Genomic DNA, 56568 nt, shown 5'->3' with positions numbered 1-56568 from the left:
CGCGACGCGGACCTGCTCGACCGGATGGTGGTCCGCGGCAACCGGCCGCTGCTGGCCCTGGTGGTCGAGATCGAGTCGGTCTTCTATCACTGCGCCAAGGCGTTCCTGCGCTCCCAGCTGTGGGACCCGGCGACCTGGGACCCGGAGGCGCTGCCCTCCCGACCCCGGATCGCCCACGCCCAGGAGGCCGCCGCCACGCCGCTGGCCGAGCTGGAGCAGTACTACGGCGAGCAGTACGCGGCCGGGCTGTACCCGGCCGGCCGCTGACGGGTCAGCGCCAGCCGCGCTCGTCGACCCCGCCGGGCACGGGCGCCTCGGGGTCGTAGGGGGTGCGGGTGAGCACGAACGTCGCCAGGTCCAGGTGGTCCGGGGCGATGCGCAGCGTCTCGCCGGCGTAGTAGCCGTCCAGCCCGACCCAGGTCCCGTCCGCGCGGGGGGCGAACCGGCTGGCCCGTCCCGGCCGGCCGGGCAGCGGGCCCAGGTGGAGCAGGCCACCCGACTGCGCGCGCAGCACCAGCGGGGCCGGCCCCCAGAACCACACGCCGAGCAGGTCCAGCGGCAGCGGCGACGGGGACGGCTCCCAGGCCTCGACCACCCGGGGCTCGGCGGCCCGCAGGTCGGCCAGCAGCCCGGGCACCAGCGGGTCGAGCCCACTGGTCGTGTTGGCCAGCATGACCCCGCCGGCCTGCTCGGACCGGTCGACGAAGACCCCGGCCAAGAAGCCCGGCATCGAGCCGCCGTGCCCGACGAGGGTGTGCCCGTCGACCCGCAGCACCTGCACGCCGAGCCCGTAGGCCGACCACCCGGGGGAGGAGGAGTCGACCCCGGCCGGCACGGTCATCTCCTCCAGCGTCGCCGGCGAGAGCACGCCGCCGGTGTCGCCGAGCAGGAAGGCGGCGAACCGGCCGAGGTCGGCCAGCGTCGCCCACAGCTGGCCGGCCGCGGCCATCACCCCGGCGTCGTGCTCGGGCTCGGGCAGGACGACGTCGGCCCACGGGTGCACCGCCGCGCCCTGCGCCGCCCGGCCGGTGGGCCGCGGGGTGGTGCGCTCCATGCCCAGCGGCAGCAGGACCTCGTCCCGCACCACCTCGACCCAGGACCGCCCACGGTGCCGGGCGACCAGCTCACCGAGCAGCCCGAACCCGAGGTTCGAGTAGTGGAACCGCCGCGCACTGCCCAGGACGACGTCGTCGTCGGTCAGCCGCAGCTCGGCGAGCGACCCGCCGGGGACGCGCTCCCACCAGCCGCCCGGGCTCTCCGAGCTGGCCCCGGCGAGGTGGGAGAGCAGGTGCCCCACGGTGCGCTCCCCGAAGGGGGTGCCGGGGACGTGCTCCTCGAGCAGGTCGTCGAGCCCGAGGCGGCCCTCGTCGCGCAGCCGGAGCACGACCAGGGCCGTCACCGTCTTGCTGATCGAGCCCAGCCGGTACTGCACGTCGGCGTGCGGCTCGGCGACGTCGCCGCGACCGGCCGACCAGGCCAGCCCGCCGTCCCGGACGACGCCCGCGACCAGGCTGGGCGCCCGGCCGTCCCGCTGGACCCGGGCGGTGCGGGCCAGCAGCGTGCGGGCGGTGGCGGGCAGGACGGGGGTGGCCATCGCGGGCTCAGCCGACCCGGACGGGCGTGGTGGCGTCGAGCGGCAGCCGGCCGGTGCGCCGGGCCCAGCGCTCGAACCAGATGGTCACCAGCGGCGGGAGGGAGGCGGCCAGCGCGAGCAGCGCGGTGACCGGCGTCCAGCGGAGCACCCGCCAGGCCAGCAGGGCGACGACGACGTAGGCGACGAAGACCGCGCCGTGGACCGGGCCGAAGACCTGCACGCCCAGCTCCGAGGCGTCCAGCACCCGCTTGACGAACATGCCGGCCAGCAGCAGCACCCAGGAGACGGCCTCGGCGATGGCGACGGCGCGGAAGACGCGGGCGACCCTCGCGGGGTCGGTCAGTGCGGCGGGCACGGTTCTCCTCGGGGGTGGGGCGGAGGGTGGGGTGCTCCTCATCGTGCCCGGCGGGACGGGGCGTCGGCACCCACGCTCACGTGATCGTCGCCACCGGGCCCGGACGCACCGGTGCCCCGGCCGCCGTCAGGCGACCGGGGCACCGGCGGAGGGTGGTGCAGCTGTCAGCCGGCGACCCGGCGCATGGCGGTGATCGGGCCCATGGCGTCGATGCTGGCGACCTTGACCACGTCACCGGACGTCGGCGCGTGGACCATCTGGCCGCCGCCGATGTAGATGCCGATGTGGCTGACCGGCGAGTAGAAGGCGATCAGGTCGCCCGGCTGCAGCTCCCCGCGGGAGACCGCACGGCCGGCCTGTGCCTGCTGGCTGCTGCTGCGGGGGAGGTTGACCCCCGCCGATGCGTAAGAGTACTTCACCAGCCCGGAGCAGTCGTAGGAGTTCGGGCCGGTGGCACCCCAGACGTAGGGCTTGCCACGCTGGGCCATCGCGGTGTTCACCGCGGTGGCGGCAGCACCGCTGCTGGCCACGACCGGAGCCGGGGCCGGCGCGGGGGCCGGGGCCGCGGAGCTGGACGCGGACGGAGCGGCGGCGGGGGCGCTGCGCTCGGCGCGCGAGGCCGGCTGGGAGTTCCGCTCGGCCGCGGCGGCTGCCGCGGCCTCGCGCTCGGCTGCGGCTGCGGCGGCTGCCGCGGCCTCGGCCGCATGCTGCTGCTCGGCCAGGATCCGGGCGCGCTCGCGCTCCTCGGCGGAGAGCCGGTCGTACTCGGCCTGGTACTCGGCGATCTGCGCGTTCAGGTCGGCCTGCTGCGCAGCGACCTCGGCGACCTGCGCCTCGGCGTCGGCGGCGGCCTTCTCGGCCGCGACCTTCGCCTCGTCGGCGGCGACGCTGGCCTGCTGAGCCGTCCCGAGCACCTCGTTGTTGTGCCCGGCGATGCTGTCCAGCGTGCCCATCCGGTCGAGCATCTCGTCGGCGGAGGAGCTGGTGAGCATGGCCTGCAGCGAGGAGAGCTGCTCACCGGTGAAGGCGCTGCGGGCCACCTGGCGCACGTGGTCACGGGCCTCGACCACGGCTGCCTCGGCGGCGACGAGCTCGGCGGCGGCGGCGTCCGAGGCGGCCTTCATGCCGGTCAGCACGTCGGTCGCTTCGTGCATCTTCTCGGTGACGACCTCGAGGTCGTGACCGCGGGCGGCGATGAGCTCGGCCGCCTCCTGGGAGGTGGTGGGTGTTTCAGGAGCCGCCAGGGCGGGCAGCGGAGCAAGAGTCAGGCCACCCACGGCGATCAGGGTGAACAGGGCCCGTCGGCCGGTGAGGCCACGACGGACAGAGGTGTGCGAACTCGCCATGTTCGGCGGGTGTGTCCTTTCTTCCACCTGCCGCCTACCGAGTTAGCTGACGGGTTCGGGCGGGAAGTCGCCCGGCTCCTCGGGCCCGCGGACGGGCCGTGCGGAGCTTCACCCCAGTGCTGCGGTGGGTCCCCGGTCCACGAGCCCGCGAGTGTCGCTGCGAGCCATGTGGTTCGGCGGCGGTCCCGTCGGTCGTCACCCGGGTGGGCGACTGCGCTGCCCGTCAGGACCGCTGGTGACCGTACGTGCGTTATGTGCTCGTGACAAACGGCTGAGGCCAATTTGTGGAGAAACTCCTGGCGTGTGCTCCAACACGCTCACCGAGCGTGACAGGCTCGCCGGGTGCAGGGCTTGGCGCGGCGGGAGTTCTGTCTCGTGCTGCTCCGTCGCATGGCCGACACGCGACCCGACCTGGTCGCCGAGGCACTGCCCCGACTCGGCTCCGACCGGGCCGAGGCCCGCGCCGCACACCGCCGATGGCGCGCCCTCCATCACACAGAGCGAGCACCGCGCGGGGTCGCCCTGCGGGCTGCGGTGCTCGGTCCCCCGGCCGAGCGGGAACACCGCCGGTTCGGTGACGTCGACCTCCTCGTCCAGCGGTGGCCGCTGCCGCTGTGGCCGCACCTGCGGTGGGAGGTGCTGGGTGGCCCGGACGGCGCCGTGCTCCACGAGCAGCTGGTGCGTGCACCCGGCTCACCGGTGCCCGCCGCGGCACCGGGTGCCCTGCGCGTGTGGGAGCACGTGGTGGACGACGTCCTGGCCCTCCCCGGCGCCACCGGTGTCGACCCCGGGGTCCCGAGCCGCTACGAGGTGCACCTCCCGGGCGGGGTGCGGGCCCGGTTCGTCTGGGGGCTGCTGCAGCGGGTGGACGACGGCGCGCCAGGATGACCCGGTGCCGACCCTCTCCACCGCCTCCTGGGACGACCCGGACGTCTCCGCGCTGACCGCCGCCCAGCAGGTCGAGCTGCGGGCCCGCTACGGCGGCGTGGGCGAGCCGGGGGTGCCGCCCTCCGCCGCCGACGTCGCCGTCGTCCTCCTCGCCCGGGACGACGACGGCACGCCGATCGGCTGCGGTGCCCTGCGCCCGCTCGGCGACACCGAGGCCGAGGTCAAGCGCATGTACGTCGTCCCGCCGGCCCGCGGCCGGGGCGTCTCCCGGCTGCTGCTCGCCGGCCTGGAGGCCGAGGCGCTGCGCCGCGGGTGGACGACGGTGCGCCTGGAGACGGGGGTCCGGCAGCCGGAGGCGGTCGGGCTGTACACCTCGGCCGGCTACACACCCGTCGAGGCGTTCGGGCACTACGTCGACGCCGACGACCCCCACGCCGTCTTCTTCGCCCGCGAGCTGGCGTGAGCACCGCGGCCCGGTACGACGCGATCGTGGCCGGTGGCGGCCACAACGGGCTGGTCGCCGCCGCCTACCTGGCCCGCGCGGGCTGGTCGGTGCTCGTGCTGGAGCGGCGGGCCGTGCTCGGCGGCGCCGCGGTCAGCGAGCGGGTCTTCCCGGGGGTCGACGTCCGGCTGTCGGCGTACTCCTACCTGGTCAGCCTGCTGCCCGACCGGATCGTCGCCGACCTGGCGCTGCCGATCACCCTGGTCGACCGCGCCGTCGCCTCCTACACGCCGCTGCGCCGCGGGGGCGCAGCCACCGGCCTGCTGGTCGAGCGGGAGGAGGGGCCGGAGACGGCGGCCTCCTTCCGCGCCCTCACCGGCTCGGACGCCGAGTTCGCCGGCTGGCAGCGGTTCTACGGCCGGCTGACCACCCTGGCCGAGGACCTGGCCCCCACCCTGACCGCTCCGCTGCCCAGCGAGGCGGCGCTCGATGCCCGGCTGCGGGACCCGGGCCTCTGGCACGACCTGCGCGAACGGCCGCTGGCCGACGTCGTCGCCGACCACCTCACCGACGACGACGTCCGGGGCATCGCGCTCACCGACGGGCTGATCGGCACCTCCGCCGACCTGCACGCCGCGGACGGGCTGGCCGGCCGGTGCTTCCTCTACCACCTCATCGGCAACGGCACGGGCCGCTGGCGGGTCCCGGTCGGTGGCATGGGCGCGGTCAGCGGCGCCCTCGCCGATGCGGCACGGGCGGCCGGGGCGGCGCTGCTCACCCGCGCCGAGGTCACCGCGGTCGAGACCCGGGCCGACGGCGTCACGGTGCACTGGACCGACGGGGACGGGACGGCGCACGCGGCCGACGCCGGGCACCTGGTCAGCGGCGCGGCCCCGGCCGTGCTCGACGACCTGCTGGGCGCTGCCCCGGCGCCGCGGCCGTCGGGGTCGCAGCTGAAGGTCAACATGGTGCTGCGCCGGCTGCCCGGGCTGCGGTCCGGCGCCGACCCCCGCCGGGTCTTCAGCGGCACCGTGCACGTCGACGAGGCGGCCTCCCAGCTCGACGCCGCGTACGCGCAGGCCGCGGCCGGCCGGCTGCCCGAGGTGATCCCCTTCGAGGTGTACTGCCACTCGCTCACCGACCCGTCGATCGTCGGCGACACCGGGCTGCACACCCTGACCCTGTTCGGGCTGCACACGCCGGCCGAGCTGTACGCCGCCGACGACGCCGGCACCCGGGCCGAGGCGGTACGGCGGGTGGTGGCCCAGCTGGACGCCCATCTGACCGAGCCGCTGGCCGACTGCCTGGCCACCGACGGTGACGGGCGGCCGTGCCTGCAGGCGTCCTCACCGCTGGACGTGGAGGCAGCGCTGGCGATGCCGGGCGGCCACATCTTCCACGGCGACCTCGCCTGGCCGGTGGCGCCCGACCCGGCCGCCGTCGGCACCTGGGGCGTGGCGACGGCGCACCCCCGGGTGGTCGCCGCCTCCTCCGGCGGCACCGTGCGCGGCGGTGCGGTCAGTGGACTGGGCGGCTTCGCCGCGGCCCAGCACCTGCTCGGCGGCCACTGAGCGGAGTGGGCCGCACCGGCAGGCGTGAGCACCGGCGGAAGTGGGCAGGCAGGACACAGCAGCCTGCTCGCCCGAGCCGGCCCGCCGAGGGGACCCACCGGACCGGTGACCACCCGACGACCAGGAGGACCGATGAGCCAGGGACCCGACGACCGCCCGGACCGCACCGGGCAGGGCCGGTTGCCGAAGAACCGTGCGCGCCTGCTGATCGTCGGCACGTTCGTGCTCATCCTGGTGGTGGTGTTCTCCTACATGCTCCTGGTGGCCAACAGCGCCTGACCCCGGTCCACGGCGGCGGGCGCGCCGACGAGCGGCGTCGGCCCCGACCTGGTCAGATGGTCCCGGTGCGGGTGGCTGAGGAGGCGCGCGGCCTGCTGCGGGCGATGCGGGCCCGGCTGCGCAACCGGGACACCGCGCTGATCGCCGCCGGCCTGACCTTCTACGCGGGGATCGCCGTCGTCCCGGCGCTCGTGCTCTCCCTGGGGCTCACCAGCTGGGTGGCCGGTGCCGACCAGGTGCGGGAGCTCGTCGGGCGGCTGTCCGACGTGCTGCCCGGCGCGCTGGGTGCCCCGCGGGCGGTGGAGCGGCTGGCCGAGGCGGGCACCGGGCTGAGCGTCGTCGGCGCCCTGCTCACCCTGCTGCCGATCTCGCTGTACGGCGAGGGGCTGCGCCGGGCGTTGCTGCGGTTCAGCCCCGCCCACGACCGGTTCACCGCCTGGCGGGGACGGGCGCTGGCCCTGCCGCTGCTGGTGCTGGCACCCCTGCTGCTGTACCCGTTGCTGCTGGCCGGCGGGGTGCTCGCGCACCTGGCCGAGTCACCCGGGTTCGGCGCCGCGGTCGGCGGGTTCGCCACCGGCTACTACTCGGTGCTGTTCGCGCTCACCCTGCCGCTGGTGTGGATCTTCCGGGTGATCGCGGCCGGCCGGCTGGGCTGGCGGGCCGTGGTCTCCGGGGCACTGTTCACCGCGGCCTGCCTGTCCGGCTTCCTGCAGGGCTTCGTGCTCTTCCTGGCCCTGCCGCTCGACCTCGGCGCCCCGTTCGGGGGGCTCACCGTGGTCGGCGGGGTGATCGCCATCGGGTTCTGGCTGTTCCTGCTCCAGTTCGTGCTGATCGGCGGCTGGCTGTTCACCCAGGCCCTCGACGAGCGCCTGGACCGCGGGACACCGCTCAGCAGCTGATCGGGTGCTCCTCGATCAGCCGGTCGCGCTGCTCGTCGACGTCCCAGGCCAGCTCGGGCAGCCGGGGCTGCAGCTCGGTCAGCGTCTCCAGCAGCAGCCGGCCGACCGCCCAGTTCCGGTACCACTTCCGGTCGGCCGGGACGACGTACCACGGCGCGGTGTCGGTGTCGGTGCGCTCCAGGGCCGCCTCGTGGGCCTGCTGGTACTGCGGCCAGCGGGCCCGCTCGTCGAGGTCGGCGGGGTCGAACTTCCAGCGCTTGCTGGAGTCGTCGAGCCGGGCCAGCAGGCGCTGCTTCTGCTCCCACGGCGACAGGTGCAGGAGGACCTTGACCACGGTGACGTCGTGGGCGACGAGCTGGCGCTCGAACCGGACGATCTCCCGGTAACGCCGCTCGACCACCTCGGGGGTCGCCAGCTCCCGCACCCGGCCGATCAGCACGTCCTCGTAGTGCGAGCGGTCGAACACCCCGATCCGGCCGGGGCCCGGCAGGGCGCGGCGCACCCGCCAGAGGAAGGAGTGCCGCAGCTCCTCCGGCGTCGGCCGGCCGAAGCTCGTCACCGCGACCCCGTGCGGCTCCACAGCGCCGACGACGTGCCCGACCACCCCGCCCTTGCCGCTGGTGTCCATGCCCTGCAGCACGAGCAGCACCCGCCGCCGGCTGCCACCGCTGGCCTCGGCGTACAGCCGCTGCTGCAGCTCGGCCAGGCGGGCGGCGTCCACCCGCGTCGCCTCCCGGGTCGACTCCTTGTCACCGGGCGCCAGCGGGGTCGCCCGCGGGTCGATCTCGCGCAGCTCGATCGGGGCAGCGGGGGCGCGCAGGGCTCGGCGCAGGGAGTCGGGCATGCCCGGAGCCTAGGGAGGACCGCCCGCGACCCCCACGGGGCTGACCTGGGCGGGCGCCCTACGCCTCGACCAGCAGGTCGGGGAGGTCGGCGTGGTGGAGCACCACCAGGCTGCTCACCGCCCGGGTGAGGACGACGTAGAGCCGGTGCAGCCCGCGCGGCTCCGCGGCGACGATCGCCGCCGGCTCCACCACCACGACGTGGTCGAACTCCAGCCCCTTCGCCAGCCCGGCGGGGACGACGGACACCCGGGCCGGCGCCGCCCCGTCGTCGGCCAGCGGCGCCACGTCGAGCCCGGCCGCGGCGAGCACCCCGACCACCTCGGGGACCGACGCGTCGGCGCAGACCACGCCCGTCGACCCGGCAAGGGCCGCCAGCTCACCGACCACCTCGGCCAGCGGCCCGGCCAGCGTGCCGACCGGCCGCAGCCGCAGCGCCCCCGGTTCCCGGCGGGCCGCGGTCGCCGGGGCCAGCCCGGGGGCGAGAGCGGGCAGCAGCCGGTTGGCGAAGTCGAGCACCTCCCCGGGCACCCGGTAGCCGCGGGTGAGCGGCCGGACGGTGGTGGCCGGCCGACCGAGCGCCGTCAGCGTCTGGGCCCAGTCCGCCACCGACCAGGGGCTGGTGGCCTGGGCCAGGTCGCCGAGCACGGTCAGCGAGCCCGCGCCCAGCCGGCGGGCGATGGCCCGGCACTCCATGGGGGAGAGGTCCTGCGCCTCGTCGACCACCACGTGCCCGTAGCCGGGGACCCGCTCCAGCATCCCGGCCACCTCGTCGACCAGCACCGCGTCCGCGGCCGTCCACCGCGCGGCGCGCACCGACCGCGGCGGGCGGGGCCAGTGCAGCAGCGCCTGCTCCTCCTCGGTCAGCACGCCGCGGGCCGCCCGGGCCAGCCGCTCGGGGTCGGTGAAGAGGTCGTGCACCAGCCCGGCGGCGTCCACCGCCGGCCAGACGGCGTCGCAGAAGGCCCGCACCTCGGCGCTGCGGGCGGCGCGGCGGGTCTCCGCGTCGGTCGGGCTGCCCCCACCGGCCTCCTTCAGCCGGCGGGCGTACTCGGCCAGCCCCATCGCCAGCCGCTCCCGGCCGGCGGCGTAGTGCACCAACTGCTGGTCGTCGACCCCGGAGGTCCCGGCCCGGCGCAGGTCGTCGACGAAGCGCTTGAGCCGGTCCTCACCGATCCGGTACTTCCGCCCGGACAGCATCACCTGCACCGACTCCACCGGCTTGCGGATGCCGCCCCACAGCGCCCGGCGCAGCACCTCCGCCATCCGGGGGTCGCCCTTGAGCACGGCGACCGCCGGCTCGTCCTGGGCCCGCACGGTCACCCGGGCGGTGAGGCTCGCGACCGTCGCCTGGTCGACCTCCACCTCGCCGAGCGCGGGCAGCACCTGCTCGATGTAGCGCAGGAACGCCCGGTTCGGCCCGATCACGAGCACGCCGGTGCGGGCCAGCTGGTCGCCGTGCGTGTAGAGCAGGTAGGCGGCCCGGTGCAGCCCGACCGCCGTCTTCCCGGTGCCCGGGGCGCCCTGCACGCAGATCGACTCGGCCAGCGGGGCGCGCACGATGTCGTCCTGGTCGGGCTGGATGGTGGCCACGATGTCGCGCATCGGGCCGCTGCGCGGACGCTCGATCTCCTGGCGCAACAGCTCCCCTGCCCCGCCGTCGTCCTGACCGTCGGCGAGCAGCTCGTCCTCGTAGCTGGTCAGCTCGCCGTCGGCGAAGCCGAAGCGGCGCCGGCGCAGCAGCCCCTGCGGTTCGGCGGCACTGGCCTGGTAGAACGGCCGGCTCATCGGCGCCCGCCAGTCGATGACCACCGGGTCGCCGGCCGCGTCGCGCACGTGGCGGCGGCCGATGTGGAAGGTCTCCGGGCGGGGGTCACCGGCGCTGTCGGTCCGGCCGAAGAACGCCGGGACGCCCGGGTCGGCGGCCAGCGCGAGCAGCCGTTCGGCGCGGGCGGCGCCGAGTCGTTCGGAGGCCCAGGCGTCGACGCCGGCGTCGGTGACGGAGACGGCGGCGGCACGCATGGTGGTCAGGCAGTCGGCCGCGCGGAGCAGGTGGGCGCGCTCGGCGGCGAGGACGGGATCGGGTCGGTCGGCGGGGGCGGGCGGGGCCGGGGCGGACGGCACGGACACGGTCGGAGGACGCTACGCGCGGTCCGTGGCCGGCTCAACCGACTTCCGGCACGACCCGCCGGACGATGTGTAGACCACCGGCTCGCGGATCACCCACCTGACATGGCCAGTGACCCGACTCCGCCCTCTGTCATCGGGGCGACCGCCCACGACCGCGACGGGAAGCCGTTGGGCACGATCACGGCGGTCTACCTCGACGACGTGACCCAACAGCCCACCTGGGTGGGACTCACCCCCGGCACGCACGCGGCCCCGGACACCGACGAGGTCCCCCTCATCGCCCCGGTCACCGGGTCGGAGTTCGGGGACGACCGGGTGCAGCTGGCGGTCGACTCCGCCGCCGTCCACTCCGCGCCCCGCGCGACCCGGCCGGACCACCTGAGCCCCGAGGAGGAGGCGGCGCTGCTGGAGCACTACCGCCGGCCGGCCGCCGGGCTCGTCCGCGACGACGCCACCACCGTGCGGGGCGGCGGCGCGGCAGGCCCGGTCCGCGGCGGTGACGGAACGGTCACCCTCGCCGAGGAGCAGCTGGACGTCACGACCGTGGTCGAGCCCTGGACCCGGGCCGTCCTGCGCATCGAGGAGGTCAGCGAGGAGGTGCTCGTGCCGGTGACGATCACCCGGCAGCGCGCCCGGATCGAGCACCTGCCGCTGGCGCACGGCGACCGCGAGCCGGGCACGGCGGCGACGGGCGAGCGGCAGCCCTCCCGGAGCACCGGCTGGGTCACCCTGTACGCCGAGGAGCCGCGGGTCTCCCTGGAGCGGGTGCCCGCCGAGCGCGTCCGGCTGAGCACGACGTGGGAGACCGAGGAGTCCCAGGTCACCGAGCAGGTGCGGCACGAAGAGGTCGACCTCACCACCACCGACACGCTCCGCGACTGAGGCACCGCCCCGGCCGGTCAGCCGGCCGGGGCACCCAGCCACCAGTCCAGCCCGGCGGTCACCAGGTCCGGGGTGACCACGTGCCCGCCGGTGAACTCCTCGTAGGTCACGTCGTACCCGTCGGCGAGCAGCTCGGCCGACACCCGCCGCCCGCACCGGTCCACCGGCAGCACCCGGTCCTCGGTGCCGTGGCTGATCCAGAACCTGGCCCGGCCGTACCGGCCCGGTGAGGACATGAAGCCCGGCGAGAAGGCCAGCACCGCGGCGGCCAGGTCCCCGTTGGCCACGCCCATCGACAGCGCGTACGAGCCGCCGTCGGAGAAGCCCGACAGCGCCACCTGGCTGATCGCGCAGCTGCTGAACACCTGGGCGAGCGCGGCGTCCAGGACGGCGACGTCCCGGCCCGGGCCGCCGGCCACCAGGTCCCAGGTGGTGCCGGCCGAGGTCGGGGCGAGCACCAGCACGTCCCGGGCGGTGGCCGGCCCGCCGACCGCGGCCAGCGACTGCTCCGCCGTCCCGCCGGCTCCGTGGAAGAACACCAGCAGGGGGCGCGGCCCCGGGCCGCCCGGTGGGACGGCGAGCAGCGCCTCCGACCCCAGCCCCAGGTCGAGCCGCGAGACCCCCGGGCCGGGCGCGGTGCCGGTGGGCTGCGGGTCCGGGCGGCTGTCGAGGCGGCCGTCGGCCGCGCGTGAGGAAGCAGACACCGCGCTCCCCTACCCCCGGACGGCACACCTGCACGGCCGGGGGCAGGGTGGGGTGGTGGCCGAGAAGATCCCTGACTCCATGCTCGCCGGACGCCTCGACGTCCGGACCCGCGACTTCGCCGTCACCGAGGTGCCCGTGCCGGCCCCGGGCCCCGGTGAGGTGCTCGTCCGGGTGCGCGCCGCCGGCGTGTGCCTGTCCGACGTGCACCTCATCGAGGGTGAGCTGAGGCCGCTGTTCCTGCGCGGGGACACCGTCACCCTGGGCCACGAGGTGGCCGGCACCGTCGCGGCGCTGGGCCCGGGCGTGACCGGCTGGGCCGACGACCAGCGGGTGCTGCTGCAGGCCGGGGAGGAGCGCAACGGCGTCGTGCACACCCGCGGCGTCGACTACGACGGCGGGTGGGCGCAGTACGCCGTCGCCCGGGCCGACACGCTGGTCGCCGTCCCGGACGACCTCCCGCTGGAGCAGGCCTGCATCGTGCCGGACGCGGTCTCCACCCCGTGGGCGGCGATCACCGCCACCGCCGGCGTGCGGCCGGCCCAGCCGGTCGGCGTGTGGGGCATCGGCGGGCTCGGGGCGCACGGCGTCCAGCTGCTCCGGCTGGCCGGCGCCGCGCCGATCATCGCCGTCGACCCGGTGCCGGCCGCCCGGGAGCGCGCGCTGCAGTTCGGTGCCGACCTGGCGCTGGACCCCGCCGACGACGACCTGGTCGACCAGGTGCGGGCCGCGACCGGCGGGACTGGGCTGGCCGTCGCCTTCGACTTCGCCGGCGTCGCCGCGGTGCGGGAGCAGGCGGTCCGGGCGCTGGGCCCCGGTGGCGCGCTGGTACTGGTCGGGCTGACGAGGCAGCCGCTGACGATCAGGGACGGGACGGCGTTCAGCTACTTCGGGCAGAAGGTACTGGGCCACTACGGGTCGATGCCCGAGCACGTGCTCGAACTGGTCCAGCTGGTGCGGCACCACCGGATCGACTTCGCCCGCTCGGTCAGCGACACGCTGCCGCTGAGTGAGGCCGCGACCGCGGTGGAGCGGCTGTCGAACAAGGAGGGCAACCCGATCCGGCTGGTCCTGCAGCCCTGACCCCGCGGGGGCCATGGCCGAGGCCATGGCCCCCACGGGTCACCGCGTGTGAGCCGTGACACACGCGCGGTGGCGGCTCTCGACGTCCGCCGCCCCACCACCGGCACAGCTCTCCCGCTGCGCGTCGCTGGGGTGGTCAGCTGCACCCGGACGCCGGACGCGGCGGCCTCTCCTCCGACGACGCAGGAGCCGCGCGGTGACCCAGACCCTGGACCCGACCGACACCACGACCACCGGCACCGACGACCCCGGCAGCCGGGTCGGCGCCTGGCTGGAGGCGTTCCAGTCCGCGCTGACCGCCCGGGACGTCGACCGGGTGGTGGAGCTCTTCGCCCCCACGTGCTTCTGGCGTGACCTGGTCGCCTTCAGCTGGAACATCACCACGGTCGAGGGACACGACGGCGTCCGCGACCTGCTCCAGACCACGCTCGACCGCACCGACCCGCAGGGCTTCACGGCCGCGGAGCCGCCCACCGGCGCCGACGGCGTCGACGAGGCCTGGATCAGCTTCGAGACCGCCGTCGGCCGCGGCCGGGGCCACCTGCGGCTCAAGGACGGCAAGGCCTGGACCCTGCTGACCACGCTGTACGAGCTGACCGGGCACGAGGAGCCGGCGCGGGACCGGCGGCCGATGGGCGCCGAGCACGGCGTCCACCGCGACCGGGAGACCTGGCTGGACCGGCGCGAGCGGGAGGCCCGCGAGCTGGGGTACCAGACCCAGCCGTACGTGCTCGTCGTCGGTGGCGGGCAGGGCGGGATCGCGCTCGGGGCCCGGCTGCGGCAGCTCGACGTCCCGACCATCGTGATCGACAAGCACCCCCGGCCCGGGGACCAGTGGCGCAGCCGCTACAAGTCGCTGTGCCTGCACGACCCGGTCTGGTACGACCACCTGCCCTACGTGAAGTTCCCGGACAACTGGCCGGTGTTCGCCCCCAAGGACAAGATCGCCGACTGGCTGGAGTCCTACACGCGGGTGATGGAGCTGAACTACTGGGGGAACACCCGGGCGATCAGCGCCCACTGGGACGAGGCTCTCGACGAGTGGCGGGTCACCGTCGAGCGGGACGGCGTGCCGGTGGAGCTGCGCCCGAAGCAGCTCGTGCTGGCCACCGGGATGTCGGGCAAGCCCAACGTCCCCGTGCTGCCCGGCCAGGACCTGTTCCGCGGCGACCAGCACCACTCCTCGGCCCACCCCGGGCCGGACGCCTACCGGGGCAAGCGCTGCGTGGTCATCGGCTCGAACAACTCGGCCTTCGACATCTGCGGGGCGCTGTGGGAGAACGGCGCCGACGTCACGATGGTGCAGCGCTCCTCGACCCACATCGTCCGGTCGGACTCGCTGATGGAGATCGGGCTGGGCGCGCTGTACTCCGAGGAGGCCGTCGCCGGCGGGATGACGACGGAGAAGGCGGACCTGACCTTCGCCTCGCTCCCGTACCGGATCATGCACGAGTTCCAGATCCCGCTGTACGACCAGATGCGGGAGCGGGACGCCGACTTCTACCAGCGCCTCGAGGCCGCCGGGTTCGACCACGACTGGGGCGACGACGGCTCGGGCCTGTTCATGAAGTACCTGCGCCGCGGGTCGGGCTACTACATCGACGTGGGCGCGGCCGACCTCGTCGCGAACGGCGACGTCCGGCTGGTCAAGGGGCAGGTCGACCACCTGACCGAGGACTCGGTGGTGCTGGCCGACGGCACCGAGCTGCCGGCCGACCTCGTCGTCTACGCGACCGGGTACGGCTCGATGAACGGCTGGGCCGCCGACCTGATCAGCCAGGAGGTCGCCGACCGGGTGGGGAAGGTGTGGGGGCTGGGCTCGGACACCACCAAGGACCCCGGCCCGTGGGAGGGCGAGCAGCGCAACATGTGGAAGCCCACCCAGCAGGAGGCGCTGTGGTTCCACGGCGGCAACCTGCACCAGTCCCGGCACTACTCGCTGTACCTGGCGCTGCAGCTCAAGGCCCGGCAGGTGGGCATCCCGACCCCGGTGTACCGGCTGCAGGAGGTCCACCACACCAGCTGAACCCCGTCGGCAGCCGCTCCCCCGATTGGAGACCACGATGCGAGCCGCCCGCTACCACGGCCGTGGGGACATCAGGATCGAGGAGGTCCCGGCGCCGGAGCTCCGGCCCGGCACCGTCGCGATCGACGTCGCCTGGTGCGGCATCTGCGGCACGGACCTGCACGAGTACCTCGAGGGCCCGATCTTCATCCCGCCGCCCGGCGCACCCCAGCCGGTGTCCGGCGAGTCGATCCCGATCGTCCTGGGCCACGAGTTCTCCGGCACCGTCCGCGCCCTCGGGGACGGGGTCGACGACCTGTCCGTGGGCGAACGGGTGGTCGTCGAGCCGTACATCATCCGGGACGACGTGGACACCAGCCCCGGCCGGCCGTACCAGCTGTCCCCGGACATGAACTTCATCGGGCTCGGCGGCCGCGGAGGGGGACTGAGCGAGCAGATCGTGGTCCAGCGCCGCTGGGTGCACCCGGTGGGGGACGTGCCGCTGGACCAGGCCGCGCTGATCGAGCCGCTGGCGGTCGGGCACCACGCCTACGTCCGCAGCGGGGCCGGCCCCGGGGACGTCGCGCTGGTCGGCGGGGCCGGGCCGATCGGGCTGCTGCTCGCGGCACTGCTCACCGCCGAGGGGCTGACGGTCCTCATCACCGAGGTGAGCGCTGCCCGGAAGGCGAAGGCCGCCGAGACGGAGGTGGCCCCGCACGTGCTCGACCCGACCGAGGTCGACGTCGCCGAGCGCGTGCGGGAGCTGACCGACGGCCGGGGCGCGGACGTCTGCTTCGAGTGCACCAGCGTCAACGCCGTCCTGGACACCCTGATCGACGCGGTGCGCCCGGGCGGCGTCGTCGTCAACGTCTCCATCTGGGGGCACCCGGCACAGGTGGACATGCAGAAGCTGGTGCTCAAGGAGATCGACCTGCGCGGCACCATCGCCTACGCCGGCGACCACCCGGCCACGATCGAACTGGTCCGCAGCGGGAAGGTGGACCTGGCGCCCTTCATCACCGCACGGATCCCGCTGGAGGACCTGGTGGCCGAGGGGCTCGACGCACTCGTCCACCACAAGGACTCCCAGGTCAAGATCCTCGTCCACCCCTGAGCCGGCGGGCCGGGATCACCGGTCGGCGGGCTCCACGATGTGCGCCCGTACGGCCCGGAACCGGGCCGGGGTCGCACCAGCACCACCGTCGGCTGGCCGACCTCGCGCGCGGGCAGCCGCCGCGGACGCTGCGCTGCGGGCGTCGATCATCGGGAACCGGGCCGGCGTCGACCTCGTCGAGACCGCCACTGTGCTCGCGATCGGCGCTGGCGAACCGCGCTGCCGCCCATAAAGGTATTACCGTTCGTCCACCGCTGTTAGAGTCCTCGACGGCGGGTTCCCGCTGCGGACGACGACGACCGGGGGACCCATGCAGACCGCCCCCGGACGTGGGCTCACGGTCCGATGAGCCGGTGGCCGTGGCGCCGCCGACCGCCCTCCCGGGACGTCGCCGCCTCCGCCGCCGGAGCTGGGGTCTACTCGGTGGCCTTGGGCATCGCCAGCGTCGCGCTGCCGCTGCTGGCCATCGAGGCCGGGTACTCCGCGGTCGAGATCGGCGCCCTGACCGCGGCGTCGGCGGTGGCCCAGATGGGCGTTCGGATGATGCTCGGCCTGGCCATGCGGCACTGGCCGGACTGGACCCTCGTGGCCGGCGCCGGGGTGCTGCTGGCACTCAGCAGCGGAACAGTGGCGCTGTCAGCGGCGCCGGTGCCCTTCGTCCTCGCCCAACTGCTCCAAGGCGCCTCGCGAGCGTGCTTCTGGACCGGCAGCCAGACCCACGTCGTCCGTGGCCCGGGCCGGGCGGCGGGCGCACTGGCGAAGGTGAACCTGGCGGCCTCGATCGGCCTGCTCATCGGCCCGGTCGCCGCCGGCCTGCTGTCGGAGAGCACCCCCGCTCTGGCACTGGCGATCTCGGCCTCGATCGCCCTCGTCGGCGCCCTGCCCGCACTCCTGCTGGACCGGCTCCCCCCGTTCACACCACCCGTCGACCGGCCGCCGGGACGACTGTGGCGACGACCGGGTGTCGACGTCGGCTGCTGGGCGGGCATGACCGCAGGGGCGTGGCGCGCCCTGCTCACGTCCTACGTGCCGGTCGCCCTGGACCAGGCCCGGCAGTCCTCCTCCAGCATCGGCCTGCTGGTCTCGGCCGCCAACGGCGCCCAGCTGATCGGCACGGCGATCTCCGGATGGGTGCCCGCCCGCTGGTCCGGCCGGGTGCTCATCGTCGGGGTACTGGTCACGGGCGTGGCGACCGCCCTCACCGGCCTGGTCGCCGGCCAGTTGGCGCTCGCCGCGCTCGTCCTGAGCGTCAGCGGGGTGGCCGCCGGCGCCGTGCAGGTGATCGGTCAGGCGACAGCCGCCGAGGCCGTGCACCCGGAGGAGCGCGGTGAGGCCATCGCGGTCAGTGGCACGTTCCGCGCCGCCGCCCTGCTGGTCGCGCCACTGGCCGTCGCCGGGCTGGTGGTGGCACTCCCGCTGTCCTCGGCGATCGCCGTGGTGGGTGCTGGGATGGCGCTGCCAGCGGTCGCGCTGCGACACCGCGCCGGCCCGGCGCCCGGACCGGCCGCAGGCGCCTGAGCGCGGGTCAGCTGCGGTCGAGCCGGCGCACCAGGTACTCCCACGCCCCGTGCACCATCGCGTCGGAGTAGCAGTGGCCCCGCTTGGACAGCGACTCCTCGGGCGAGGACCAGGTGGCCCAACTGCCGGTGGCCATCGCGGTGAGCTGCATCCGGCAGGCCCGGTCCAGCAGGTAGGCGGTGACCGTGGCCGTCGGCACGTCCGCCGCTGCCACGACGACCCCGTGGTTGACCATCAGGCAGGCATTCCGGTCGCCCAGGGTCGCCGCGACGCGCTCGCCGAGCTCGGCCGTGAGGACGAGGTCCCCGGTGTCGGTGAACCGGGCGAGATCGGGCGGGACGAACAGGTTCGCCTCGTGCGAGATCGGGCGCAGCGGCACGCCCACCGCGCCGAGGGCCACCGCGGCCGGGGAGTGCGTGTGGATGACGCTCCCGACGTCGGGGCGGGCCCGCATCACCTCGGTGTGGATCGGGTACTCGGCGTGCCGTCGACCGTGGCCCTCGAGCACCTCGCCGTCCCAGGAGACCAGCAGGACGTCCTCTGGGCCGACCTCCTCGAAGCCGAGTCCGGAAGCCTTCATCCAGACCCCGCGCCCCTCCGGGTCCCGCACCGACACGTGGCCCCAGATGAGGTCCCCCTGGTCGGCGGCACCGAGCACCCGGCACCCCTGGGAGACCAGTTCCCGCAGCTGCTGGCTCACGTCGTCCTCCGTCTCGACCGGAGCCTGCGACCCCCGTCGGTCGCACAGTCCTCCGGACGCTCGTTGCGTGGCATGATGGTAGGACCAATCCCGACGGTTCGGAGATGTCCATGCGTCCTGCGCACTCCGCACGCCCCATGCCCGACGCGGGGTGGCGCCGATGAGCGCCGGCACCGTCATCGTGGGCGCCAGCCAGGCCGGGCTACAGGTGGCCGTCTCCCTCCGCGAACTGGGCGACACCGCCCCGATCACGCTGGTCGGCGCGGAGGCACACCCGCCCTACCAGCGGCCGCCGCTGTCCAAGGAGTTCCTGGCCGGCGCCGCCGGCCACGAATCGCTCGCGTTCCGCACACCCGCCTTCTATGCCGAGAACGGGATCGAGCTGGTCTGCGGTGAGCGAGTGGTCGACGTGTCCCTTCCCAGCGCCGCTTCGGCCGACCCCGGCACCGCACGTACCGCAGGCGGGCTCCGGCTGGCCTTCGACCGGCTCGCCCTGACCGTCGGCGCCCGCCCGCGCCGCCTGCAGGTGCCCGGTGCCGCCCTGGGCGGCGTCCTCTACCTGCGCGACCTCGATGACGCCACGCAGGTGCGGGCCGGACTCGCCGACGCCGGCCAGGTCGTCGTCATCGGCGGGGGGTTCATCGGGCTCGAGGCGGCCGCCGCGGCGCGCGCCCAGGGCAGGTCGGTGACCGTCGTCGAGATGGCCGACCGACTGGTCGGGCGAGCCGTGGCACCTGTCACCTCGGAGTTCTACCGCCAGGCACACGAGCGCCGGGGGACGACGGTGCTGCTGTCGACCGGGGTGACCGAACTGCGCGGCAGCGGCGACCGGGTGAGCGAGGTGGTCCTCGACGACGGGTCGACGCTGCCGGCAGACCTGGTGCTGATCGGGGTGGGCGTGCAGCCGCGGACCGAACTGGCCGAGCAGATCGGCCTGGAGTGCGACGGCGGGATCGTCGTGGACGGCTGGGCGTGTACCAGCTCGCCCTCCGTGGTCGCCGCCGGCGACTGCACCGTGCAGCCACACCCGCTGACCGGCCTCGGCCGAGTACGACTGGAGTCGGTGCAGAGCGCGGTCGCCCAGGCCGGCGTGGCCGCCGCCTCGCTGCTGGGCCGGCGGGTGGAGACCCGGACCGTGCCGTGGTTCTGGTCGAACCAGGGCGACCTGCGACTGCAGATCGCTGGACTGTCGGCCGGCTTCGACCAGCACGTCGTGCGCGGCGACCCGGACAGCGAGAAGTTCTCCGTCCTCTACTACCGCCAGGGCGAACTGCTGGGCGTGGACGCGGTCAACAACCCGGCCGACTACCTGGTGGTGCGGAAGGCGCTCACCCTGGGAGTGCCACTGTCGCCGACCCAGGTGGCCGACAGCGCCGTCCCGCTCAAGACGGTGCTGGCCGCCGCCACCGCCTGACCGAACCCCTCCCCCCGGGCCGGGGTGGCGACCACCCGTCGCCACCCCGGCCCGCGGCCGTTCCACACCCGGTGACGACCATTCTGCGGCCGGTCGCCCGAGGGTTCCGACCAGGGACGCCGCCATTGTCAGAGAATGGCCACGACAATCCCGGCCGACCATTCCCCCGGTCTCCGTCGACCACCCCTGCAGAACGACGCAGCCCTGACCGCCGAGCCACGCCGCCGATCGACAGGACGCTGACCTGCAGTGTGACGCGGATGACGACTGTGATCCAGGCAATGCTCGAAATGTGATCCACACAATGCCCGCGCTCTTCATGTGAGGGCTCTCACGAGGCAGAGGTCGGCCGATGGGCATCCCGGGACTGCGAATGGTCCTACTGTAAGAGCAAGACGAGAATCGAGAGGGAGCACCTGACGTGACCAGCACCACGCCCCTGCAGCAGGCGATCTCCGCCCCCCGCGTCGCCATCCCGCGCCGTTGGTCCCCGGCAACGCGGCTGCGCCGGATGGCGATGACGACGTCGTTCATCGTCGGCAACGCGTTCTCCGCCGCGACGTCCTACGAGGGCGCCCAGGGCCCGATCGCCCGGCGCGCGGTCCTGTCGCGCTTCTCCGACGACCTGCGCTGACCGCAGCACCTCACCCGCTGCACCGCCGCAGCTGACCGGCTCCGGGCCGGGGACCTCACGGTCCCCGGCCCGCCGCGCGTCCGGGTCAGATGACGAAGGCCTCCAGCGCCTCCGGCGCGAAGAGCTCCTCCGGGTCCAGCCGGCGCCTCGACAGACCCTGTCCGTGGTGGTAGCGGAGGAACGTGGTCAGGGTGTCGATGTTCTGCTCCAACCCGTAGGACCAGTAGTCCTCGCCCAGCAGCGACCGAGCCTCCTCCAGGCCCGGGATCAGCCAGGGCAGCATGAACCGCAGTGCCGAGGAGTCGTAGAGCTCGACCATGGCCTGCTGCTTGGCCAGGGTCAGCGCCTTGGTCAGCGACTGGGCCACCCAGCGGTTGGCCTCGTAGACGTCACGCCGTACCACGACGACGTGCATGATCGGGAAGATGCCGGTCTCGGAGAAGTACTGCTTCTCCGCCGCCACCGGGTCGGCGAACAGCCGGCGGACCGGCCCGCCGGGAACGAACGACGACGGCACCCGGGGGCTCTGCAGGGCGTCGATCCGCCCGTCGGCGAGCATCCCCGAGAGCGTCTCCCCCTCCGAGATCGGCTGCAGGTCGGCGGCTCCGCCCAGGTCCACCGCCGCCTTCTCGATCCGCCCCGGGGTCTCCTGCCCCCCGGTGCGGTAGCTGACCGAGTCGACCGGGACGCCGTACTGGTCGGCGAGCATGCCGCGGATCCAGACGCCGGCGGTCAGCTGCCACTCCGGGGTGCCGACGATCTTGCCGCGCAGGTCCTCCGGCCTCTCGATGCCGGCGTCGGCGTGCACGAAGACGCCGGTGTGCCGGAACTGCCGGGAGGTGTACACCGGCAGGGCCACGAAGGGCGACCCCCCGCTGTCCAGGGACTTCACGTAGGAGGACAGCGACATCTCCGCCACCTCGAACTCCCGGTGCCGCATCATCCGGAAGAACGTCTCCTCGACCGGGAGCCGCAGGTAGTTCAGGTCGATGCCGTCGGGCAGGATCGTGCCCTCGGCGAGGGCGCGGGTCCGGTCGTAGTCGCCGCAGGCGAACGTCAGCCGCAGTCGGGACATCAGGCGCTACTTCCCCGCAGCGGTGAGCTGCGCATCCAGACGGGGGTAGACGCGGCGCGCGTTCCCCTCGAAGACCTTGGACAGTTCGGTGTCGGTCAGCCCGGCGCGGTCGACGTAGACCTTGGTGTCGTCCCAGCCGACACCGGACTCCGGATCGGCTCCGCGGACGGCACCGAGCATCTCCGAGGCGAACAGCACGTTGTCCACCGGCACGACCCGGGTCAGCAGGTCGATGCCCGGCTGGTGGTAGACGCAGGTGTCGAAGAAGACGTTGTCCAGCAGCGTCGACGGCTGCGGTCGGCCCATCCGCTCGGCGAGCCCGCGATAGCGCCCCCAGTGGTACGGAACGGCACCGCCGCCGTGCGGGATCACGAACCGCAGCGTGGGGAACCGGGTGAACAGGTCGCCCGTGAGGAACTGCATGAACGCCGTGGTGTCGGCGTTCAGGTAGTGCGCCCCGAGGGCGTGGAAGACCGGGTTGCACGAACCGGACACGTGCACCATCGCGGGGACGTCCAGTTCGACCATCGCCTCGTAGAGCGGGAACCAGTACTCGTCGGTCAGCGGCTCCGCCGTCCAGAACCCGCCCGAGGGGTCGGGGTTGAGGTTGCAGCCGACGAAGCCCAGCGTCTCCACGCACCGGTGCAGCTCGGCCACGGCGTCGTCCAGCGGACCGCCCGGGGTCTGCGGCAGCTGGCAGACCCCGGCGAAGCGCTCCGGGTAGAGCCCGACCAGCCGGCCGACGAGGTCGTTGCTCGTCGCCGCCCACACCCGCGCGGTCTCCGGGTCATCGACGTGGTGCCCCATCCCCGAGGCGCGCGGCGACAGCACCATCAGGTCCCCGCCCCGCTCGCGGAGCACCCGCAGCTGGTTGCCCTCCACGCTGGCGCGCAGCTCGTCGTCGCCGATCACCGGCGGCTCGGGGGCCCTGGCGGCCGGGTCGTCCAGCGCGGCCAGCTGCGCCGCACGGAACTCCTGCAGCGCCGCCGGCTCGGTCGTGTAGTGACCGTGGCAGTCGATGATCACGAGGCGTCCTCCGCGTCCACGTAGGTGAGGCCCGTGCGCACCAGCCGCTCGCGCATCCCGTTGACGTCCAGGCCCAGCTCCCCGTTGGCATAGCGTTCCCGGGCACGGGCCTCCTTGGCCTCGCGGGCCCGGGCGGCGTCCAGCACCTGCGCGGCCTCGTCCCGGGGCACGACGACGACGCCGTCGTCGTCGGCCACCACCACGTCACCGGGCTCCACCCACTGACCGGCGCAGACCATCCCAACGTTCACGCTGCCCAGGGTCTCCTTGACCGTGCCGAACGCCGAGATCCAGCGGGACCAGACGGGGAACCGCATCTCGGTCAGGTCGGCGACGTCCCGCACGCCGGCGTCGATGACCAGGCCACGCACCCCGCGGGCGGCCAGGGACGTGGCCAGCAGGTCACCGAAGTAGCCGGCCTGCGACGGCGTCGTGGGCGCGACGACCAGGAGGTCGCCCTCGGCGCACTGCTCGACGGCGACGTGGATCATCCAGTTGTCCCCCGGCGGCACGCTGACCGTCACCGCGGTGCCGGCCACCCGCGCCCCGCGGTAGACCGGCCGCAGCGCCGGGTGCAGCAGGTTCGTGCGGCCCTGCGCCTCGTGCACGGTCGAGACGCCGCAGGCGGCCAGGCCGGCGACCACGTGGGGGTCGGCACGCCGGGGGTTGCGGACGACGATGCCACTCACGCCGCCCCCCAGGGCAGGAGCGAGATGTGCAGCGCGTCCTCGCCGGTCTCCCCGGCCAGGGCGCGGATCGCGTGGTCGACGTCCTCGAGGCCGAAGGTGTGCGTGGCCAGCCGCTCCAGGGGGAAGCGGCCCGAGGCCAGCTGCGCCAGTGCGAGCTCCACCGAGCGGTAGCTGTGCCCGCGGGCGCTGGCCAGCGTGATGCACTTCTCGGTCATCTTCTTGAGCGGGAAGTCGGGGAACGCGGCCTCCTCGCCCTGGGTCACCATGATCCCCTCCCGGCGCTTGAGCGCGTCGATGCCGAGCAGGACCGGTGCGGTCCCCGCCCCGGAGGTGCAGTCCAGGACGACGTCGACGCCCGCGCCGCCGGTCAGTTCCAGGACCCGCTCCAGCGGGTCCTCGGTCAGCACGTCGATGGTGGCGTCCGCCCCCAGGTCGCGGGCCAGCTGCAACCGGGAGGAGTCCCGGGTCGTGCCGGTGACGACGATCAGCGAGGCGCCGGCCTGCTTGGAGGCGACGACCTGGGACAGCCCCTGCTGGCCGGGGCCCTGGATGAGCACGGTCTTCGCGTAGCCCACCCGGCCGGCGTTGAGCGCCCACTCGATGCCGTTGGACAGCGGGGTGACCAGGCCGGCCAGCTCGGCGGAGACACCGTCGGGCACCCGGTGGGTCACCGCGTTCCACGGCAGGTACATGTACTGGGAGAACCCACCCCACAGCCGCCCCGGGTTGTCCGAGGAGGTGTAGCCGTAGCGGCGGGCGTCGGGGTTCGTCCGCCAGTCGGTGAGCTGGCAGTGCCGGTACTCCCCCGCCCGACACCACTCGCAGTGCATGCAGCCGACGTAGTGCTCCACGAAGACCCGGTCACCCTCGCGCAGCCCGTGCATCCGGGACCACTGCGCGCCGGCCTTCGCGATGACGCCGATGTTCTCGTGCCCCATGATCACCGGCGCGTCGATGGTGGGCTTGCGGTACAGCTTCACGTCGGTGCCGCAGATGCCGGCCACCTCGATCCTGAGCAACGCGGCATCGTCCGTGATCTCGGGCATCGGGAACTCCCGGAGTTCCGTCCTCCCGGGCCCGGTCCGCACTGCCGCCAGCACCTGGTCTGCCATGCCTGCCCCCTGCCTCCGACGGTGGTGATCGGCATCACCGTAACCCGCGGTCTATTGGTCTGACCATGCTAGTTTGCTGCGCACCGACCGTCAGAGATGCCCCCCGGTCGGCCGCCGCGTCGAGCGGGTCGCGGCGGCCGGGACCGGAGGTCACCGCACGAGGAGAGCGCCGTCGGACACGTGACCGGCGGGCACCAGCCAGGAGGACACGTGGCCGAGCCGCTGCTGAAGACCGTCACCCGCACGCAGGGGAACAACGCCGACCTGAAGAGCGGGGCGGTGGCGCCGCAGGGCTTCCGCTTCGCCTTCGAGGAGGTCCCGGTCCTCCCCCAGGCGTTCCGCCGGATGGTCCGCGACCTGGAGTTCGACATCAGCGAGATGGCGCTGACCACCTACCTGGTCGCCAAGGCCCACGGAGTGGCCTTCACCGCTGTGCCGGCCTTCCTGGTGCGCGGGTTCCACCACGGGGCCGTGCAGGTGCTGGCCGGCTCCGACGTGCGGACACCGGCCGACCTCGCCGGCCGCCGGGTGGGCGTCAACCGCGGGTACACCGTGACCACCGGGGTGTGGGCACGGGCCGTGCTGCAGGACGAGTACGACGTCGACCTCAGCGGAATCACCTGGGCGCTCTCCGGCGACGAGCACGTGACGCAGTACGAGCCGCCGGCCAACGTCGTCCCGCTCGAGCCGGGCGGCACGATGGAGGAGCAGCTGCGCAGCGGGCAGCTGGCCGCGGTGATCGGCGCCGACCTGGACTCCCCCGACGTCGTCCCGCTGATCCCCGAGCCGACCGAGGCGGGGTTCCGTGCCCTCGAGCAGCGCGGGCTGTACCCGATCAACCACCTCGTGGTGGTCCGCAACGATCTCCTCCGGGAGCGGCCGGAGCTCGCCGCGGAGGTCTTCGACGTGTTCGCTCGCGCCAAGCAGCGGTACGTCCAGCGGTTGCGCGCCGAGGAGATCGAGGCGCCCACCGGCACCGACCGGATGTACCAGCGGGTCCTGCAGGCCACCGGGTCCGACCCGCTGCCCTACGGGCTGGAGCCGAACCGGGCGGTGCTCGAGCAGTTGCTGCGCGCGGCGGTGGACCAGCGGATCCTGGCCTCCCCGATCGCCGTCGAGGACGTCTTCGCCGCCGGCACCACCGACCTGACCGCCTGAGCGGGACATCGTGCGCATCGCGATCGCGGCCGACCACAACGGCGTGGCGCTCAAGGCCGGGCTGATCACCTGGCTGCGGGCACAGGGACACCAGGTCGAGGACCGCGGCACCGACAGCGACGCCCTGGTCGTGGACTACCCGCTGCTCTGCGCGGACATCTGCCGGCGGGTCGTCGACGGGCAGGCCGATCGCGCGATCATGGTCGGCGGCAGCGGGATGGGTGAGACGGTCGCCTGCAACAAGGTGCGCGGCATCCGGGCCGGACTGTGCACCGACCTCTTCCACGCCCGGATCTCCCGGGCGAACAACGACGCCAACGTCCTGGTGCTCGGTGCCAAGGTGCTCGCCGCCGAACAGGCCCGGGAGATCACCGAGCTGTGGCTGGACACGCGGTTCACCGGCGGCCCGCACCAGAGACGGCTGGACCAGATCGCCGCACTCGAGCGAGGCGAGCCCCTGGGCTGAGCGGTCCCACCGGTGGGTGCGGCGTGCGCACCCACCGGTGGGACCGGTCGGTCAGTAGCTGCCGACCACGAGCTCCTGGAACTCTGCCGGGGAGTCCAGCACCTCTGCGACCAGGGCGGCGGTGTCCTCACCGCTGAGCGGGGCCAGCGGACGCTGCTGCTCCTCCAGCTCGGTCTGCAGCTCGGTGTCGTCCAACGCGCACTGCATGCCCTCGCGGAGCGCGGCGACCCGCTCCTCCGCCATGCTCGGGGAGGCGATCATCCCGCGGCCGGTCTGCCCCAGCGCGATGAGGTTGTCGATGATCGTCTTCGCCTCGTCGTCCGGCGGCTCGGTCTCGTAGATCGTCGGGACGTCCGGCAGCAGCGGGTCGGGCTCCTCGTCGACGGTCACGATCGGCCGGACGTCGCCCGCCTCGATCGCGGCGAGCTGGCTGTCGATCGGCAGGACGTGGGCGTCGGCGTTGCCGGCCACCACGGCGGTCCGGGCCTCGGGGGCACCGGCGAAACCGGTGATGATCTCGAACGGGTAGCCGTAGGCCTGCCCGATGATGTTCGGGGCGATGAAGTCGTTCGCCCCGGGCCCCTGGGCCACGAACTGCACCGGCTCGCCGGAGTCGACGATGTCCTGGAAGTCCTGGATCGGGCTGTCCTGCGCCACCACCATGACGTTCGGCGGCGAGGAGACCCGGCCCAGCCAGTTCAGGTCGTTGAGGTCGAAGTTCGCCCCCTCGGCCTCGGCGATCTGCGCGGAGACCAGGCCGACGGTGTTGACGATCTGGATGCGGTTGTCCGAGGCCGGCGCGGCAGCGGTCCTGTTGGTGGCCACCAGGCCACCGGCACCTGGCTCGTTACGGACCACCAACCGGGCGCCCAGGCACTCCTCGAGGTAGGGCGCGATGCCGCGGGCGTAGGCGTCGTAACCGCCGCCGGGCTCGTAGGGCACGACCAGGTCGATGTCCTCGCCGTCGAACGCGGCCGCGCTCTCCTCGTCCGGACCACCGGAACCCGATCCGCACGCGGTGAGCAGCCCGGCCAGGGCCACGGCCATGGCCGTGCGGGAGGTGACGCGCCGTCCGGCGCCGGTCGTCGTTGCCATCGTGGATTGCTCCTTCATCGGAGTGCTCTCAGCCCGGGGCCCGGGGAGATCGGAAGGCGGTCGGCTCGCCCCCACGGTCGCGACGGCACTGCAGCCGCCGTCCGGACCGGTCAGCTGCCACCAGCGGCGCCGAGGAACGTGAGGATGCGAGCCGGCGCGGTCTCCGCGGTCTGCTCGGCCACCGGGACGTCCCAGTACTCGGCGCCCGGCAGGCACTCCTGCAGGTAGCGCGCCGCGGACGGCGCGTGCGAGTCGTCCTGTCCGGGCACGATCAGTGTCGGGATGTCACAGGCCAGCAGGTCCTCGGGCTCTGCGCCGGGGACGGTGTCCCGGTCGAACATCAACCGGGCCATCCCGCTGACCACGACGGCATAGCGTGCCGGGTCCAGCCGCACGTAGGCCGCCGCGAAGCCCGGGTCGGTGCGCAGCACGCTGTTCCACGGGCCGACCCGGGGATCGGCGGTGAACCCCTTGTCCGAGCCCCGCACCAGGTCGGCGACCGCGCCGAGGCCGTTGGTCTCGACGAAGGCCAGGTGCTGCACGAACCGGGAGTGCTGCTTCAGCCGGTACCGCACCCCTCCGGCCGGGGAGTACATGACCATGCTCAGCACCCGCTGCGGGTGCGCGACGCCGAACGCGGCAACCGTCGAGCAGCCGACGCAGCCGCCCATGAGGTGCGCCTGCTCGATGCCGAGGTGATCGAGCAGGCCGCGCCCCTGGGCCACGTAGTCGGCCCAGGAGATTCGCTCGACCCGCCCACCGGACTGCCCGGACTCGCGCCGGTCGAAGGTGATGCAGGTGTAGGCGGCGCTCAGCTGGGCCAGCACGTCCAGCCGGCGGTAGATGCCGACGGTCCGCCAGCTCTCCAGCGTGGAGTCGAACCCGCCGGGGGAGAACATCAGCAGCGGCGGGCCGCCGCCGGTGACCTCGTAGCGCGTGGTGATCCCGTCGACGACGGCAGTGGGCACGGTCAGGTCCTCTCGGTCGGGCGGGTCAGGACGCCGGCGGGACGGGGATGCCCCCGGGCAGCTGCCGCGCGGCCCGGACGTCCTCGGAGTAGGAGGTGATCGCCTGCAGGGTCAGCTGCGCCACGTTGACGTAGGTGTCCGGGGCGCCGTCCAGGGCCGAGGCCGCGTAGCCGATCGCGGCGTTGACCATCCGCATCCGACCGTCCAGCCAGGGACCGCCACCGAAGCCGCCGACCACCGGGATCGACACCGCCTCGGCGACCGCGGCTCCGACCACCGGCCCCGAGTTGGTGAAGTTCAGCAGCACCGCACCGGCGTTCTGCAGGCGCGTGGCCTCCGTCACCAGCTGATCGGTGAGCTCCTCCGGCACGGCGTCGGCCGCCGAGGGGATCGACTTGTACTCGACGCCGTAGCGCAGCGCGGTCTGCGGGGTGATGCCGAACTGGGCGAAGACGGGGATGCCGGCTCGCGTGACGGCTTCGACGGCGTCCAGGTGGTCGGCTGCACCGTCGAGCTTGACCAGGTCGACGCCGGCCTCCTTGACGAACCGGATCGCTGCCTGCACCGCGCTGGCCGGGCCCTCCTGCAGCGGGCCGAAGGGGAAGTCGACGCTGACCAGCGCCCGCTCCACCCCGCGGCGCACCGCCTGGGTGACCACGAGGATCTGCTCCATGGTCACCTCGAACGGGTTCGCGTGACCCCAGAGGTTGACCCCCACGGTGTCGCCCACCGAGACGAGGTCGACGCCTGCCCGGTCGACGATGCGGGCCACCTGGTGGTCCCAGGCCACCACGCCGACGATCTTCCGACCCTCGTCCTTCATCACCTGCAGGTCGCGCAGGGTCACCTTGGACCGCTCAGCCATCTCGTCCCCCGGTCAGACGCGCAGGGCGGTGAGGACGTCGACGACGTCGGTTTCGTCCGCCGACGGCAGCAGCACCCGGGCGTGCGGGCGCAACGCGGCGACCGCAGCGGAGGCCGCTGTGCCCTCGTGGGTCCCGTCGCCGACGACCAGTCCCGCGGTCTGCACGCCACGCTCCCAGCACGCCTTGCCCACGGCGTAGGCGCAGGCCGCACCCTCGTCCGAGGTCGCCACCATCACCACGACCGAGGCGCTGGCCAGCTCGTCGGCGAGCGTCGCCGGGCCGCCGTCGATCCCACGCAGGACCATCTCCCCGGCTCCCCCCCCAGCAGTACGGCACTCGTAGAAGCGGGCGTTGGCCCATGGCTGCATCGCGGCGTTGCCGACCACCTCGGCGGCCCCGGCGTCCAGGGCGATCACGCGTCCCGCACGGGACGGCGCGATCGGCCGATCGATGCGGTAGCGCGCCTCCTCGGCGGTGGCCGCGCGGGCACAGCTGCTGGGCAGGCTCGTGTCGACGCTCATCAGACGGAGGACACCCCCACACCCGGACGGACCTTGACGTCCTCGGCGGCAGCCTCGAGGAAGGCCTCCTCCTGCGGCAGCACGACAGCCGCCGAACGCACGTGGTGATGCGCGGGGTCGACGCCGGGAGGGGTGACACCGTTGTCCCGCAGCGCCTTGGCCGCCCGGTACAGCTTCTGGCGGGCCTTGATGATGCCGCTGTCGGCGGGCACCAGCCGCTCCTTCGTGCGGTCGACGATCGGGCCCATGCTCTCCTGCAGCGAGCTGTCCTGGATCGCGATGCCCTTGATGCCGGAGTAGAACTCGCCGCGCTTCTGCGCCTCGCGGTCCATCAGGTAGTCGTTGTCCATGTTCGCCACCGGCCGGTACGTGCCGGGGATGTTCTCGCTGTGCACCCCGTGCCCGTCGATCATGGCCTGCCGCTCCTCGGGCGTCAGGGCGCGCATCGGGTGGTAGTCGAAGCTGTAGGCCCAGCAGTTCTCGTCGTCGATCGGAATCCAGAAGTGCCCGTGGATCGGGTGGTCACCGCGCGGGGGCACCATCGTGAACGAGGGCATGACCCAGGGCGTGATCCGCCAGTAGTAGTTGCCCTCCTCGGCGTTCCGCCGGGCGCCGACGAACAGCCCGCCGGGGGAGTCGGCGACCTCGAAGAAGGGCTTCTTGTCGTTGGCGTTGTACTCGTTGCCCTTGGCGCCCTTGAACAGCGGATCGGTCTTCAGCCCACCGGAGTGCAGGAACGTCACGTGACTGGAGTCGATGCCACCCTCGAAGGCCTGCAGCCAGTTGCACTGCTGCCAGCGCTTGGAGGTGTAGGTCTGCTGAGCCGGGACCAGGGCGAACTCCCACTCCGGCAGCGGGGGCTGCGTGGCCGGGTCGCCCATGTAGGTCCACAGCACGTCGCCGATCTTGACCAGCGGGTACGCGGTCAGCTTGACGTTCTCGGCGAAGCTGCTGTTGTCGGCCTCGGAGGGCACATCGGTGCACTGGCCGGTCGTGTCGTACTTCCAGCCGTGGTAGGGGCAGCGCAGCCCGCCCTCCTCATTGCGGCCGAACCACAGCGAGGCACCACGGTGGGCGCAGAACTCGTCGATCAGCCCGTAGTTGCCGTAGCTGTCCCGGAACGCGACGAGGCGCTCGGACAGGAGCTTGAGGCGGATCGGCGGGCAACCGTCCTCCGGCAGCTCCTCGGCCAGGCAGGCCGGCATCCAGTACTGCCGGTAGAGCTCGCCCATCGGCGTCCCCGGCCCGGTCTGCGTCAGCATGTCGTTGATGTCCTGGCGAAGCACGGAGTTCTCCCTCGTTCCGGCGTCCCGGCCCCGGCCCTGCTGCCGAGAATGGACTGATGGTCATGCCTTGGGGCTGAGGCGTCAACCGCCTCGTGGGTCAGGGCTGCACGGGCGGGATGTCCACCGTCAGACCGTCGAGCTCGGGGGTGACCGGGATCTGGCAGGACAGCCGGCTGCCGTCCCGGCGCTCGGAGACGGCCATGTCGAGGAGGTCCTCCTCGATGTCACCCGGCTCGCCGACCAGGGCGAGGAACTCCTCCCGCACCCAGACGTGGCAGGTGGCACAAGAGGCATTGCCCCCGCACTCTGCAATGATCCCCGGGACGCCGTTCTTCACGGCTGCCACCATGACCGACTCGCCGGCCGTTGCATCGACGGCCCGCTCGTCGCCGGCGGTCGCTACGTAGGTCACCTTCGGCACGGCGTCGGGTCCTCTCCCTGGGCGATGCAGCTGTCGACCGGCGGGCGTGACGCCTGCCATCTGTTTGGTCAGTCCATTTGACCACATGCCGTCCCAGACCGCTAGGCTCCCGGCGTGCCGACGCTGCTCCTGCTGCGCCACGGCGAGAGCGAGTGGAACGACCGCGACCTGTTCACCGGATGGGTCGACGTGGGCCTGACCGCCCACGGTGCGGATCAGGCCCGGCACGCCGGCCGCCTGATCGCCGAGGCCGGCCTGCCCCCCGGCGTCCTGCACACCTCCCTGTTGGCCCGCGCCGTGCACACCGGCACCCTGGCGATGGCGGCCGCCGGCCGGCCGGAGGCCCCGGTCCACCGGTCGTGGCGGCTCAACGAGCGCCACTACGGCGTGCTGCAGGGCATGGACCGCCAGGTCGCGCGCGCCCGGTACGGCGGCGAGCGACTCCGTCACTGGCGACGCTCGTACGAGGGGCGGCCGCCGGCGGTCGAGCCCGGCGGCCCGGGCGACCCGGCGGGCGACCCGCGCTACGCCCACGTGCCGCCCACCCTGCTCCCGCGTGCCGAGAGCCTGCGCGACGTGCAGGCCCGGCTGCTGCCCCACTGGGACGAGGAGGTCGTCCCCGACCTGCGCGCCGGCCGCACCGTGCTGGTCACCGGGCACAGCAACTCACTGCGTGCCCTGGTCGCCCACCTGGACCGGTTGTCGGACGACGAGGTCCTCGACCTGGACATCCCGATCGGCAGCCCGCTGCACCACGAGCTGGACGAGGACCTCTCCCCCGTCCAGCGCGGCGGGCGGTACCTGGACCCCGTGGCGGCTGCCGCCGGCGCTGCCGAGGTCGCCCGGCAGCGGGGCGCCCGCACCACCTCGCCGACCGGGCCGACCCGCTCCCGTGCTCCTGCGGGATGAAAGTGTCCGGAAAGACGTCCCCGCACATCCCGCGGCTCTAGGATGGCGGTGTGACGATGCCCGCGACACCAGACGCCACCGGCGCAGCTGCGGGGACAGGCACCGGAGACCTGCTGAGTCGCGTGAGCATCGGCCGCATCTCCGAGGTGATCGTCGACCAGGTCCGGTTGCTCATCCGCCAGGGCCGGCTGGTCGCCGGCGACCGACTGCCGTCCGAGCGCGAGCTGTGCGAACGCTTCGGGGTCAGCCGGGTGACCGTCCGTGAGGCGCTGCGCGTCCTGGAGGCCAACGGACTCGTCGAGATCCGGGTCGGCGCGCGCGGCGGGGCCTTCGTCACAGCCCCCAGCAGTCGACTGGTCGGCGAGGGCATCGTGGACCTGATCTCCCTGGCCTCCATCACCGCCGTCGAGGTGACCGAGGCACGGATGCTCTTCGAACTGGGCATCGTCCCGCTGGTGTGCGAGCGGGCCACCGACGAGGACATCGCCGCGCTGTACGAGATCTGCGACCAGAGCGATGCGGCCATCACCGCCGGCGAGTACCCGCTCGAGCTCTCCGCCGAGTGGCACACCCGGTACGCCAGGGCCGGGCACAACCGGGCCGTGTCCATGTTCGTGGAGTCGCTGCACGACCCGCTGCTGCGTTCCCTGGAGCGGGCACGGGAGACCTCCCCGACCCACGGGCAACACGGCGTGGAGGAGCACCGGGCGCTGGTCGACGCGATCACCAAGCGGGACATCGCCGAGGCCACCGAGCTGATGCGCACGCACCTGACCCGTACCGCGCAGCGCGTCGAGGACGCGGACCACGCCGCCGGCGTCTGACCTGCACCGCCCTCAGCGGTGCGGGTCCTCGCTGAACACCAGGGACTTGATGGTCACCGGCACGGTGTTCGACGGGTGGCGGAGCCGACCCAGGTCGATGTAGTCGAAGTCGCGCAGGTTCAGCCCGTCCACCACGAGCACCTCCCCCGGCACGCCGAGCTCATCGCGCAGCAACCGGCCGAGGGTCATGGCCACGTCGCCGTCGAGCACCACGTACACCGGCCGACCGGCGTCGATCCGCTCCGCCAGCCCGTCCCGCAGGCCGCGGGCGAAGGCGGACAGCCGGGCGTAGCTGGGCAGACCGCTCCATGACATGGCCAGGGCCATGTCATGGAGCAGTTGATCGGCGTCGAGGGCGACGAGGTGTGCGCGGATCGCCGCGGCGATCTCGTCGGGCTGGACCGACTCGCCGAGCTCGTAGCGCGGCCGCACCACCTGCAGGTTGCGGCGGGGGAGCAGCGCGTCGGGGTCGGAGATCCAACCGGTGTTGCCGCTGAGCTGGACGCTGTACTCCGAGGCACCCAACGCCGTGGCCCGGATGCACTCACCGGCCTCCAGGAGTGGGTAGGGCAGCGCACCCGAGTCGACCCGGCGTCGGACGGCCCGGCCGAGCGGCCGACCCAGGTCGCCGAAGGAGACCGTCTCCCGGTCGTAGACGTACTCGCCCACCCCACCGGAGAACATCACGCCGTCGATCGCACCGAGGTCACCGAGAGCGGGGGTGAGGAACAGCTCGGCCACCTCTGGCGGCGGGTCGGCGCTGACCGCGGCGACCAGTGCGTCGGCCATCCTCTCGGCCACCTGGGCCAGCTCGGCGTCCCGTGCGGTGTCCCCCAGGGCCCAGTCGTACCCGGCACGCCGGGCGTGCCGGCGACCGGCCGGGTCCAGCCGGACGATGGTGCCACTGCCGTCGACGACCTGCAGCCGGCCGCCGACGTGCACCGCCGCGGTCGCGACGACTCGACCTCCGTCGAGCAAGGCGAACTTGGTGGTGCCACCGCCGATGTCGACGTTGAGGATCCGGCGGCCGCTGTCGTAGGACGCCTTGGCCGCGCCCGAGCCGTAGGCCGCCAGCATGGCCTCCATGTTGTGCCCGGCGGTGGCGGTCACCAGTTCCCCGCCCCGTTCGGCGAGCACGCCGGCGATCGCCTCGGCGTTGCGACGGCGCAGCGCCTCGCCGGTGAGGATGACGACGCCGGTGTCGACGTCCTCGGGCCCGATCCGGGCCTCGCCGTAGGCGCGGTCGATGATCGAGCCGAGCGCCTCGGCGTCGATGAGCTCAGCGCTGGCGTAGGGCGTCAGGCTCACCGGCGAGCGGTAGAGCGTCTCTCGACGCACCACGATGTAACGGCTGGTCAGGTCCTCACCGATCCGGCGCAGGTGCAGCCGGGAGAACACCACCTGCGTGCCGGAGGAGCCGATGTCCATGCCGACGCTGGACAGGGAGACGTTGTCCTGCTGCCAGATCGGGTTGTCCTGGAGCGGCATCTCGGCGTCGTCGTGGTCGTGGTCGTGGTCGGGCACGTGGGGCGAGTACACGATCTGCGGAGCGGCGTGGTCCCGGCCGTGGGCCAGGTCACCCTCCTGGTGGCCGTGGTGGTGGGAGTGCTCGTCGTCGTAGGTCACCCAGAACTCCTCGAGACGACGACGTGCGGCCCGCCACGAGGGGCGGACCGCACGTCCGGAATGGGACAGGAAGGCGGGGTCAGGCGACCGGCTGGGGTGGCAGGGTCTCCTTCTCCTGCTCGTACGCGGCCACCATCTGCGGCTCCAGGCCGTGCTTGGCCAGGGCCTCGGTGAAGGTCTCGCGCACGTAGGCCGACTCGTCGGCGTAGTCGATCTGGTCGCCGCCGATCCGCTGACTGATCCAGGCCTTGGGCACGCCCTGCGCGTTGCGGATGGACACCACCTCGTGCTTGAAGGCGAGGTAGCGGGCCGGCTCGGTGCCGGTGTTGAAGTGCTGGTGGTACCACATGTTCGGCGGGACGATCATGCTCCCTGCCTGCCACTCGTAGCGCCGGGGCTCCTCGCCCTCGGGCCACATCAGGCTGTAGCCCTCGCCCGACAGGATGATCACGTGCGCACCCGGACCGTGCCGGTGCCCCTTCTTGTACGTGGCGGTGGGGAACTGCGAGATGTGGCTGTTCATGGAGCCCTTGGCCATGTTGAACCGGATGTGCCCGCCGCCGGCGCCGCGCTCCTTGGCCTCGATCAACGGCAGGTTGATGGAGTCGGCCACGAAGTTGGTGTCCAGCAGCAGCCCCTTCTGCTCGCCCTTGGGCGCGAAGTAGTCCGGCTCACCGTCGAACCGCTTGGGGAAGTCGTGGGCGGTGCTGAAGACGAAGTCGATGTCGTCGTAGAGGTTGACGATGCCGGGGGCGTTCGTCGAGGAGACGAACCGTGCGACCTCGGAACCCGAGCCGTTGAAGTGCTGGTGCGAGGCGTTCAGCGGGATGGCGAACAGCGCACCCGGCCCCCACTCGAACGTGACCTCGGCGCCGGCGTCGTTCCACACCTTGGTGGAGCCGTGGCCGGAGAGGATGAGGATCATCTCCTCGAACAGCTGTCGCTGCGGGGCGAGCGCGCCGCCGGCCGGGATCTCGGCCACGTAGCAGTCGTTCGAGGTGCGGCTGGCCTCATGATTGATGAAGACCCCCCGGCCACCCCGGCGGGTCCAGTCCTTGAGCTCCACGGTCTTCAGATCGGGCACGTAGTGCGCGGCGATGATGTCCAGGCCCTCGTCGGCGACCCACCGGGTGTACGGCGAGTCCTTCTCCGTGGCGAACTTCGCTGCGAGGTTCTCGTTGACGATCGCGTCCTTGGCCATGAGGCCTCCCTGGTTCGAATGGGCTGAGCGACCCTCGACGGGCCGGCGGCGCAGCAGCGCGGCGATTGGTAGGACCGTATGACCACTGATGTGACCTGTCAAACACCCCGCTGGCACCGACCGCCTGCCGCCCGTGGGCCCAGCTCAGCCGGGGTCCATCACCCCGGGGTTCACCGGCGGACTGCCGTCGGGCCAGTCCTCGTCGGGGACCCCGGGGGGAGGGCCGGGGACGGGTGGGACGTCGGTCGGCGCCGGCTCGGGTGACGACTCGTCGGACCCCGGCGCGGTGTCCTCGACGGGCTGTCCGGATCGCGGTTCCAGCACGAGCACCTCCATGAGCAGGTCCTCGACCGGGCGGCCGGGGACGTGAGGGCCCCATCATCACGACGTTGCCGGCCGCCCGCAGCGGGCGGCCCGCCCATCCCCTGGAGGTCGCCGTGCGTCCCTCGCTGTCCAGCACCCCCTTCCGCACCTTCGTCGTGGCGCCGGCCCTGGTCCTCGCCGAGCAGGTGGTGTCGCGACGCCGGGTCCGGCTCCGGTGGCTGCCCGCGCTCGCCTGGGGCTTCGCGCAGTACCGGCTGGCCGGCCGATACCGGATCACCCGCGCCGGCGGCCCGCCCGGGCTGTCCCAGGGGCGGCCTCAGCGGCTGGTCACGAGCGGCCCGTACGCGGTCAGCCGCAACCCGATGTACCTCGGGCACCTGGTGTTCCTGGCCGGGCTGACGGCACTGACCCGGTCGCCGCTCGCAGTGGCGGTCACCGCCGTCCTGGTGCCCTGGTTCGACGCCCGGGCACGGGCCGACCACGCCCGTCTGGTCTCGCTCTTCGGCGAGCCATACCGCGACTACGCCACGCGGGTGCCGCGCTGGCTCCCCGGCCTGCCCACCGATCGACCTTGACAGCCATTGGTAGGACCAGTAGACCGTACGTGGCGGAGATGACCCCGGTCACATCCCCCCGGCCGCGCGGACAGTCGTCCCCGCTGCGGGACGACGCCGTTCCACGGCCGACCGGAACGTCACCCACGCCGCCCGCCGGGCGGACGTGGCCACCCCACGGCGGACGCCGCAGACGACAGGAGGACCCGATGGGTGAAGACGGGCGCGTGTTCGTGCGCGGACTGGAGTTCGACAAGTACGAACTGGAGGCGGTCCGCCAGCTGCAGCTCTCCCACCCCCGGGTGCGGGACAAGACGGTCGTCGTCGACCACGGCGAGGCGGTCGGTCACTCCGGTGCGGCCACCAAGCAGTCCCGGGTCTCCTGGCGGGTCGGCCCCGGGGACGAGGAGTTCCTGACCCAGACCCTGCAGGTGCACTTCATCGAGATCGACGGGCACGGGCAGAACAAGGGCCACGGGCATCAGAACGAGGCCGCCTTCTACATCCTCGAGGGCGCCGGCTACGAGATCCACGACGACCTGCGCTACGACTGGAAGAAGGACGACTTCGTCTTCGTCCACACCGACTCGGTGCACCAGCACTTCAACCCCTACGACGAGAAGGCCGTCTGCCTCGTCATCAAGGCCAAGTGCACCTGGATGTTCCTCGGCCTGCTGCAGCAGGGCCGCGGTGGCCCGATCACCCGCGAGGAGGAGTTCGGCCCGCGGGAGGACTGGTCGGCGATCTGGACCCCCGGGGTGCTGGACCGCACCAAGGTGGTCAGCCCGGCGTCGACCGTCTGGGAGGACACCGACCTCGGTCGGGTCCGGGTCATGACCAGCCCGCGGACCGAGCACGCCCGGCTGTTCAGCGTCGACGCGTTCGAGTTCGCCCTCGACCCTGGTGGGCACACCGGGCGGCACTGGAAGATGGCCGACGAGATTCTCTACGTCAAGGAGGGCGAGGGCTACTCGCTGCACTGGGAGGTGCAGGCCGAGATCGCCGAGCGCTACTACGCGCACATCGCCAAGGAGCCCCAGCGCTTCGACTTCAAGCAGGGCGACACCCTCTACGTGCCGCAGAACACCGTCGCGCAGCACTTCGCCTCCGACGGCACCCCACTGAAGCTGCTGAGCTTCCAGAACCGGCTGTTCAAGCACCTCGGTTACGACACGGTGAAGGTGCTGGAGCCGGCGTCCGCGCCGACGACGTCGCTGCCCAGCACGGCCACCGCCGACGACCTGGCGCTGGCCACCGAGGACTGACCGCCCGACCGAAGGACGGGCGGGCGGCCCCTGGGCCGCCCGCCCGCGGCGCCGCGCGTCCCCGCCCGGCACCCACCGCGCGCTCACCATCGAGCGCAGACCCCCAGGGGGCCCCATGGAGCAGCACACCGACGACGTGGAACTGCCGATCGGGACCTCCCCCGGGCCCGCCGCCTACGGCAGCGACCTGGTGGTCGACCTGCTCCGCGCGCTGGGCACCCGGTACGTCCCGCTGAACCCCGGCTCGTCCTTCCGCGGCCTGCACGACTCGCTGGTCAACCACGGCGGCAACCGCGCTCCCCAACTGCTGCTGTGCCTGCACGAGGAGATCGCCGTCTCGCTCGCCCACGGGTACGCCAAGGGTTCCGGCCAGGTGGGCGTCGCCGCGGTGCACGACCTCGTCGGCCTCATGCACGCCTCGATGGCTGTCTACGACGCCTTCTGCGACCGGGTGCCGGTGCTGGTGCTGGGCGGCAGCGGTCCGGTCGACCCCGCCCAGCGCCGGCCGGTCGACTGGACCCACTCCGCCACCACGCAGGCACAGCTTGTCCGCGACTTCGTGAGCTGGGACGCCGAACCGGCCACCGCCGCTGCGTTCGTCAGCGACACCCTGCGCGCCCACCAGCGCGCCGCCAGCGCGCCCCGCGGACCCGCCTACGTCTCCCTGGACGCCGGTGTCCAGGAGGCCCCGCTCGACGCACCGGTCCCGATCCCCGACCTCGCCCTCCACGCCCCGGCGCCGCCTCCGGCCGCGGACGAGGCGAGCATCGCGCGTGCTCTGGACGTGCTGCTCGCCGCACAGCGACCCGCCGTCGCCGCCGGGAACATGAGCTGGGACCCGGCGGCCACCGCGGTGCTCGTGGAGCTCGTAGAGCGGCTCGGGGCCGGGTACCACGACGACCGGCACGCGGTCTCCTTCCCGAGCGCGCACCCGCTCAACGGCACCGGTGACCGCGACTGGCTCACCGAGGCCGACGTCGTCCTGGCCATCGGCGTCCCCGACGTCCCCGGTCTGCTCCGCCGCCGTGGCCGCTCCCGCGCCTCGGGAGCCGGCGAGTTCCCACGGGTCGTCGACGTCTCGACCGGCCACCTGGGGCTGAGGTCGTGGAGCAACGTCTTCGAGACGCCGCTCCCCCGGGCCGCCCAGCTCCTCGCCGACCCGCTCACCGGCGCCCGTCAGCTGCTCCACGCGCTCCGCGACCGGGGACCGGTGCCGGGGGCGGAGGCCCGCCGCGAACGCGTCGCCGCCCGGGTCGCCCAGCAGCGCGCCGCCGCGGCCGAAGCCCGGCAGGAGGGGTGGGCGGCCACGCCCATCAAGCCCGCGCGGCTGGTCAGCGAACTGTGGGACACCGTCCGCGACGTGCCGCACCTGCTCTGCCTGCGGAACAGCCGCAGCTGGCCCGAGGGCGTCTGGGACCTCGCCGGCGCGGGCAGCTACCTCGGCCACTCCGGCGGCGGGGGTGTGGGCTACGGCCCCGGCGCCTTCGTCGGCGGAGCGCTCGCCGCCCGGGACCGCGGCCTGCTCGGCGTGGGCATCATCGGCGACGGCGACCTGCTGATGGCCGCCGGTGCGCTGTGGACGGCGGTCCACCACCGCATCCCGGCACTCCTGGTCGTCAACGACAACGGGTCCTTCTACAACGACGAACCGCACCAGGCCGCCGTCGCCCGGGACCGCGGCCGCGAGCCGGCCAACAGCTGGATCGGGATGCGGATCGCCGACCCGGCCGTCGACATCGACGCACTCGCGGCCTCCTACGGGTGCTGGACAGCCGGCACCGTCACCGATCCCGGAGAGCTCGCCGGCGCGTTCGCCGCTGCGCTCGCCGCTGCCCAGGACGGCCGGGTGGCCGTCGTCCACGTCAGGACGGAACCGGCATGAGCGACGGACGGGTACTGGGACGGGTCGGACGCGGCCGCCCGCCCGTCGCCGCCCGCATGCACATCGGCGGGCAGTGGCGCGAGGCCGCCTCGGGTGCACGGCTGGACTGCATCGACCCCACCACCGAGGAACTGCTGGGGACGGTCCCCGCCGGTGCCGCGGCGGACGCCGATGCGGCGGTGGCCGCTGCACAGGAGGCGTCCGGCGCCTGGCGCGCCCTGGGCTGGACCAGGCGGGCTGCGCTGCTGCGCGACCTGGCGGACGCGGTGGGCGAGGTCGCCGAGCCGCTGGCGGTGCTGGACGTGCTCGACAGCGGCAACCCGATCGCCGGCATGCGGGGCGACATCGAGTCCGCTGTGCGCGAGCTGCACTACTACGCCGGGCTGGCCGGGCAGACCCACGGCGTCAGCACGCCCACCGGCCCGGACACGGTGTCCTTCACGAAGCGCGAGCCCTACGGCGTCGTCGTGCGGATCGTGCCGTTCAACCACCCGTTCAAGTTCGCCTGCGGCAAGGCCGCCGCCGCACTGGCCGCCGGCAACGCGGTGATCGTCAAGCCCGGTGAGCAGACCTCGTTGTCGGCCGTCGCGCTGGCCGAGGTCGCCGAGGCGGTGCTGCCCCCCGGCGTGCTCAACGTCGTCACCGGCACCGGCGCCGAGCTCGGCCAGGCGCTGGTCTCCCACCCGGGCGCGCCGCGCGTCGCCTTCACCGGATCGGTCGCCACCGGTCGCCGGATCATGGTGGCCGCGGCGCAGCACTTCGGTCACGTCACCCTGGAGCTCGGCGGCAAGAACCCGCTCGTCATCTGCCCGGACGTCGACGTCCGGCAAGCCGCCCGCAGCGCGGTGGCCAGCATGAACGTCGCCCGCAGCAACGGGCAGTCCTGCGGCTCGACCTCCCGCATCTACGTCCACGAGAGCATCCGCGCCGAGTTCACCGACGCCCTGGTCGACCGGGTGCGCGAGATCCGGGTGGGCGACCCGCTGGACGAGGCCAACGACGTGGGCCCGCTGGCCTTCGAGGCGCACCTGCAGCGGGTGTCCGGGCACATCACCCGGGCGCAGGCGTCCGGGGCGACGCTGGCGACCGGGGGCTCCCGTCCGGGTGGCACGGGCCGCGGGTACTTCATCGAGCCGACGGTGTTCACCGACGTCACCGACGAGATGCCGATCGCCCGTGACGAGGTGTTCGGCCCGGTGATGTCCGTGCTGGGCTGGTCCGACCTGGACGACGTCGTCCGCCGGGCCAACGACACCGAGCTGGGCCTGACCGCCAACGTCTTCACCCGCGACCTGCGGGTCGCGCACCGGCTGGCCGACCAGCTGCAGGCCGGCTACGTCTACGTGAACGGCACCGGCCGGCGGCCGCCCGGTTCGCCGTTCGGCGGCTGGAAGCACAGCGGCTTCGGCAAGGAGAACGGCCCTGAGGAGCTGCTCTCCTACACCCGGGAGAAGACGGTCACCGTCACGCTGCCGGCCGAGGACCCGGACTGGGCCACACCGTGAGCCCCGCACCATCCCCATCCCACGACCGAGGTGATCGATGACGACCACGTCCGAGCCCCCCGCCCCCGCCCTGGAGCCGGCGGTCAACCACGCCCCCTACGACCAGCCGGTCTGGGGATCCGACGTCATGGTCGACGCCCTCCGGCAGCTCGACCTGCCCTACATCGCGCTGAACCCCGGCTCCTCGTTCCGCGGGCTGCACGACTCGCTGGTCAACTACGCCGGCGACGAGATGCAGATGATCGAGTGCCCGCACGAGAAGATCGCGGTCGCGCTGGCGCACGGCTACGCCAAGGCCAGCGGCAAGCCGATGGGCGTGATCCTGCACGATCTGGTCGGGCTCCTGCAGGGCACCATGGGCGTCTACTACGCCTACATCGACCGGGCACCCGTGCTGGTCCTGGGTGGGTCCGGCCCGGCCGACCAGAGCCGCCGGCGGCCCTACATCGACTGGATCCACTCGGCCAACGTCCAGGGGCAGGCGGTTCGGGAGTTCACCAAGTGGGACCACGAGCCGCGGTCGATCTCCTCGGTGCCCGAGGTGCTCGCCCGGGCCTACCGGGTGGCCACCACCGGGCCGCAGGGGCCGACCTACGTGGCGCTGGACGCCGGCCTGCAGGAGGACCAGCTCACCGAGCCGGTGCCGGTCGACCACGTCGCCGCGCTGGCCGCCGCGCCCTCCCCCGTGGCGCCGGACCCCGTGACCCTGCGCGCGCTGGCCGAGGAGCTGTGCGCCGCCCGCCGCCCCGTGATGGTGCTGGCCTACCCCGGCCGGGACCCGGAGTCCTTCGGCACCCTCGTGGAGCTGGCCGAGCTGGTGGGCATCGGTGCCCTGGACACCCACTGGCGGCTGAACTTCCCCAACCGGCACCCGCTGTGCGTCAGCGACACCAACGCCGTCGACGACGCCGACTGCGTGCTGTTCGTCGACGTGAAGGACATGGTCAAGCCCACCCACCGCACCGACCGGCTGGCCCGGCGCAACGTCTCCCGGCTGGCGCCGGGGTGCCGGGTGCTGTCGCTCGGCTTCGCCGACATGGGGATCTCGTCCTGGAGCGAGGACTACGCGCAGATCATCCCGGCCGACCACACGGTGGCCGCGGACACCGCGGTGGCGCTGCCGCTGCTGCTGGCCGAGTGCCGCGCCATCCTGGCCGGTGACGACCTGGAGCGGGCCGCGGAGCGGGAGACCTGGAAGGCCTCGCTGACCGACCTGCACGAACGCACCTCCAGCGGCTGGGCGCAGGAGGCGGCCGCCAAGGCAGGCGAGACCCCGGTGTCCACCGCCCAGCTCGCCGCCGCGGTGTGGGAGGTCGTGCAGGAGCACGACTGGGTGCTCACGGCCGGGACGGCGGCGGACTGGGCACTGCGGCTGTGGGACTTCGACGTCCCGCACCGGCATCCCGGCAAGCAGCTGGGCACCGCCACGCAGATCGGCATCTCCCTCGGCGTCGCCCTGGCGCACAAGGGCACCGGGCGGCTGGTGGTCGACCTGCAGCCCGACGGCGACCTGATGTTCGACGTCGGCGCGCTCTGGGTGGCCAGTCGTTACCAGCTGCCGATGCTCACGGTCATGTTCAACAACCGCGCCTACTACAACGACTGGGAGCACCAGGAGAGACTGGCCGAGCAGCGCGGGACCCCGGTCGACCGGGCGCACATCGGGATGGCCATCGCCACTCCCGAGCCGGACTTCGCCGCGATCGCGAAGGGCTTCGGCTGGTGGGCCGAGGGCCCGGTCACCGACCCGGCCCAGGTGGCCGACGCGGTCCGCCGGGCAGCGGCGCACGTGATGGCGACCGGTGGCCCCGCGCTGGTGGACGTGGTCTGCCAGCCGAAGTGATCCTGACGCGCTGAGACGAGGGGCCCCGGGCGTCGCCCGGGGCCCCTCGCCGTTCAGTCCCGGATGTCCTGGAGGAACCACTCGGTCGGGATCTCGTGCCCGACACCGGCCTCCAGCGCCTTCCGGTACACGACCTGGCCGACGGCGGAGAACTGGAGACCCTGGTTGCCCACGTTGCGGTAGAAGGTGACCTGGTCGGCGCTGGTCCGCCCGGGCACCTCCCCCGCCATGACCGCGGCGATGTCCGGCGCCCCGCCACCGCGGCCCCGGTCGGTGAACTCTGGGGAGTCCCCGCCGAAACCGGGATTGCGGTTGGTCGCCGGGATGCGCGCCATCTCCGCCGCCGAGCCGCCGATGAAGGCGCCCGGGGACATCCCGCGCTCGACCTGGTACCGCTCGGTCTGCCGCATCGGCAGGCCGGCCGTGCCCTGGCGGACGACGACGTCGAACCGGTCACCGACGTCGGGCATCTCCCGCCGGCCCAGGTTGGTGACGTGGACACCCGGCTCGATCCAGTCGGCCTGGTAGACCGGCTGCATGGCGTCGGTGCAGGAGGACAGGACGTCGCAGCCGGCGACGGCCTCCTGCGGTGAGTCGACCGCGACGACCTCGATCCCCAGCCGCTCGGCCATCTCCGTCGCGTACTGCTCCCGGTTGCGCCGGGTCGGGCTGTAGACCCTGCAGCGCCGGATCGGCCGGACGAGGCAGAAGGCCTCGAGGTAGGCGCGGGCCATCCCGCCGGAGCCGAGCATCCCGACGACCTCGGAGTCCTCCCGGGACAGGTACTTGGCACCGATGGCGGCCCCACCCGCGACCCGCATGTGCTGCAGCACCCCGTCGTTGAGGAAGGCGAGGGGCTCGGCGGTGCGGGTGGAGACGAGCATCACCAGCCCGCAGTAGGTGCCCGGGCGGACGGCGTACTTCTCCTCGGTCCAGTTGCCGTGCTCGTCCCGGGGCCACGAGACGACGTCGGACTTCATCCGGATGGCGAAGACCCCGTCGTTGGCTCCCTCCATCGACCCCCAGCGGAAGTACCCGTCCGCGGGGCCGGGCGCGTAGAGGTCGACGCGGGGCCGGTGTACGGCACCGCCGTGCGGCAGTCGCGCGAAGGCCGCCTCCTGGGCGTCGATGCACTCCTGCATGGTGAGCAGCTGCGCGACCTGCGCGTTGTCGATGATGAGCACGGTTCCCCCTCAGGACGTGCTGCCGGGCGGCCGGCTGGGCGGCACGGACTCCGGGACCGCGCCGGTGGCGTCGGTGGTGGGCTGCCCCGTCCCGGCCTCGTCGACCGGCGCGGCCTCGTTCTCGACGGCGATCCCGGCGTACTCGCGGACCACGTTGGTCCGGGTGAGCAACGCGGCACCGACCAGCACCGGGATGGCCGCGCCGGCGGTCAGGGCGGTCACCGGGCCGAGCAGGCCGGCCGCCGCACCGATCACGACGTCACCCAGTGCGGGCCCACCGCGGGAGGTGATCTGGTAGAGCGACTGGACCCGGCCGCGCAGCTCGTCGGGGGTCTCCAGCTGGACCGCGGCGTGCCGGATCGTGGTCGCGGTGGCGTCGAAGGCACCCAGCAGCAGGGCGAGCAGCAGGACCGCGGCGACCACCGAGACCTGGGCGAAGCCGATGGCGACCAGCCCGTAGGTCACGGTCGACACCAGCAGCACCCGGCCCAGCCGGCGGGAGCGGGTCACCAGGCGCACGATGCTGTAGGTCGCGAGCAGGGCGCCCAGCGACGGGGCCGCGGACAGCAGCCCGTAACCGGCGGGGCCGATGTCCAGCCGGTCCGAGAACGCCGGCAGCAGCACCCGGTAGGCGCCGAAGACGGTCAGCACCAGGTCCAGCCCGCACAGCGACCAGATCAACGGCCGCCGGCGCACGTAGCGGATGCCCTCGGCCATGTCCGCCCCCACCGAGGGCCGGGGGCCGTCGGCGTTGCGGACCAGCGGCGGCACCCGGACGGCGGCGAGCACCCCGATCAGCGCCGCGTAGGTGAACCCGTCGAGCAGGTACACCAGGCCCGGCCCGTCGACAGCGATCAACAGGCCCCCCAGCGCCGGACCGGTCAGCACCGCCACTTCCCGGGAGGGGTTGAGCAGGGCGATCGCCGCAGGCAGCACCTCGCGCGGGACGAGCGCCGGCACCAGCGCTTGCCGGCACGGCTGATCGAACGTCGCCGCAGCCGTCGTGACCAGCACGCCGGCGAGCACGTGCCACGCCTGCACGTTGCCGGAGAGGGTCACCGCCGCCATGCCCAGGGCACCGAACATGGCCAGCGCCTGGGTCGTCTGCAACAACCGGCGCCGATCCCACCGGTCGGCCAGCACACCGCCGATCGGGCTCAGCGTGACCAAGGCCACAGCCTGGGCGCCGCCCACCAGGCCGGTCATCGCGATCGACCCGGTGAGCTCGTACACCTGCCACAGACTCGCGGCGACCGTGGCCCGGGCGCCGATCTGGGACAGGATCACCCCGGACCAGAACAGCATGAAGTCCCGGTTGCGCAGCAACCTCCCCCAGGGCATCTCCGGGTCAGCCGACCGGCACGAGTGTGACCTTGCTCGGGTCGGTGGCCAGGTACACCTCCGTCCCCGGCTCGATGGAGGTCGCGGGGTTGCCCCGGACCCGGAGGCTGCCCTGGCCGACCCGGACGATGTGGTCGACCGCGTCACCGAGGAACGCCCGGTTGGTCACCGTGCCCGCCCACTCGTTGGGCCGGTTGCCCCAGCGGGTGGTGCTGATCTCCAGGCACTCGGGCCGGACCGCGGCGATGACCTCCTCGCCGACCGGGATGTTGACCGACGACTCGAGGCGCACCCGCCCCGCCTCGGTGTCCACGTCGACGTTTCCCCCCTCGCGGCCGGCGACCGTGCCGCGCAGGAAGTTCGACGTCCCGATGAACTCGGCGACGAACTTGGAGTTGGGGGTCTCGTAGACCTGGCGCGGGCGCCCGGTCTGCAGCACGTTGCCCTCCTTCATCACCGCGATGGTGGTGGAGAGCGCGAGGGCCTCGATCTGGTCGTGGGTCACGTAGATGGAGGTGATCCCCAGGTCCCGCTGGAGACGCTTGAGCTCGTAGCGCAGCGACTCGCGGAGCTTCGCGTCGAGGTTGGACAGCGGCTCGTCGAGCAGCATCAGCGGCGGCTCGATCACGACCGCTCGGGCCAGTGCCAGGCGCTGCTGCTGGCCACCGGAGAGCTTGGTGGCCTGCCGGTCGGCGAGATGGCCGAGCTCCATGGTCTCCAGGACCTTGGCCACGCGCTCCTGGATCTCCCGCTTGCCGGGCCGGGTGGCCCGCTTGCGCACCTGCAGGGGGAACGCGACGTTGTCGAAGACGGTCATGTGCGGCCAGATGGCGTAGGACTGGAAGACCATGCCCAGCCCGCGCTGGTTGGCCGGCACGTTGAGGTGGCGGGTGCTGCCCCCTTCGAAGAGCGGACGGTCCCCGACCACGATCCGCCCGGAGTCCGGACGCTCGAGGCCGGCCACGGCCCGCAGTGTGGTGGTCTTCCCGCAGCCGGACGGGCCGAGGAGGGTGAACATCTCGCCCTCGCCGACCTCCAGGCTGATGTCGTTGACGGCGAATACCCGCGCCGGCCCCGCATCCTGGCCCGCGTCGGTGCCCTTCTTGCTGCTGCCGCTGCGCGCCTTCGCGCGCTTGCCGGCCTCGCTGCCGAAGCTCTTCACGAGGTTGGTGATCGTCAACATGGTCATGGCCGCAGCCTCCGGTCGCTGGTTCTGGAGATCGGTCGGTCGAGGGGTGGGTCAGTCGGACTTCAGGCCGACACTGGCGCCGATCTTGTAGGCGACTCCCACCAGGACGGCGAGGATGAGCACCATCAGCACCCCGAGTGCGGACAGTTCTCCGAAGCGGGCGTTCGCGTAGAGCTCCCAGATCGAGATCGACAACACCTCGTTGCCCGGCGTGTACAGCAGGATCGAGGAGGACAGCTCCCGGAAGGAGACGACGAAGATGTAGACCCAGCCGGCCAGCAGCGCCGGGGCGATGAGCGGCAGCAGCACCCGGCGGAAGGTGGCCCACCAACCGGCTCCGCTGACCAGGGCGGACTCCTCGAGCTCCGCGCCGATGGTCTGCATCCCGCTCACCGCGTACCGCATGCCATAGGGCAGGTACCGGGTGCAGTAGGCGATCAGCAGGATGAACAACGTGCCGTAGATGGGCAGCGGGCTGCGCAGGTACACGAAGGCGATGGCCACACCGAGCACCAGGCCGGGGATCACCAGCGGCGAGAACGCGATGTGGTCCAGGACCCGGCGACCCGGGATGCCCGACCGTACGACCACCCACGCGGCGATCGCCATCAGCGCCATCACGATCGTCGCCGAGCCGGCGCCCAGCAGGAGCGAGTTGCGCAGCGCCGTCGGCACCGTGGGCAGGTTGAACACGGCGACGAAGTTGTCGAAGCTCATCGACTGGAACGCCTCGATCGACGGCGGCCGGTAGTACGGCAGCAGCGCCGTGTACAGCAGCACCAGCAGGGGAGCCAGCACGGTGACGAAGAAGTAGAGCAGGATGCCCAGCCCGACGACCGGCTTCCAGCGACCCAGGTCGATCGGGCGGGGCCGGAAGCCCTTGCCGGTGATCGTGCCGCCGCCGTGGCCACGGCTGAACCGGTTGGACAGCCAGATGCCGAGCGCGGCGATCGCGAGCAGTCCGACGGCGAGCGCCCCGGCCGCGGCGAAGTCGGTGGGGAAGGTGCGCAGCACCTCGTAGATGCGACTGGTGAAGACGTAGATTCCGTTCTGCAGGCCGAGCAGAGCCGGTACCTCGAAGCTCTCCAGGCTCCGGACGAGCATGATCAGCGCCGCCGACAGGAGTGCGGGGCGGACCAACGGCAACGTCACCCGCCGGAAGGTCTGCACGCGGGTGGCCCCGCTCATCAGTGACGATTCCTCGAGGGAGGGGTCCGTCGACCGGAATGCAGCCACCATGAAGAGGAAGGCGATGGGGGAGAGGTGCAGGCCCTCGACCCAGATCATCCCCCAGATGGTGAAGACGTTGATCGTGCCCTCACCGAAGATCGGCTCGAGCAGGCTGTTCAGCAGCCCGATGGACGGGCTGGCCAGGAAGATCCAGGCGATGGTGTAGAGGATCCCGGGGATGATGAGCGGGATGATCGACGCGGCGAAGAACAGCGCCTTGAACGGCACGTCGGTGCGCACGTTGAAGTAGGCCAGCGCCGTGCCGACCGCCAGGGAGAGCAGGGCGGAACCGAAGGCGAACCACAGGGAGTTCCCGACCAGCGAACCGATGCGATCACTGCCGTACGCGCGGCTGAAGCCGCCGAGGCTGAAACCCTCCGCGTCGGTGAAGGTCGTCCACAGCAGATAGCCCATGGGCACCAGGGCGAGGTATCCGACGACGACCGTCACCGCGATGGCGACCAGGGTGCGGGGGCGCATGATCACCTCGCGTGCCCGCTCGACGCGTGATCGGCTGTCGCCAGCGGGTCCTGCGCCAGGGGGGCTCGCCCCCACAGGCCCGGTCTCCACCGGGGGAACTACGGTCGTCGCCATTCTCGGCTCCTCGAACTCGGCTGGTCGATCCGTGGACTGGTGCGCGCGGACGGCACCGTTGCGGTCCGGGGTCGGCCCGGTGCACTGGCGAGCGCACCGGGCCGGCCCCCTGCGATCAGTTCTCCGGGAGCTGCTCGCCGCCGCGGACGACCTCGGCGTAGCGGTCCGACCACTCGGCGCCCTCGTCGAGGAGCTGCTGGACGTCCACCGGCTGGACCTCCAGCCCGGCCAGCGGGTCGGAGCCGTCCGGCATCACCGACGGGGTGAGGCCGTTGTCCAGGAGCACCTGCTGGCCGTCCTCGAGGTACCAGTCCATGAAGAGCATGGCGGTGGCCGGGTGCTCGCTGGCCCGCATGACGCCACCGCCGTTGGCCCGGGCCACGACCGGCTCGACGAAGGGCTGGTCGTCCACCGGGGCGCCCGTGGCCCGGGCCTTCTCGGTGAGGTAGGTGTAGGAGGCAGCGACGACGCCGAACTCGCCGGCCGAGAGCAGCTCCACCTGACCTGAGTGGCCCTTGGCGATCTTGGCGCCGTCCACCATCGCGGCGAACATCGCATCGATGTCCGCGTCGGACATGCCCTGGTCCTGGAAGTACCCGTAGAGGGTCATGTACCAGTCGTAGTCACCGACCTCCAGCGAGAGGATGCCGTCGTACTTCGGGTCGGCGAGGTCCTCCCAGGTGGTCGGGACGAGATCCCCGGCCACCGCGTTGGTGTTCCACGCCGGGGCGAAGATGTTGAACCGGGTGGGGGTCCACCCCTCGTACTGGAAGTCCTCGTTGACCTTGTCGCGCTGCTCGCCCTGGTAGTCGCCGGTGAGGCCCTCGTTGGCGATGACCGCGAGCTCGGTGGCGTTGGTCTCGACGACATCGGCGCCCGCGAACTGCGCGGAGCTCTCCTGCAGGATGCGCTGCAAGATGGTCTCCGAGTCGGCGCGGTAGAGATCGACGTCGATGCCGAACTCCTCCTCGAACTCCGGCACGACGATGTCGGCGATGTCGGCGTTCAGCGAGGTGTAGATGGAGAGGGCGTTGCCCTCCTCCGCGGCGAGCTCGACCAGGCGGTCCCGTCGCTCGGAGCCGGTGAGCTCACCGATCTCGGCGTACACGCCCTCGGCGTCGGTCGCCTCGGTGGAACCTCCACCTCCGCCTCCTGACGTCGGGGAACCACCACACGCCGACATCAGCAGCAGGGACGCGGTCCCCAGTCCGATCCACGTCGATCGTCGAGACATCTTCTCTCCAGACAGACTCACAGGGGCCCGAGGCTGGGGCCAGCCTCCGGGGAGTTCGTTGCTGCCGGCTCGCGCGGGCGGACCCCGTCGAGCACTCCGTGCTGGCGCCGTTGCGATGGCTGCCCAACGCTCCGGTCGCTCGTTGGGCTAACGGCCAGACCATTCGCGAGGAAGGTAACGCGCCTCACACTCGGCTGTAAAGGCCCGGGTCGTCGCCATCGAGGAGACGGCGGGCGGCAGCGATGTCGAAGGTGCGCATGAAGGCCAGCGCGGTCTGCGTCATGGTGAGCTCCACCCCGGTGCCGGCGGCCATCCGCTCGGCGTTGGCGATGTCCTTCTCGAACCAGGTGAAGCGCATCTCGTGCATCTCGCGCAGCGTCCGGCTGTCGGTCGGGCTGTCCTGCAACGCCGCCCGGAGCCGGGGGACGTCGCCGCCCAGCCGTCGGCCGAGTTCGAGTGCCTGACCGAGAGCGGAGATCTGCGCCCAGTGCACGAGGTTGTTCACCGTCTTGCCGACCTGCCCGGCACCCACGTCGCCCAGTAGGTGGACGGCGGAGGTCCAAGGGGTCAGCACCGGTCGGACGGCGTCCAGCGCTTCGGCGTCCCCACCGACCAGCAGGGTGAGCTCCCCCGCCTCGGCGGCGCGCACCCCGCCGGTCAGGGCTGCGTCGAGCACGCTCACGCCCGGCGGGGCCGCGGCAGCGAGCTCACGACAGGTCTCCGGCAGTGCCGAGCTGGACAGCAGGACCACGCTGCCCGGCCGAGCGGCGCTGTAGACGCCGCGCCGACCGGTGAGCACCTCGCGCAACTGGTCGTCGGTGGCCACCACCACGATGACCGTCCCGGCCGCCTCCGCGACAGCGGCCGCCTCGTGGACGGCCGTGGCGCCCACCGCGACAGCGGCCGCGACGGCCGCCGGGTCGAGGTCGACGACCACCGTGGGCACCCGGGCGCCGGCCAGGTGGCGGGCGATCGGGCCCCCCATGGCGCCGAGCCCGACGACGCCCACGCCGGGTGGGAGATCGCCACGGGAGCTTCGAGTCGGGCGGGTGGACTGGGTCACGGAGGCCTCCAGTGCGTCGGGTGTGGTGTGGCGCACAGAGTAGGCCGGTCATTGGTCTACTGTCAGTCCTATGGGTCTTCGGGTGACCTCCTCTCGCAGCCGCGTGGGCCGCCAGACCCTCCTCGCCCGTACCGGCCGCTCGCTGCGGCACCCGAACTACCGCCGGTTCATCAGCGGACATGCGGTGAGCGTCATCGGCACCTGGATGCAACGGGTCGCGCAGGACTGGCTGGTCCTGGAGCTGACCGGCAGCCCGGTCGCCATCGGGACGGCCACCGCCCTGCAGTTCCTGCCCACCCTGCTGTTCGGCGTGTGGGGTGGCGTCCTGGTCGACCGGTTCGACCGCTGGAAGCTCATCATCGGCACCCAGGTCGCCAGCGCCGTCCTCGCAGCGGCGCTGGCCGTCACCACGCTCACCGGCGCCACGACCCTCGGGCTGGTCTACGTCATGGCCACCCTGCTGGGCCTGGTGACGGTCATCGACTCCCCGGCCCGCCAGGCGTTCGTCACCGATCTGGTGCCCGTGCCCGACTACGTCAACGCCCAGGCGCTGAACTCGACCATCCACAACACCGGCCGGCTGATCGGTCCGGCCGTGGCCGGGCTGGTCATCTCCACCGCCGGCGCGGGGACGGCGTTCGCCGTCAACGCCGTCTCGTTCCTCGCCGTGCTGATCGGGTTGGCCCGGATCGACCGCTCAGCCCTGCACCGCACCGCACGACTGGCCCGCGGACGGGGTCAGGCCCGAGAGGGACTGCGGTACGCCTGGCACCACCGGGAGCTGCGCGCCTGCCTCTTCCTGGTCGCGGTGGTCGGCGTGTTCGGCCAGAACTTCCGGGTGATCCTGCCGGTCACCGCCACCGAGGTGCTCGACGGGGATGCTGCGACCTACGGGTACCTGACCGCAGCACTGGGCCTGGGCGCGGTGCTGGGCGCCCTGGGGGCGGCCTCGAGCGAGCAGGTGACCGGGCGCCGGCTCCTGCTGTGGACCGTCCTCTTCGGCGTGGTCAACCTGGCCATGGCGCTGGCCGGGCAGCTGCCCGTCGCACTGGCCGTCCTGGCAGCGGTGGGCGTCGCGAACATCCTGTTCAACACCGTGGCCCGGTCGCTCCTGCAGGTGCACAGCACCCCGGAGATGCAGGGTCGGGTGATGGCCCTGCACGGGCTGCTGTTCCTGGGCACGACCCCCATCGGGGCGCCACTGCTCGGCTGGATCTGCGCGACTGCCGGGTCCGCTGTCGGTTTTCTCGTCGCCGGCGGCTCGGCGCTGCTCGCAGCCGTGGCTGCCGCCCGGCAGCTGCGGCGCAGCACGGGGTCCGGCGCCGCTCAGCCCAGCACCGCGACAGCAGCACCCGACCCGGCACCCGAGCTGCCGGCGACGGACGCCCGCCCTGATCCTCGAGCCCCTCTGGCCTCAACCCCCCGGCGCCTCTTCGCCGACAGGGTGCGCCGGCAGCGCCCAGCCCGCTGACCCTAAGCCACCCTCGCCCAGCACCCCCGAGCTCCGGACGGCGCCGATGACCCGCTGGACGACGTCGGAGACCGGCGCATCGGCGCCGGCCCGTGACGCGGCGTCCAGGACCAGGCGCATGTCCTCGTCGGCCCACGGCAGTTCGCGGGGCCGCTCCCAGGTGCGCAGCACCCAGGAGTCGGCGCTGCTCCTGCACAGCCCCTCGACCAGCGGCCCACGCTGGACACCCAGGGCCTCGGCCAGGCGCAGCCCCTCCACCACCGAGGCGATGGTCGACCACAGCAGCATGTTGTTGACCAACTTGGCCACCTGACCCGCGCCAGGGCCGCCCACGTGCACGACATCGGAACAGAACGCCGAGAGCACGTCCGCGCAGCGCGCCAGCACCGCCGGCTCTCCCCCGACCAGCGCCAGCAGGTCGCCTCGCCGGGCTCCGTGATCGCCGCGGCACAGCGGCGCATCCAGCAGCCGGCCGCCGTCCCGGACCGCGGCCTCGTGCAGGCGGCGCATCTCCTCCGGGTCGACGGTGGAGCAGACCAGCACGTCCCGGTCCCGCAAGGAGGGGCGCAACTGCCCGTCGACCAGCAGGATCCGGGCGACCGCCGTGCCGCCGGCCACCACCAGGACGACCTCGCACCCGGCCAGCTCGCGGTCCTCGGTGACCCGGCGGACCGTGACCGGCAGGTCCGCCCCGGCGACCGGATCGGGGTCCAGGCCGAGGACCTCGTGCCCGGCGGCGGCGAGGTGCCCGGCGATCGGCGCCCCCATCCGGCCCAGGCCGATCACGCCCACCCTGCGGCAACCGGTCATCGGGGCCCCTCTCCCTCGTCGCCGCGAGGCCGCGCCCGCAGCCCGGCGACCACCGCCGCCGCACGCGCCGATCGCCCGCCGGGGTCGTCGAGGGCGTCGCGGTCGACGCCCTCGGGGCGCCGCTCGGCCAGCGAGCCCCGCGCGGTCCGCCGGTAGATGTCGGCGATGGCCCGGTAGGTCGCCGGATCGAGACCAGCGGCACGCTGGGTCTCGGCAACCGCTTCCATCTCGGGCACGAACCGCCACGCCTTGCTGGCAGCCAGCCCGGCCTCGGCCAGCGGATCGCGGCGCAGCACGCGACGCAACTCTGCCTCGACCTCGTCGAGCACGCCGTTCTCGGCGGCGGTGAGCAGGGAGTTGATCACCAGTGCGGTGACCCCCTTGCGCACCGCGCCGGTGCACATCTTGGCCGCGGACGCCGCGCCCACCGCCGTCCCGACCACCTGGACCACGACGCTGGTCCAGGGCAGGGCGGCGACCCTTGCCGCGGCCGGGCCGGAGAGCAGCACCCGGGCGTCGGGGCGACCGGACACCGGCGGTGCGCCGGAGACCGCGCCATCGACGACGTCGATCCCAGCAGCCACAGCGCGGGCGGCGATGTCCGCGACCTCGGCCGGTGAGACGGCGTTGAGGTCGGCCAGTAGTGGCCGGACGCCGAGCCGGCCGGCCCGCCCGACCAGGTCATCGGCGACCGCGCGGGCGTGCTGGGGAGGGACGACCGACAGCAGCACCGGTGCGCGCCGCACGACCTCGTCGAGATCGGCGACCAGCTCCAGCCCGGCGGCGGCGGCCAGACCGGCGGTCCGCGGGCTGCGCCCGGCCGTGGTGACCAGCACCTGCGCCCCCCCACGGGCCAGCGCAGCGCCGAGCGCGGCGCCCATCTCGCCGGGCGACACCACCCCCACCAGCTGCGTCGCCGGCTCGGTCACGTCACTGCCCCGCAAGGCGTCCAGGTGCCCATCACGGGCAAATGGTAAGGCCGTCGATCCTCCACCGATACGGTGGCAGCGCTCGGCGCACCGGAGCTTTGGCCATACCATTGATCCGCACGTCGTCCCGACCCCGCGATCCAGAGGATGGTCATGCCCCCACGCCGCCAGGTCGTCATCGTGGGCGGAGGGCCCGTCGGCGTCGCCCTCGCCCTCGCCCTCGGACTACGCGGGATCTCGTGCGCCGTCATCGAGCGGCGGACCGAGCTGTCCAGCATCCCCAAGGGCCAGGGCCTGAGTCAGCGTTCGGTCGAGCACTTCGCCCGCTGGGGCCTCGCCGACCAGCTGCGCGCCGCGCGGGCGATGCCGCCGGGCCACCCGATCGGCCAGGTCACCGTCTACCGGGACCTGCGCAGCGACTTCTGGCACGCCGCCGCGGCCCGTGAACTGGTCGCCCCGTTCTATGCGCAGGCGAACGAGCGGCTGCCGCAGTACCGCACCGAGGAGGTGCTGCGCCGCCGGCTGGCCGAACTCCCGGACGTCGACGTCCACCTGGGGTGGCAGGCGACCGAGGTGCACCAGCACGCGGACGGCGTCCGGGTGGTCGCGACCAGGGACGGCGCGGAGCTGGAGCTGGTGGGCGACTACGTGGTGGGCTGCGACGGCGGCCGTTCGATCGTCCGGGAGCAGGCCGACATCCCACGCAGCGGGACCGACTTCGACGAGCTCGTCGCGCTGGTGGTCTTCCGGTCGAAGGAGTTCCACCAGGCTCTGGAGCGCTTCCCGGCGCGGTCGACCTACCGGGTGATGCACCCGGACCTGAAGGGCTACTGGATGTTCTTCGGCCGGGTCGACGTGGGTGAGGAGTTCTTCTTCCACGGCCCGGTGCCGCCGGGCACGACGACCGAGAACTTCGACTTCGCCGCGTTCCTGCACCAGGCGGCGGGCTTCCCGTTCGAGAGCACCATCGACCACGTCGGGTTCTGGGACCTGCGCGTCCAGGTGGCCGACGAGTACCGGCGGGGACGCGCGTTCATCGCCGGCGACGCCGCGCACACCCACCCGCCGTACGGCGGCTTCGGCTTGAACAACGGACTGGAGGACGCGGTCAACCTCGGCTGGAAGCTGGCCGCCGTGCTCGATGGCTGGGGCGGCCCGGCCCTGCTGGACTCCTACAGCCCGGAGCGCCAGGCGGTCTTCCGGGACGTCGGCGAGGAGATCATCGGCGGCTGGATCCGCGAGGACCGGGCAGTGCTGGAGGAGTACAGCCCCGAAACCGACCGCGAGGAGTTCGAGCGGGCGTTCGCCGAGGTCGCGGCGGGCTTCGGGAAGCGGCTGCGCCACTTCGAGCCGAACTACGAGGGCTCCTCCGTGGTCCTCGGCCCGCCCGGGGGCGTGAACAGCGGACTCGGGACCCACTCGTTCCAGGCGCGACCCGGGCACCACCTCGCGCCGCAGCCGTCCTCAGCCGGGGGCACCGTGTTCGACGCGCTGGGCCCGGACTTCACCCTGCTCGCCCTCGACGCCGGCGACGACGCGGTGGCTGCCTTCAGCGAGGCCGCCGCGGAGGCCGGGGTGCCGCTGACGGTCGTCCAGGACACCTTCGACGGGGGCCGGGAGGCCTACGGGTCCCGACTGGTGCTCGTGCGTCCTGACCAGTTCGTCGTCTGGACCGGCGACACGGTGCCCGCCGACGTCGGCCGGGTGCTGAGCCGGGTGACCGGCCGGGGTTGACGCCACCCGGATGACCGGCGCCGACGGCCCCCCAGGGGCGGTCGGCGCCGGTCACCGTGGACGTGCGGGCCAGATGTCAGCGAGCGCGCAGGTACTCGCGGATCCTGTCCCCGTCGAGGACCACCGACGGGTCGTACTCGGGGGCGTCCTCGAGTTGCTCGAGGTCGTTGAGCCCGCACTGCTTGTAGATCCGGTTGATCGCCGAGATCAGCCGCACTGGCCGGTCGGGATCTGCGTTGAAGTGCTGGTGGATGGTGTTCGGCGGCACGTAGATGACGTCGCCGGCCTCCCACTCGAAGCGCTTGACCTCCTCCTGGGGCTTCCAGAAGTAGGTGTCGGTGATCTCCACGTCGCAGTCCTGGTGCAGGTCGTAGCCCCGGCCCTCGAGGACGTAGAGACACTCCTCGGCCAGGTGCCGGTGCTTCCCGGAGCGGCTGCCCGCCGGGATGATCTGCATGTAGGCGTCGACGGTCTCCATGCGGGTGTCGAGGTCCTCGTTGAGCAGGTGCTTGAGCAGACCTTGCCGGGACATCTCCCACGGCATGTCCGTGGGCTTGAGGACCTTGCGCCGGCCGGCGTTGCGCTCGGGCGCCTCGGTGGCCTCCTGCAGCAGGTTGGCGTAGAGCGGGGCGTTGTCGGCACCCGCTACCCAGGCCTTCGACTCGGACCAGGCCATGTCAGTACCCCTCCGCCGGGTGGTTGAAGTCGTCTTCCTCTTCGCGGACCACGTAACCGACGCCGCCGGGCGCAGGCTCGGTCTGCCGGGGTTCGACCT

The 56568-nt window shown here is 73.0% G+C and carries 54 protein-coding genes and 1 riboswitch (2 of these 55 running past the window's edge); of the genes, 24 read left to right on the top strand and 30 right to left on the bottom strand.

Annotated elements, in window-relative coordinates:
• On the top strand, positions 1 to 267 hold the end of the coding sequence (locus FB380_RS08340) for a pyridoxamine 5'-phosphate oxidase family protein (protein WP_166754668.1). It extends 357 nt beyond the left edge of the window; only the last 267 of its 624 coding nucleotides appear in the window; the start codon falls outside the window, past its left edge; the stop codon is at positions 265 to 267.
• 4 nt (positions 268 to 271) lie between these two features.
• On the opposite strand, the gene FB380_RS08335 is transcribed toward FB380_RS08340, so the two are convergent.
• From FB380_RS08335 to FB380_RS08325, 3 genes are all read right to left on the bottom strand, one after another.
• Positions 272 to 1594: a serine hydrolase domain-containing protein gene (locus tag FB380_RS08335; RefSeq protein WP_166754667.1), complete on the bottom strand. Its 1323-nt coding sequence runs from the start codon at positions 1592 to 1594 to the stop codon at positions 272 to 274.
• A 7-nt stretch (positions 1595 to 1601) separates the two neighbouring features.
• The gene (locus tag FB380_RS08330; RefSeq protein ID WP_229681817.1) at positions 1602 to 1949 is read right to left on the bottom strand and encodes a DUF3817 domain-containing protein; all 348 of its coding nucleotides are present in this window, start codon (positions 1947 to 1949) and stop codon (positions 1602 to 1604) included.
• A 164-nt stretch (positions 1950 to 2113) separates the two neighbouring features.
• Positions 2114 to 3295 carry a C40 family peptidase gene (locus FB380_RS08325; protein ID WP_166754665.1) on the bottom strand — a complete coding sequence of 394 codons (1182 nt, stop codon included), beginning with the start codon at positions 3293 to 3295 and terminating at the stop codon, positions 2114 to 2116.
• A gap of 16 nt (positions 3296 to 3311) precedes the next feature.
• A riboswitch (cyclic di-AMP (ydaO/yuaA leader) is annotated at positions 3312 to 3484 on the bottom strand.
• 201 nt (positions 3485 to 3685) lie between these two features.
• Here FB380_RS08325 and FB380_RS24600 point away from each other — a divergent pair.
• The 5 genes from FB380_RS24600 (at position 3686) to FB380_RS08300 (ending at position 7374) form a co-directional block, all read left to right on the top strand.
• Positions 3686 to 4183 (top strand): hypothetical protein, encoded by a 498-nt coding sequence (locus FB380_RS24600; RefSeq protein ID WP_229681816.1) that lies wholly within the window; start codon positions 3686 to 3688, stop codon positions 4181 to 4183.
• A 4-nt stretch (positions 4184 to 4187) separates the two neighbouring features.
• Positions 4188 to 4646, top strand: a complete 459-nt coding sequence (locus FB380_RS24595) for a GNAT family N-acetyltransferase (RefSeq protein WP_166754663.1) — start codon at positions 4188 to 4190, stop codon at positions 4644 to 4646.
• A complete protein-coding gene (locus FB380_RS08310; protein ID WP_166754662.1) occupies positions 4643 to 6196 on the top strand; it encodes a phytoene desaturase family protein in 1554 nt (517 codons plus the stop codon). The genes FB380_RS24595 and FB380_RS08310 overlap by 4 nt, the downstream gene beginning before the upstream one ends.
• 132 nt (positions 6197 to 6328) lie before the next feature.
• Entirely contained in the window at positions 6329 to 6475 is a 147-nt protein-coding gene (locus tag FB380_RS08305; protein WP_166754661.1) for a hypothetical protein, read from the top strand.
• 71 nt (positions 6476 to 6546) lie between these two features.
• A complete protein-coding gene (locus tag FB380_RS08300; RefSeq protein ID WP_249523686.1) occupies positions 6547 to 7374 on the top strand; it encodes a YhjD/YihY/BrkB family envelope integrity protein in 828 nt (275 codons plus the stop codon).
• On the opposite strand, the gene FB380_RS08295 is transcribed toward FB380_RS08300, so the two are convergent.
• Both FB380_RS08295 and FB380_RS08290 read right to left on the bottom strand, forming a co-directional pair.
• Positions 7364 to 8218, bottom strand: a complete 855-nt coding sequence (locus tag FB380_RS08295; RefSeq protein WP_166754659.1) for a PPK2 family polyphosphate kinase — start codon at positions 8216 to 8218, stop codon at positions 7364 to 7366. The two genes, FB380_RS08300 and FB380_RS08295, sit on opposite strands and share 11 nt — an antisense overlap.
• 58 nt (positions 8219 to 8276) lie before the next feature.
• Positions 8277 to 10346, bottom strand: a complete 2070-nt coding sequence (locus FB380_RS08290; protein WP_229681815.1) for a HelD family protein — start codon at positions 10344 to 10346, stop codon at positions 8277 to 8279.
• Between the two features lie 102 nt (positions 10347 to 10448).
• On the opposite strand from FB380_RS08290, the gene FB380_RS08285 reads away from it, so the two are divergent.
• Complete coding sequence (locus tag FB380_RS08285) at positions 10449 to 11228, top strand: PRC and DUF2382 domain-containing protein (protein ID WP_166754658.1); 780 nt, start codon at positions 10449 to 10451, stop codon at positions 11226 to 11228.
• Between the two features lie 17 nt (positions 11229 to 11245).
• Here FB380_RS08285 and FB380_RS08280 read toward each other — a convergent pair whose 3' ends face one another.
• The gene (locus FB380_RS08280; protein WP_166754657.1) at positions 11246 to 11932 is read right to left on the bottom strand and encodes an alpha/beta hydrolase; all 687 of its coding nucleotides are present in this window, start codon (positions 11930 to 11932) and stop codon (positions 11246 to 11248) included.
• 55 nt (positions 11933 to 11987) lie between these two features.
• On the opposite strand from FB380_RS08280, the gene FB380_RS08275 reads away from it, so the two are divergent.
• The 4 genes from FB380_RS08275 to FB380_RS08260 all read left to right on the top strand — a co-directional run bounded on the left by FB380_RS08275 (position 11988) and on the right by FB380_RS08260 (position 17650).
• A complete protein-coding gene (locus FB380_RS08275; protein WP_229681814.1) occupies positions 11988 to 13013 on the top strand; it encodes a zinc-binding dehydrogenase in 1026 nt (341 codons plus the stop codon).
• Positions 13014 to 13209: 196 nt separating this feature from the next.
• The gene (locus FB380_RS08270) at positions 13210 to 15039 is read left to right on the top strand and encodes an NAD(P)/FAD-dependent oxidoreductase (protein WP_229681813.1); all 1830 of its coding nucleotides are present in this window, start codon (positions 13210 to 13212) and stop codon (positions 15037 to 15039) included.
• Positions 15040 to 15076: 37 nt separating this feature from the next.
• Positions 15077 to 16132: a 2,3-butanediol dehydrogenase gene (locus tag FB380_RS08265; RefSeq protein ID WP_166754656.1), complete on the top strand. Its 1056-nt coding sequence runs from the start codon at positions 15077 to 15079 to the stop codon at positions 16130 to 16132.
• A gap of 345 nt (positions 16133 to 16477) precedes the next feature.
• Positions 16478 to 17650, top strand: a complete 1173-nt coding sequence (locus tag FB380_RS08260; RefSeq protein ID WP_166754655.1) for an MFS transporter — start codon at positions 16478 to 16480, stop codon at positions 17648 to 17650.
• Between the two features lie 7 nt (positions 17651 to 17657).
• Here FB380_RS08260 and FB380_RS08255 read toward each other — a convergent pair whose 3' ends face one another.
• Positions 17658 to 18350: a class II aldolase/adducin family protein gene (locus FB380_RS08255; RefSeq protein WP_229681812.1), complete on the bottom strand. Its 693-nt coding sequence runs from the start codon at positions 18348 to 18350 to the stop codon at positions 17658 to 17660.
• Positions 18351 to 18510: 160 nt separating this feature from the next.
• On the opposite strand from FB380_RS08255, the gene FB380_RS08250 reads away from it, so the two are divergent.
• Positions 18511 to 19764 (top strand): NAD(P)/FAD-dependent oxidoreductase, encoded by a 1254-nt coding sequence (locus FB380_RS08250; RefSeq protein ID WP_166754653.1) that lies wholly within the window; start codon positions 18511 to 18513, stop codon positions 19762 to 19764.
• 421 nt (positions 19765 to 20185) lie between these two features.
• Entirely contained in the window at positions 20186 to 20398 is a 213-nt protein-coding gene (locus FB380_RS08245; protein ID WP_166754652.1) for a hypothetical protein, read from the top strand.
• Positions 20399 to 20483: 85 nt separating this feature from the next.
• Here FB380_RS08245 and FB380_RS08240 read toward each other — a convergent pair whose 3' ends face one another.
• Genes FB380_RS08240 through FB380_RS08225 form a run of 4 tightly spaced genes read right to left on the bottom strand, consistent with a single transcriptional unit; the run spans position 20484 to position 24234 of the window.
• Positions 20484 to 21473 (bottom strand): type 2 periplasmic-binding domain-containing protein, encoded by a 990-nt coding sequence (locus FB380_RS08240; RefSeq protein WP_166754651.1) that lies wholly within the window; start codon positions 21471 to 21473, stop codon positions 20484 to 20486.
• Positions 21474 to 21479: 6 nt separating this feature from the next.
• A complete protein-coding gene (locus FB380_RS08235; RefSeq protein WP_166754650.1) occupies positions 21480 to 22499 on the bottom strand; it encodes an amidohydrolase family protein in 1020 nt (339 codons plus the stop codon).
• Entirely contained in the window at positions 22496 to 23188 is a 693-nt protein-coding gene (locus FB380_RS08230) for a 4-carboxy-4-hydroxy-2-oxoadipate aldolase/oxaloacetate decarboxylase (RefSeq protein WP_166754649.1), read from the bottom strand. The genes FB380_RS08235 and FB380_RS08230 overlap by 4 nt, the downstream gene beginning before the upstream one ends.
• The gene (locus FB380_RS08225; protein ID WP_208382799.1) at positions 23185 to 24234 is read right to left on the bottom strand and encodes a zinc-dependent alcohol dehydrogenase; all 1050 of its coding nucleotides are present in this window, start codon (positions 24232 to 24234) and stop codon (positions 23185 to 23187) included. The genes FB380_RS08230 and FB380_RS08225 overlap by 4 nt, the downstream gene beginning before the upstream one ends.
• Positions 24235 to 24510: 276 nt before the next feature.
• Between FB380_RS08225 and FB380_RS08220 the strand changes: the two genes are divergently transcribed.
• Positions 24511 to 25458 carry a substrate-binding domain-containing protein gene (locus FB380_RS08220; RefSeq protein WP_166754647.1) on the top strand — a complete coding sequence of 316 codons (948 nt, stop codon included), beginning with the start codon at positions 24511 to 24513 and terminating at the stop codon, positions 25456 to 25458.
• A 10-nt stretch (positions 25459 to 25468) separates the two neighbouring features.
• Positions 25469 to 25924, top strand: coding sequence for an RpiB/LacA/LacB family sugar-phosphate isomerase (locus tag FB380_RS08215; RefSeq protein WP_188959496.1), 456 nt, complete (start codon positions 25469 to 25471; stop codon positions 25922 to 25924).
• 51 nt (positions 25925 to 25975) lie between these two features.
• Here the strand turns inward: FB380_RS08215 and FB380_RS08210 are convergent, their stop codons facing one another.
• The 6 genes from FB380_RS08210 to FB380_RS08185 all read right to left on the bottom strand — a co-directional run bounded on the left by FB380_RS08210 (position 25976) and on the right by FB380_RS08185 (position 31081).
• Positions 25976 to 27019 (bottom strand): Bug family tripartite tricarboxylate transporter substrate binding protein, encoded by a 1044-nt coding sequence (locus FB380_RS08210; RefSeq protein ID WP_166754646.1) that lies wholly within the window; start codon positions 27017 to 27019, stop codon positions 25976 to 25978.
• A 110-nt stretch (positions 27020 to 27129) separates the two neighbouring features.
• Complete coding sequence (locus FB380_RS08205) at positions 27130 to 27987, bottom strand: alpha/beta fold hydrolase (RefSeq protein ID WP_208382798.1); 858 nt, start codon at positions 27985 to 27987, stop codon at positions 27130 to 27132.
• 25 nt (positions 27988 to 28012) lie between these two features.
• Positions 28013 to 28852 (bottom strand): 3-methyl-2-oxobutanoate hydroxymethyltransferase, encoded by an 840-nt coding sequence (locus FB380_RS08200; protein ID WP_166754645.1) that lies wholly within the window; start codon positions 28850 to 28852, stop codon positions 28013 to 28015.
• A gap of 12 nt (positions 28853 to 28864) precedes the next feature.
• Positions 28865 to 29374 carry a 3-methyl-2-oxobutanoate hydroxymethyltransferase gene (locus FB380_RS08195; protein ID WP_166754644.1) on the bottom strand — a complete coding sequence of 170 codons (510 nt, stop codon included), beginning with the start codon at positions 29372 to 29374 and terminating at the stop codon, positions 28865 to 28867.
• Positions 29374 to 30660 carry an aromatic ring-hydroxylating dioxygenase subunit alpha gene (locus FB380_RS08190; RefSeq protein ID WP_166754643.1) on the bottom strand — a complete coding sequence of 429 codons (1287 nt, stop codon included), beginning with the start codon at positions 30658 to 30660 and terminating at the stop codon, positions 29374 to 29376. Before FB380_RS08190 ends, FB380_RS08195 begins: the two co-directional genes overlap by 1 nt.
• A gap of 97 nt (positions 30661 to 30757) precedes the next feature.
• Positions 30758 to 31081, bottom strand: a complete 324-nt coding sequence (locus tag FB380_RS08185) for a 2Fe-2S iron-sulfur cluster-binding protein (protein ID WP_166754642.1) — start codon at positions 31079 to 31081, stop codon at positions 30758 to 30760.
• Between the two features lie 114 nt (positions 31082 to 31195).
• On the opposite strand from FB380_RS08185, the gene FB380_RS08180 reads away from it, so the two are divergent.
• Positions 31196 to 31990, top strand: coding sequence for a 2,3-bisphosphoglycerate-dependent phosphoglycerate mutase (locus FB380_RS08180; protein ID WP_166754641.1), 795 nt, complete (start codon positions 31196 to 31198; stop codon positions 31988 to 31990).
• Between the two features lie 122 nt (positions 31991 to 32112).
• Entirely contained in the window at positions 32113 to 32814 is a 702-nt protein-coding gene (locus tag FB380_RS08175; RefSeq protein ID WP_208382797.1) for a FadR/GntR family transcriptional regulator, read from the top strand.
• Between the two features lie 12 nt (positions 32815 to 32826).
• Here the strand turns inward: FB380_RS08175 and FB380_RS08170 are convergent, their stop codons facing one another.
• The 3 genes from FB380_RS08170 to FB380_RS08160 form a co-directional block, all read right to left on the bottom strand.
• On the bottom strand, positions 32827 to 34440 hold the full coding sequence (locus FB380_RS08170) for an ethanolamine ammonia-lyase reactivating factor EutA (protein WP_208382796.1): 1614 nt from the start codon (positions 34438 to 34440) through the stop codon (positions 32827 to 32829).
• Between the two features lie 79 nt (positions 34441 to 34519).
• Positions 34520 to 35641: a cupin domain-containing protein gene (locus FB380_RS08165; protein WP_166754639.1), complete on the bottom strand. Its 1122-nt coding sequence runs from the start codon at positions 35639 to 35641 to the stop codon at positions 34520 to 34522.
• A 144-nt stretch (positions 35642 to 35785) separates the two neighbouring features.
• Positions 35786 to 35977, bottom strand: coding sequence for a hypothetical protein (locus FB380_RS08160; protein WP_166754638.1), 192 nt, complete (start codon positions 35975 to 35977; stop codon positions 35786 to 35788).
• 53 nt (positions 35978 to 36030) lie between these two features.
• Between FB380_RS08160 and FB380_RS08155 the strand changes: the two genes are divergently transcribed.
• The 5 genes from FB380_RS08155 (at position 36031) to FB380_RS08135 (ending at position 43014) form a co-directional block, all read left to right on the top strand.
• Positions 36031 to 36540, top strand: coding sequence for a methyltransferase family protein (locus FB380_RS08155; RefSeq protein ID WP_188959495.1), 510 nt, complete (start codon positions 36031 to 36033; stop codon positions 36538 to 36540).
• 188 nt (positions 36541 to 36728) lie between these two features.
• Positions 36729 to 37784 carry a cupin domain-containing protein gene (locus FB380_RS08150; protein WP_166754637.1) on the top strand — a complete coding sequence of 352 codons (1056 nt, stop codon included), beginning with the start codon at positions 36729 to 36731 and terminating at the stop codon, positions 37782 to 37784.
• 115 nt (positions 37785 to 37899) lie between these two features.
• Positions 37900 to 39666, top strand: a complete 1767-nt coding sequence (locus FB380_RS08145) for a thiamine pyrophosphate-binding protein (RefSeq protein ID WP_166754636.1) — start codon at positions 37900 to 37902, stop codon at positions 39664 to 39666.
• The gene (locus tag FB380_RS08140) at positions 39663 to 41171 is read left to right on the top strand and encodes an aldehyde dehydrogenase family protein (protein ID WP_208382795.1); all 1509 of its coding nucleotides are present in this window, start codon (positions 39663 to 39665) and stop codon (positions 41169 to 41171) included. The genes FB380_RS08145 and FB380_RS08140 overlap by 4 nt, the downstream gene beginning before the upstream one ends.
• 37 nt (positions 41172 to 41208) lie before the next feature.
• Positions 41209 to 43014 carry a thiamine pyrophosphate-binding protein gene (locus FB380_RS08135; RefSeq protein WP_166754635.1) on the top strand — a complete coding sequence of 602 codons (1806 nt, stop codon included), beginning with the start codon at positions 41209 to 41211 and terminating at the stop codon, positions 43012 to 43014.
• Positions 43015 to 43067: 53 nt separating this feature from the next.
• On the opposite strand, the gene FB380_RS08130 is transcribed toward FB380_RS08135, so the two are convergent.
• The 6 genes from FB380_RS08130 to FB380_RS08105 form a co-directional block, all read right to left on the bottom strand.
• Positions 43068 to 44198 (bottom strand): ornithine cyclodeaminase family protein, encoded by a 1131-nt coding sequence (locus FB380_RS08130; RefSeq protein WP_166754634.1) that lies wholly within the window; start codon positions 44196 to 44198, stop codon positions 43068 to 43070.
• 9 nt (positions 44199 to 44207) lie between these two features.
• Positions 44208 to 45539 carry an MFS transporter gene (locus FB380_RS08125; RefSeq protein ID WP_166754633.1) on the bottom strand — a complete coding sequence of 444 codons (1332 nt, stop codon included), beginning with the start codon at positions 45537 to 45539 and terminating at the stop codon, positions 44208 to 44210.
• Between the two features lie 7 nt (positions 45540 to 45546).
• Positions 45547 to 46728 carry an ABC transporter ATP-binding protein gene (locus FB380_RS08120; protein WP_208382794.1) on the bottom strand — a complete coding sequence of 394 codons (1182 nt, stop codon included), beginning with the start codon at positions 46726 to 46728 and terminating at the stop codon, positions 45547 to 45549.
• Between the two features lie 51 nt (positions 46729 to 46779).
• Positions 46780 to 48438: an ABC transporter permease gene (locus FB380_RS08115; protein ID WP_208382793.1), complete on the bottom strand. Its 1659-nt coding sequence runs from the start codon at positions 48436 to 48438 to the stop codon at positions 46780 to 46782.
• A 229-nt stretch (positions 48439 to 48667) separates the two neighbouring features.
• Entirely contained in the window at positions 48668 to 49660 is a 993-nt protein-coding gene (locus FB380_RS08110) for an ABC transporter substrate-binding protein (RefSeq protein ID WP_166754631.1), read from the bottom strand.
• Between the two features lie 310 nt (positions 49661 to 49970).
• Positions 49971 to 50849 carry an NAD(P)-dependent oxidoreductase gene (locus FB380_RS08105; protein WP_166754630.1) on the bottom strand — a complete coding sequence of 293 codons (879 nt, stop codon included), beginning with the start codon at positions 50847 to 50849 and terminating at the stop codon, positions 49971 to 49973.
• An 82-nt stretch (positions 50850 to 50931) separates the two neighbouring features.
• On the opposite strand from FB380_RS08105, the gene FB380_RS08100 reads away from it, so the two are divergent.
• Positions 50932 to 52320, top strand: a complete 1389-nt coding sequence (locus tag FB380_RS08100) for an MFS transporter (protein WP_166754629.1) — start codon at positions 50932 to 50934, stop codon at positions 52318 to 52320.
• Here the strand turns inward: FB380_RS08100 and FB380_RS08095 are convergent.
• Both FB380_RS08095 and FB380_RS08090 read right to left on the bottom strand, forming a co-directional pair.
• A complete protein-coding gene (locus FB380_RS08095) occupies positions 52264 to 53130 on the bottom strand; it encodes an NAD(P)-dependent oxidoreductase (protein WP_166754628.1) in 867 nt (288 codons plus the stop codon). The genes FB380_RS08100 and FB380_RS08095 overlap by 57 nt on opposite strands.
• Positions 53127 to 54059 (bottom strand): NAD(P)-dependent oxidoreductase, encoded by a 933-nt coding sequence (locus FB380_RS08090; protein ID WP_166754627.1) that lies wholly within the window; start codon positions 54057 to 54059, stop codon positions 53127 to 53129. The genes FB380_RS08095 and FB380_RS08090 overlap by 4 nt, the downstream gene beginning before the upstream one ends.
• Before the next feature lie 153 nt (positions 54060 to 54212).
• Between FB380_RS08090 and FB380_RS08085 the strand changes: the two genes are divergently transcribed.
• Positions 54213 to 55793, top strand: a complete 1581-nt coding sequence (locus FB380_RS08085; protein WP_208382792.1) for an FAD-dependent monooxygenase — start codon at positions 54213 to 54215, stop codon at positions 55791 to 55793.
• Between the two features lie 76 nt (positions 55794 to 55869).
• Here FB380_RS08085 and FB380_RS08080 read toward each other — a convergent pair whose 3' ends face one another.
• Both FB380_RS08080 and FB380_RS08075 read right to left on the bottom strand, forming a co-directional pair.
• Positions 55870 to 56469, bottom strand: coding sequence for a cupin domain-containing protein (locus FB380_RS08080; RefSeq protein WP_166754625.1), 600 nt, complete (start codon positions 56467 to 56469; stop codon positions 55870 to 55872).
• Between the two features lies 1 nt (position 56470).
• On the bottom strand, positions 56471 to 56568 hold the final stretch of the coding sequence (locus FB380_RS08075) for a cupin domain-containing protein (protein WP_166754624.1). Its footprint extends 559 nt past the window's final position; only the last 98 of its 657 coding nucleotides appear in the window; the start codon falls outside the window, past its right edge; the stop codon is at positions 56471 to 56473.

Origin of the sequence: Modestobacter marinus (assembly GCF_011758655.1) — a bacterium.
Taxonomy (GTDB): Bacteria; Actinomycetota; Actinomycetes; order Mycobacteriales; family Geodermatophilaceae; genus Modestobacter; species Modestobacter marinus.
The sequence above is the reverse complement of the archived record's forward strand: the minus strand, read 5'-3'. Positions and strand labels throughout refer to the sequence as shown.

What these genes read in the sequence shown, in the direction of transcription:
- FB380_RS24600 (WP_229681816.1), top strand. Translation starts at nt 3,686, where the DNA reads ATGGCCGACACGCGACCCGACCTGGTCGCCGAGGCACTGCCCCGACTC.
- FB380_RS08140 (WP_208382795.1), top strand. Translation starts at nt 39,663, where the DNA reads ATGAGCGACGGACGGGTACTGGGACGGGTCGGACGCGGCCGCCCGCCC.
- FB380_RS08285 (WP_166754658.1), top strand. Translation starts at nt 10,449, where the DNA reads ATGGCCAGTGACCCGACTCCGCCCTCTGTCATCGGGGCGACCGCCCAC.
- FB380_RS08195 (WP_166754644.1), bottom strand. Translation starts at nt 29,374, where the DNA reads ATGAGCGTCGACACGAGCCTGCCCAGCAGCTGTGCCCGCGCGGCCACC.
- FB380_RS08325 (WP_166754665.1), bottom strand. Translation starts at nt 3,295, where the DNA reads ATGGCGAGTTCGCACACCTCTGTCCGTCGTGGCCTCACCGGCCGACGG.
- FB380_RS08115 (WP_208382793.1), bottom strand. Translation starts at nt 48,438, where the DNA reads ATGCGCCCCCGCACCCTGGTCGCCATCGCGGTGACGGTCGTCGTCGGA.
- FB380_RS08120 (WP_208382794.1), bottom strand. Translation starts at nt 46,728, where the DNA reads ATGACCATGTTGACGATCACCAACCTCGTGAAGAGCTTCGGCAGCGAG.
- FB380_RS08150 (WP_166754637.1), top strand. Translation starts at nt 36,729, where the DNA reads ATGGGTGAAGACGGGCGCGTGTTCGTGCGCGGACTGGAGTTCGACAAG.
- FB380_RS08145 (WP_166754636.1), top strand. Translation starts at nt 37,900, where the DNA reads ATGGAGCAGCACACCGACGACGTGGAACTGCCGATCGGGACCTCCCCC.
- FB380_RS08135 (WP_166754635.1), top strand. Translation starts at nt 41,209, where the DNA reads ATGACGACCACGTCCGAGCCCCCCGCCCCCGCCCTGGAGCCGGCGGTC.
- FB380_RS08085 (WP_208382792.1), top strand. Translation starts at nt 54,213, where the DNA reads ATGCCCCCACGCCGCCAGGTCGTCATCGTGGGCGGAGGGCCCGTCGGC.
- FB380_RS08200 (WP_166754645.1), bottom strand. Translation starts at nt 28,852, where the DNA reads ATGGCTGAGCGGTCCAAGGTGACCCTGCGCGACCTGCAGGTGATGAAG.
- FB380_RS08080 (WP_166754625.1), bottom strand. Translation starts at nt 56,469, where the DNA reads ATGGCCTGGTCCGAGTCGAAGGCCTGGGTAGCGGGTGCCGACAACGCC.
- FB380_RS08210 (WP_166754646.1), bottom strand. Translation starts at nt 27,019, where the DNA reads ATGGCAACGACGACCGGCGCCGGACGGCGCGTCACCTCCCGCACGGCC.
- FB380_RS08260 (WP_166754655.1), top strand. Translation starts at nt 16,478, where the DNA reads ATGAGCCGGTGGCCGTGGCGCCGCCGACCGCCCTCCCGGGACGTCGCC.
- FB380_RS08225 (WP_208382799.1), bottom strand. Translation starts at nt 24,234, where the DNA reads ATGCCCGAGATCACGGACGATGCCGCGTTGCTCAGGATCGAGGTGGCC.
- FB380_RS08335 (WP_166754667.1), bottom strand. Translation starts at nt 1,594, where the DNA reads ATGGCCACCCCCGTCCTGCCCGCCACCGCCCGCACGCTGCTGGCCCGC.
- FB380_RS08095 (WP_166754628.1), bottom strand. Translation starts at nt 53,130, where the DNA reads ATGACCGGTTGCCGCAGGGTGGGCGTGATCGGCCTGGGCCGGATGGGG.
- FB380_RS08240 (WP_166754651.1), bottom strand. Translation starts at nt 21,473, where the DNA reads ATGTCCCGACTGCGGCTGACGTTCGCCTGCGGCGACTACGACCGGACC.
- FB380_RS08295 (WP_166754659.1), bottom strand. Translation starts at nt 8,218, where the DNA reads ATGCCCGACTCCCTGCGCCGAGCCCTGCGCGCCCCCGCTGCCCCGATC.
- FB380_RS08165 (WP_166754639.1), bottom strand. Translation starts at nt 35,641, where the DNA reads ATGGCCAAGGACGCGATCGTCAACGAGAACCTCGCAGCGAAGTTCGCC.
- FB380_RS08305 (WP_166754661.1), top strand. Translation starts at nt 6,329, where the DNA reads ATGAGCCAGGGACCCGACGACCGCCCGGACCGCACCGGGCAGGGCCGG.
- FB380_RS08160 (WP_166754638.1), bottom strand. Translation starts at nt 35,977, where the DNA reads ATGGAGGTGCTCGTGCTGGAACCGCGATCCGGACAGCCCGTCGAGGAC.
- FB380_RS08125 (WP_166754633.1), bottom strand. Translation starts at nt 45,539, where the DNA reads ATGCCCTGGGGGAGGTTGCTGCGCAACCGGGACTTCATGCTGTTCTGG.
- FB380_RS08250 (WP_166754653.1), top strand. Translation starts at nt 18,511, where the DNA reads ATGAGCGCCGGCACCGTCATCGTGGGCGCCAGCCAGGCCGGGCTACAG.
- FB380_RS08265 (WP_166754656.1), top strand. Translation starts at nt 15,077, where the DNA reads ATGCGAGCCGCCCGCTACCACGGCCGTGGGGACATCAGGATCGAGGAG.